A 57,671-nucleotide genomic window follows, 5' to 3' on the forward strand; every position below is an offset into this window, starting at 1 on the left:
TTCACCCCGCGTGGTGCCATTCGCCTCGTGGTGCAAATGCTCGCCCCCAAGGAACACGAGCGCGTACTGGATTCATCGTGCGGTACGGGCGGCTTCCTGGTTGAAACCCTGAACTACCTCAACAAGCAGTTCCAGGAAGAGAAACACGTCAAGGCCGGCGAAGAGAACACCGATGAATTTCTGTCCATTCGCGAACGGCTGGCCAGCTACGCCGCAAAAAATCTATTTGGGGCTGATTTCGACCCCTTCCTGGTGCGCGCCGCACAAATGAACGTGATGATGGCCAGCAACTCGCTGGGCCACCTCTATCACATGAACTCGCTGGAGTTTCCGCGTGGCGATTTGCCGGGCGTTCAGCCCGCCAGAGACAACATGCCGCTCGACTCCATCGATGTGCTGATGACCAACCCGCCGTTTGGTTCAGACATCCCGGTCACCGAAAAGACCATTCTGGAACAGTACGGGCTGGCCCGCCGCTGGGAGCGGCAAGGCGACGGCTTCGTGATGGGCAATGCCATCAAGCCCGCCGTATCGCCCGAAGTGCTGTTCATCGAGCGCTGCGTCAAGTGGCTCAAGCCCGGCGGCCGCATGGGAATCGTCCTACCCGATGGCATCCTTGGAAACCCTGGGGACGAATTCATCCGCTACTGGATTCTGCGGCACTGCTGGGTGCTGGCCAGCATCGACCTGCCGGTCGAATCTTTCATCGTCGAAGCCAACGTCAACATCCTCACCAGCCTGCTCTTCCTCAAGCGCAAGCCCGAAGAAGTCATCCAGGCCGAAGACTTGGGGCAAAAGCAAGACTACCCCGTCTTCATGGCCGTGGCCGAGAAGGTGGGTTTCGACCGCCGTGGCAACACCCTCTACAAACGCCACCCGGACGGCGAGGAAATCCTCGTCGATGTCACGGTGGAAGAAAAGGTGCGCCGAGGCGGCAAGCTTGAAACCCGCATCTTGCACCGCAAGGAGCGCATCATCGACGACGACCTGCCCGAGATCGCCAAGGCCTACGCCGAATTTCGCGCCAAAAACCCGGAGCCAGGCCAATGATCACGCGACTGGAAGCCACCCGCTACCGCTGCTTCGAGCGCTTGGGCATTGATGTTGGTGACTTCAGGGTTTTGGTCGGGGCCAACGGCTCGGGCAAGACCACTCTGCTCGACTTGCCCGTGCTGCTGGGCGAGCTGCTGCGCACGAACAACGTGGCGATCCCCTTTCTGGAGCGACGGGCCGATCTTGCGCCGCGCGCCGGCAGCTTGAGCGAACTGGTGTTTGCAGGCCGGGGCAACGACTTTTCTCTGGCGGTCGAGGCGCGCCTGCCCGACGATGTTCAGAGCAAAGTGCTGGGTGGCATGTTTGACCGCCGTAATGAGCGCGCGCGTCAAGCGCTGCAAAACGACAGCGCACGCTGGCCCACCCATATCCGCTACGAACTGGGCCTACGCATCGGTGAAGAGCGCAACCTCCAGGTGGTCGCCGAGTACCTGTTTCTGTTCCCCGAAGCGCATCAGCCCGACCGGCGTCTGGCCGGTCTCCATGGCGTGGCTGCAGAAGACCAAAAAAACTGGCACTTGATCTTGAAACGCGAATTTGGCTACCAGGCCGAATTCAACCCCGAAACCCCCCAGGCCAAGAATGCCCAAGTCGGCTTGCCAGACACCTTGCTGGCCATGCCGCGCGTGCTGTTCGAGGCCGAGGCCGGTTACCCGGCCGCGCGCTGGCTGCTCGGCCTGCTGACTGCGGACGCGGTATTCCTCGACCCCGATTGGGCCGCCATGCGCCAGGCCAGCCCGCCAGGGCAGCCCAAAGTCATTACCGCCAATGGCCGCAACATCCCGTGGCTGGCGCTGGACTTAAAGCGCGAAGGCGCCAGCAAAGACGCTCCAGCCACCTACCGCAGCGAACGCTATGCCGATTGGATTGCCCACGTGCAAACGGCGCTGCCCCAGATCGTGGACATCGACGTGCGCGAGCGTGAAGACGACCACCACGCCTACTTCGTGGTCAGCTACCGGGGTGACTTCAAAGTGCCGTCCGCCGGCTTGTCTGAGGGCACGTTGCGCATCCTCACGCTGACGCTGTTGCCCTACCTGAGCAAACAGCCGGCCATCCTGGTGACGGAAGAGCCGGAAAACGGCATCCACCCCCGCGCCATCGAGGCCGTTTTGCAATCGCTCTCGTCCCTGTACGACAGCCAGGTCTGGGTGTCTTCGCATTCGCCCGTGGTGCTCGCCCGCGCCCAGCTCGACCAATTGTTGTGCGCCCGGCTGGCCAGCGAAGGCGGCGTGGAAATGGTGCCGGGTACCGAGCACCCGCGCCTGCAGGAATGGCGCGGCGGCATCGACCTGGGCAGCCTGTTCGCGGCGGGGGTGCTGGGATGATGCACAAGCGCCCCTGCGTCATCTTGGTGGCCGACAGCAACATGGCCGCCGCCTTTCGTGGCTTTTTCCAGCGCGAAGGCTGGCATCAGAGCCTTGGCTGTGCACCGTTCGAGATCAACACCCATGTCGGCGCCGACCTGATCGTGGACGAGGGCGGCAACGACCCCGGCGTCTATACCAAGGGGCATGAGCTGCTGCGCCCCTACCAGTCCAGCCACCAGCACGCCATCGTCGTGCTCGATTGCGAATGGGATGGCTCGCCGGGCAAGGCCGCCATCGAGGCCCACATTACCGAGCAGCTCCTGGCGAGCGGCTGGGCCACCGATGCGGTCAAGGTGATCCCCATCGACCCGGAGCTGGAAAATTGGCTGTGGCAAGACAAGCCGCAGGTGGCCCAGGCCCTGCGCTACAAGGGCCAGCCGCCGCTGCGGCAACTGCTGGCCGACAAAGGCTGGTGGCCGCTGGACGCAGCCAAGCCGCCGCGCCCCAAAGAGGCCGCCCAATGGGTGCTGCGGCAAACCCGCCAGCCCCGCTCGTCGGCGATTTACCAGCAGTTGGCCGCGCAGGTTTCTACCATGGGCTGCACCGATGCGGCCTTTGGCGAACTGCACGCCACCCTGCAAGCCTGGTTTGCACCGGAGGGGGCGGAATGAGCGGTCCCAAGTGGAAGGCCGTGCGCGCGGCCTGGCTGGAGGAAGGTGGGCGCCGGCTGGACTGCAACCCTTATATGTCGGGTGCGCTGGAAGCGCGGGATGCGCTGCGGCAACTGAAGGTGCGCAAGGATGCGCTGCGCACGCTGACGGTTGGTCATGCAGGGGGTATCTACAACGGGCCAATGTTCAAGCGCAACTATGTCGAATCTCCGGAACATGGTGTGCCTTTTATCAGTAGCGGCTCCATGTTGCTGGCCGACTTGAGTACGTTGCCGTTGCTACGCAGGAAGGACGCCGAGTCTTCGCGCTTGTCGTACTTGCGGCTACGCCCAGGGATGACGCTAATTTCCTGCTCTGGCACCATTGGCCGCATGACCTATGTCCGCCCAGATATGGATGGCATCTGGTCGTCGCAGGATGTGTTGAAGGTCGTGCCCGACCCCGAGCGCATTCCACCGGGCTACCTGTACGCCTTCCTGTCCAGCCGCTACGGTGTGCCCTTGGTGGTCTCGGGCACCTATGGCGCCATCATTCAGCACATCGAGCCTGAGCACATCGAAGATATTGAGATTCCTCGATTTAATTCAAATTTCGAGTTGGAGATTAACGATCTTATTCAATCGGCGGCTAGATTGCGCACCAATTTTCAAGGCGGCATTAACGAAGCCACTAGAAAATTGCTTGATTATGCTGGGCTGGATGACTGCCCACCCGATAAATGGCACTCACTCCAGCCGGAAATCTCATTTTCTGAGAATATTTCGATTTCTCGTTCAATGCGGGCATCAAATTATTCTCCCAGAGTTCGCCATCTTCTTTCTGGCGTCCTAGAGGCAGGTTCGGTGCAGCTTGGGGAAATATGCAGGGACGGATATCTTAGTACTGGTGCAAGGTTCAAACGAATCGATTGTGAGCCAAGTGAAGGAGTGCGTCTTGTTGGACAAAAGCAGGGGTTTTGGTTGCAGCCAGAGGGGCGATGGATTTCGCCGAGACATGCTCCGGCTGGAATCTTCGCTATCGATGAGTCGGTGCTGATCGCATCAAGCGGCACTCTGGGTGAAGGGGAGGTTTATTGTCGGCCAATATTGGTAACTGGTCGATGGCTTGATTTTGCATATTCGCAGCACTTTCTTCGCGTTGTTTCCGGGGATCAAAGATTTTCTGGCGCATATTTATTCGCATTCTTACGTAGTGAAATTGCGTTTCGGGCGCTTAGATCAATGAGTACAGGAAGCAAGCAGCAAGAGATTCATATTGGTTTTGTTTCAAGAATGCCGGTTCCTCTTTTGACTTCGGATAAACGTGCTGAAATTGAGACAATCGTAAGAATTGCTTTCAAAGACCGAGATCAAGCCGATGCCCTTGAGGCGAAGGCGATTCAGAAAGTCGAAACTTCAATAGGAGGAAGTGCTTGAAATGGCCAAAGTGATCCCCGTAGGCCAACCGGTCAATGACGCCGAACGCGCCGCGATCGCCCACCTGCGGGATCGCTTGCCCGACAACTACACCCTGCTGCACAACTTCGAGATCGAGCGCCAGGGCGAGCGCTTTGAGATTGACCTCGCGCTGCTCACGCCCCATGCCCTGTACCTGATCGACGTGAAGGGCACGCGCGGCAGCATCGACGTGTATGGCAGCAAGTGGTTTCCTGAGGGGCGGGCGCCGTTCCCGTCGCCGCTGGCCAAGCTGCGCGGGCACGCGCGCACGGTGAAGGGCTTGATCACCCAGGCCCATCCGGGGCGGCACGAGCTGGATGACATGTATGTGGATGCAGCCATTGTGCTGACCGCGCCGGATGCCCATCTGAGCGACCGCGAACAGCTTGATGCAGACCGGGTGGTGAAGCTCAAGGACGCGGAGCGGTATTTCAAGGACGCCACGCGCATTCCGCCGCGCTTTTCCCGGAGCATCCTGCAGCAGCAGGGTTTGATCCTGCATGCCTTGAAGGTGGTGAAGCCCGCGTCCAGCGTGCCGCGCTTTGGCCACTGGGTGGTCAAGGAAAAGCTGGGCGCTGCTGCCTCCTATACCGAGTACCGCGCCGAAAACGCCTTTGCCGGTGGCTCGGCCCGCTTGCGGGTGTACCAGGCCGACCCTTATCTTCCGGATGCCGAGCGCCAGGCGCAAACCCTGCGCATTGCCAATGCCTACCGGGCGCTGTCCAAGCTGCCGCTGCACCCCAATATCGTCGCGGCACGGGATTTTTTTCCGTCCGACGACGACAAGTCGTTCATCCTGATCTTGGACGACGCGCCGGGTCAGGCGCTCACCGTGCACATGGCGCGCCCGCAACTGGCACTGACGCTGGATCAGAAATGGCGCGTGGCCAAAGACCTGCTGGCCGCCCTGGAGCACGCGCACCAACACGCTGTGGTGCACCGCAACCTGGCGCCGGGCGCGGTGCTGGTGGGGCAGGATGGCACCACCCGGTTGACGGACTTCGACTTTGCCAAGCCCAGCGTGAACCGCAGCCAGACGATTGCGGCAGACATTGTGGAGCTGGTGGACAAGGCCTATGTGGCGCCGGAGGCTTTTCGCGAACCAGGGGCGGCCACTGCTGCGTCGGACATCTTCTCGGCGGGCGTCATCCTCTACGAGCTGTTTACCGGCGAACGGCCCTTTGCGGGCGAGCCCACTACGGTGTGGGACCGCGAGGGTGAGTTTCTGCACAAACCGTCGGCGCTGCGGCCCGAGCTGAACGCCGCGTTTGATGCCTGGTTGCAAGGCCTGTGCGCCTTTGATGCGGCCCAGCGGCCTGGTGCAGCAGCAGCCTTGGCCAGCTTGCAAACCCTGCTGCAGCCGGTGCCGGTAGCTGCCGACCAACCCCAGGCCAGACCCAGCGAGCCCGCTGGGCAAGGGCAGGAGGCGGAAACCACCGCACCGGAGCCCATCGACTACCTGAACCTTCCGGCAGGCCATCGACTCACGCACAAGTTCATTGTCGAGAAGAAGCTGGGGCGCGGCAGCTTTGGCGTGGTTTACAAGGTCATCGATACGCTGGGCGATGTGGCCCGCACGGTCAAACTTATCGTCAGCGACCGGCATTCCACGCTGGAGCGCTTAAAAAAGGAGTACCGCCACCTGGTGCAAATCCCCGAGCACCCGCATGTGGTGCGCGTGCTGGACGCGGATGTCATTCCAGACCGTGGCATTCCCTTTCTGGTGTTCGAGTACGTGGAAGGCGCGGATGTGGGCGACATGATCCGCGACCACATGCTGTCGCCCGAAGATGCGCTGGAGCTGGGCAAGCAGGCGATCGATGGATTGGTGCACCTGCATGACCAAGGCTTTCACCATTGCGACATCAAGCCGCGCAACCTGCTGTGGACGCAAAAGGGCGCGAAGATCATTGACTTCAATGTGTCGGTGCGTGCCGACGACAAGGAGTCGCGTGGAGGTGGCTCGCGCCGCTACCTGCCACCGGACTTTGATCCCGAGGTGATCCCGCACAACGGCGAGCGCGCTGACCGCGATCTGTACGCGCTGGGCCTGACCTTGTATGAGGCTCTGACCTGGCGCTACCCCTGGGATACGGCGGAGCCCCCCATCAACAAACCCGCGCCCGACCCGCGCGAGTTTTCGGGGTTCGCTGATTTGGCCCCCGAGCTGGTGAGTGTGGTGCTGAAAGCCATTGCCCCGCGCCGGGCTGAGCGCTATCACACCGCCGTTGATTTCCGAGATGCGCTGGCCGAGGTGCGCCATGCCCGCCGCATTCAAACCGTCAGCGTGGCGGCCATGTCGGCGGCTGTTCGCAGTGGCCAAGCCGGTTTGGCGGAGTCAGCGCCAAACAGCAATGCCTTCGTATCGCATCTGCTCACGCTCTACAGCCAGAGCAGCCGCAGCAATGCCGGCACACGTGGCATGGATGCCTTGGGCCATGCCGCCTACGTGGAGACCGAGCTGGATCGCAAGCTGTTGCCAGCGGTTTTGCAGGGCGAGTTTCGCCTGGTGCTGATCTCGGGCAACGCAGGTGATGGCAAGACAGCGTTCTTGCAGCGCCTGGAAAAAGAGGTGGAGGCACGCGGCGGTGCAGCGCATCGCGGTCTGCCCAATGGCAGCGAGCTCAACCTGGCGGGGCAGCGTTACTTGATTAACTACGACGGCAGCCAAGACGAAGGCAACAAAGACAACAACCAGGTGTTGTTGGATTTTCTGGCGCCCTTCAAGGGCGAGGATGCCAAGGCCTGGACGCCACAGGAAATCCGCCTGATTGCGATCAACGAAGGTCGGTTGGTGGATTTTCTGACCACGCATGAGCGTGACTTTGCGGCGTTGACAGCCTTGGTGCGGCGCGCGTTTGCCAGTGGCGAGGCCGAGTCTGGCGTGGCGCTGGTGAACCTGAACCTGCGCAGTGTGGTGGCGGAGGCCGAAGGCGGCTCGATCCTGGAGCGGACGCTGAACACCATGGTGCAGCCAAGCCACTGGTCAGTCTGCGAGCGCTGCGACCTCAAGGACAGTTGTTATGCCTTGCACAACGCCCGCAGTTTCCAGGACGAAATTGCCGGCCCGCGCCTGCGAGAGAGGCTCAAGATGTTGTACACGATGGCGCACCTGCGCGGTCGCTTGCACATCACCATGCGCGACCTGCGCTCGGCCCTGTCCTTCATGCTGATCGGCAACCGCGATTGTGCCGACATCCATGCGGTTTATGCCGCTGGCCGTTATGACGAGGTCGCTAGTAACTATTACTTCAATAGCTGGATGGGTGGTGGCCGACCGACATTGGATCGCCTTCTTGCGCTGCTTGGCGAGCTGGACGTGGGCAGGCAGGAAGACCCGCGTTTTGATAGGGGCCTGGATTTCGTGCAGCCCGACGACCGCGCGTCGTTCCGCTTTGAGCGGCGTGGGCGCTTTGACTTTGAGGTGTTCAAACGCCTGTTCGCTGAGCTGCCGCGCGGCGTGTCGGAAGGCACCGTGACGCAACGTGCCCGCAAGCACCGCGCGTATGTGGCGATGGCCCGCCGCAAGCATTTCTTCGAGCGGCGTGATGCCAGCTGGGAAACGATGCTGCCTTACCGTTCTGCGAAGCGGATGGTGGAGATCGTGCGTGGCAAGGCATCGCTGGATGCACTGACGGGTGAAATCCTGTATGCCATCAACCGAGGGGAGGGGCTGCAACGGCCGGAGCGCCTCGGGCAAAGTCTGGCACTGCAATTGCGGCAGGTGGATCACGGCACCATTCGCAGCTACCGGCTTTTCCCTGTGGATGGTTTTTCCCTCCAGGTTCAGGACTTCGCGGCCAAGGCGCGGTTCGTTGAGCACCTGCCCACTGGTTTATTGCTGCGTTTCCAGGGCCAGGGTGCGGGCGCCACGGTCAGTGAGCTGAGCATCAACCTAGATGTGTTCGAGATGCTGATGCGCCTGAATGAGGGCTATCGCCCCAGCGTGGAAGAGATGCAGGGTTTCTATCTTTGCCTGGGTGTATTCAAGAACAGTCTCAATGCGCAGCCCTACAGCGAAATTTTGCTGACCACCACCGGCCACGATTTCTACCGGCTGGCGCGCCATGACGATGGACGTGTAGAGATGCGCTTGTTGCAAGGGGCGGCAGAGGAGCATAAGGGGCAAGCCCTCGTTCAAGATATGGAGGGGCAGTGATGGCCTTGCAGAAGAAAGACAGGGAGTTCCGTCTTCCCAAGATCAGCTACCTCGACTTCAAGACCATCGAGATGGATCGTGTCCTCACGGGTTTGTTCGAGCGTTTGGAGCACGGTGGCTACCCGAGCGTTTTTCGTGACAAGCGTGAACTGACGGTGGAGAAGTTTGTTGCTGACATTCTTGAGGCCAACGACCGCTTTTTAGGGTTTTCGCAGCACCGTGACATCGTCACGCGCTGGGTCGAAACCCATTTGATGGACATCGTTAACCGAGGCAGGAAGAACGCCGCAGTGGCTGGCCCCCGCCCTTTGCATGGCTACACCTACCGCTTTCGCAACCCCAAGCATTCACGTGACTACGGCGCTGCACAGCATCTGTACCAGATGCTGTATCACGCGCGACAAAGGTCGGGGCACAACGCGATCGAGCACCTGAAGAGTTTTTTCTTTGATGGCTTCGACAAGCTCACGCGCGAGCTGAACGACAAGGCCTTGACCGACATCGAGACGGGAACGCTTCTGCACTTTCTCTCGCAGCGCAAAGACACGGCGGACACCCGGGCAGGCGGTGATCGTTTCGCACCGGTGTGCATTGGTGCGGCAGACCTGATGGCCGAAGACATTCAGCGCTTACTGTTCTACAAGTCTTTCATGCCGCGATCCGTGATGGTTGAGTACCTGAAGGTACTGCTGGCCTTCCACCTGGCCCTCTACCACCTGCGCTTGCTCAAGCTCTTGCCTGCCTGGCAAAAACTGGGTGGTGCCAATGCGCTGTGCAGCGAAGCTGCATGTCCGGTGAAGCCACGCGAAGCCCATCAACCACTGGGAGATTGCCCATACAAGCTGGGCCTGTTCGTCGATCTGTCAGGGAATGCCGAATCCGATGCCGTTGCATTGGCCGAAAGTAGTGCGGACGGTTACTACCGGCGTATTCCGGGTTTCGTGCGCGCGTACTTTGTGGCCAAGAAGCTGGACGAGTTTTCCGAGCACCTGGTTCGACGTGGCAAAGTGATCCGTCCGCTGAATTCGGTGTTCTCGGTGGGGGAGCTGTATGGTTTGCAGGGCGAGCCTTTTGCGGAAGAGCGCGACAAGTTCTTCGGGGAGCGCCTTGCAGGCTTATTGGAATCACTGTCCGAAGGCGACGCTGGTCTGGACTCGGAAGTCGAGGCCATCACCAAGATGGGGCTGTCGGATTTCGAGACCTACATTGAGATTCTCGTGGCCCTGCGCGGGGCCTTCCACCGGAAGTACATCATTGAGTCGTTGGACTCGACGATGCTCAAGAACCGGCCTGGTGCTCTGCTGGCGCAAACCCGCGCACGCAACGCTCCACGCCGCTTCACTTTGGATAGCCGCTTGCTGGAGGTGTTGCTGCAAATCGCGGTGTTGCGCCCTGGCGGCGACAAGGGCTACTTCACCGGAGAGATGCGGATCGACGATCTCCTGGCCTTCTTGCGCGATCGCTATGGCTTGTATATCGATCAGCTTCCGTCGGGGGAAGGCTTCGCGGCGCCCACCATTGACGAGCGCAAAGCCTTGCGCAGCAATGTTCAGGCATTCACTGCGCGGCTACGCGAAATTGGCTTTTACCGCGATTTGTCTGATGCCTACGTGACCCAGACCGTTGTGCCGCGTTACACCATTGCAGAAAAAACCGAAGGAGCGCGCACATGCGTCAAGGACTGCGCGAACTGACCAGCCAAGAGCTGAATGCAGCGCTGGAGTCGGTGCTGCTGCCAAGGCTGGCCGAAGTGTTGGCCGCGCGTGGGCTTGGGCATTGCATGCGAGTTACCGACCTGGATCGCGATCTGATGATTCGTCTGGCCGGTGGACTGCGAGCCAGAGTGCCGTCGGCCAATGTGGTGGTCTTGGCCGATGAGGCGCTGCGCGCTCAGGCACCCGAGTTGTCTGTCTCAAGTACCAAGCTGGTGGAACTGCGCAATCCACTGCCCAACGACGAGTTGCGACCAGCTCTGTTGGTTTTCGTGCCCAACGACTTGCGAGCGTCGGCTGAGGACTCGTTTGGTGTGGCCACATTTGAAGTGCTCTCGGTCGATGGCGTTTATGCGGATCTCAATGCCCAGTTGCTGAGGGAGGTTCCGGTTCCGCTGCGGCTGGCGGTCGAGGCTGGTTTGCGCGAGCTGCGGCGTCATGATGCGTGCTGGCCCTATGCTGACGATGCGGCTATCGCCCGCTATCTGATCACCTGCCAGATCAACGACTTCGATCCGGATGCGATGGGGGCAGCACTGTTTGAGCTGGCGTTGGTTCCAGATTTCGAGTGGCTACAACAGCCAGAGCGTGCGCCTGCACGCTTGGCCCGTAATCGGGAATGTGTGGAGAGCATTACCTGGTCCACCAAAACAGAACGTGTACGCGCTTTGGAGCTGGGATTGCTCGACCCGGTGTTCTGCAAGGAACAGGGGGAATTTTTCGCCCGCACAGGCGTTGCCAATCCAAAGGAATGGACACGGTTGATCGTTCGTGATCGTGCCAACTGGCCTTTGGCGTTCAACAAATGGCTCTTCGAGGACGGTGGGGTCAACCCCGATGCTGTATTCATCGGGGATGTCGATTTGCCTGACCTGCCGGTAATCAAGGAGGATGAAGAAGACCCAAGGCTTGCGGAGTTGATTGGCCACCGCGTGCTGCCGATCTCAAAGACCGGGCTGAAGAAATTCAGCGTGTCCTTCAGGGTGGATCCTGTGCCGTCAAAGGTAGAAGGTCTGGCGCGATTTGTGGCGGAGGTCGTTTCGCGCGATAACGGCCCGACTGGACTGCGTCGCCGCAAGGCCGCATGGAGCAAAAACACCGATGCGGGACTGATCTCATTCACCTCCATCGGAAAGATTGATTGGGAAGAGGGTTGGCATTTCGTGCGCATCTATGCCGAAACGGAGAGCGGCGAACGCATTCCCCTGGCTGATGATCAGGGCAACTCCATTCGTTATGGCGCGGCTTCAGGAGAAGGTCACGCGCTCTCATACGAGAGCGACCTTTTCTATGTTGTTACCGATGATGAGGTAGAGGTTGAGCCGCCGCAGCGCGCGGTTCCGCGTGAGGCCAGCTTGATGCACGCTTTGTTGCGAGCACGTTTTGCGGCGGTGGTTCAGGATCGCGACCCCGCTGCTGTTTCGATCACAGGTGCTGCCTGGCTGGAGCGCAGCAGCAAGCTCGCCAGCAGTGCTGAAACACTGGAAGTTCGCCTTGGGAAGGAGGGCAAGGCGAACGTCCTGGTGTCGGGCGTTTTGGCAAATTCGGAACGGGCATTTTTGGAAGACCCAACAGGTGTGAATCGGTTGAGGTTGTCGATCAACGCTGCCGGCAGCTGTACCCACTCTTCGGTCTCTTTCAAGTGGCCCGCTTCAGAGGAGGCACAAAGATTCCAGGAAGCGCGCGTCACATTTTTTGCCACGCTTTTGCAGGGCGATCGACGCTGGATCATGCAAGCCTGCGACATGTTGGGCCTGCTTGATCCAGTACAGAACTACGCTGCCGCCTATCTTGCCTGGATCGACGCAGTGCTTACGCGATGCGGCTCATCCTCGGATGAACCGATGTCCCGGCAGACGTTCGAAGAACTGCGTTGTGCGCTCACCATTGACTCGGTGAGCCTGGTCTTGGAGGACTATCAAGGTCGGCGACGGGACGCCGTGTTGTTGAGCCCGACCCATCCGCTGCGAGCCAGTTGGCATGTGGCTTGGAGCCAACTGGGCGAGCGGTGGTTGGAGCGAAGTCGCGAAAGCAGCCGTGAGTTCGTAGTCCCTGTGCGGGACGCCGTACTCAAACAGTTGGCTCCGGTCGCTTTCCCGCCTGTGCTGCCCTTCGGAGAAGAGCTGGGTCGGAGCGCCTTGGCTGTGGACAACATCAATCCCTTCTGGTCACTGTACGCGGCGACCGATGAGGAAGACCCCCGTGGTTTGGTGGGCGAGGTGTGTTCAGCACTGGGTTTGCCCGAACCTGCGATTGGTGGCGCGGCAATCGACAGCGCGTATCTGGGTGCGCGAGTGCAACGCTATTTGATTCAGCATCCATATGTGGAAACGTTGACCATCAACGCATTCAACGCAGGTCGTGCCGCGGCTTTGGCTGAGGTGCTGCTCGGTCTGCAAAGACATCCCGAGTTCGCCGACCTGCGTTATGACATCCGTTTGTTCGCGCTTGATCCTGCTGCACCAGCAACAGGGGAGGCCTTGCTGGAACTTCTCGCGCCTGACTTGGGCACCAATGCGAAGGAGGCAGATGCTTTCTCGACACCGACCGACAGCCATCTGCATCCGAAATTGCGGCTGGCGATTCGAGCGATCCGCGAGTTCCGCGACGACCCTCAGGCTCATGCCGCACACCTGTCCTTCCTGTTCGATCTGTTTCCTGCCGAGGAGATTCGTGCGGTTGATGTTCAGGATTCAGACGATGCCTCGTTCGTTCATGGCCTTGTCCAACCCTTTGAGGTGGACTACCTGGAGGATGAACAGTCGATTACCTGGTTGCGCCGCCCGCTACACGGTGTGCCCCAGCCGATCGAAGGGGCCGAGGCTGTATCTGACCTCATTGGGGGTCTCTCTCGCTCGGTATCGGTTGCCGTGGCAACATTGGCGCGCAGTCAGTATTTGCCTCATGCACGCCCGGTAGTGGCCTTGAGCTTGTCGGCCGATGAACGCGCCATGCTTCACCAGATTCATGAAGTGAGTGACTGGGTGATGACCATTGACCGCAACCTAGGCATTGAGTTTTTCGATCATCGGCGCCACGCCACGCGCCCCGACTATTTGATCGATCACTCGCCGGACATGGCAAATGCGATGAGTCATCGGCTGGTGATCACCTCACGCTCAGTTGCAGAGTTGGAGGCACTGCTGTCTCCGATTTTGCGTGACTATGACTTGCCATCCTCTGAACGTCATGCGTTGGTGCTGTTGGATCAACTGCGCTCGTTGTCGGGGCGTCTGGCCTTGAAGTTGTTGTCTTCACCCTCACAGCGTGCGGAGGCGATGGGTCTTGCGCTGTCGCGCTTGTTCCTGGAGCACCAAGGCGTGTTTCAGAATCAGATCGTGGTGCCATTGGACGCTCATCTGGAACTGTACGAAGCGCTGCGTCAGAACGCGGAAGAGCTCGGGAATGAGGTGAATTTCCGTCGCACTGACCTTGCTTTGTTTGATCTTGATCTTGGCCCCGCGAACAGAGTGATCACCTGCCGATTGGTGGAGGTGAAGTGCTATTCCCAAGTCGGTGATCTGTCCGCTTATGAGCAGTTGAAGGCCTCGATTGCTGAACAGATCGCGCAGACGGAACATGTGCTCGCGCATCACTTCGACCCCAAGCTGGGTGACGCGGAGCGTCCCGACCGCGCTATCAAGAACCGTGATTTGGCTGCATTGCTGGGGTTCTATTTGGAACGTGCCAAACGTTATGGCGCGGTTTTACCCGAGGCAGCGCAGGAGGCACGCTTCTTTTTGCGTCGTCTTGACGAGAAGCCTTACACGCTGCAGTTCACTCGCAGTGCCGTCGTATTTGATTTCAGCAAACCTGGCACGGAGCCTGCGGAGCAAGAAAACGGCATTGAGTTCTACCGCATTGGAAGTAACTTGATTCGGCAATTGGTCGAAGCTGCGGTGATAGATACCGAGACGCTAGCTAGTGTTCAGACTGCACGTTCATCGGCCGACATGAGCCGCGAGGTGACGGAAGAGTTGCTTCGTCGCAGGACGCTGGCGCCTGCTGTGCCTACCTTTGAGACAGCCGCGTTCCTGAGCCCGCCTCGTGATCGCACACTGACGTGGGACGAAAGCCCACGAATTTCGTACTCGGATTTCCGACCGGCAGTTGTTACTACCCAGGTGTCCGAGCCTGAGTCGAAGCCGTTCTTGTCGCCGTCTGCCAGTGGGGCCTCAAAAACTCCTACCTCTACCCCTGAGCTTGCGGTGACGCAGCACGCCATTGAACCGCTTTCCGATGTGCAAGTGGAAAGTGTGGGAGGCGAAAAGCCTGAGCCGGTTTCAACCGAAGCACTAATCGTCCATAGCCAAGTAGCCTACGACATCATGTTGGGCGCAACAGGGCCGACACCCCAGTTTGGTTTGTTGGGGGAGGTTTCCGGGCGCAAGGTGGCGCTCGATCTGAACCAGACCCACACGATCAGCCTGTTTGGAGTCCAGGGAGGTGGAAAAAGCTACACACTAGGCAGTGTGGCGGAAATGGCCTCGTTAGCGATCCCAGGTATCAATTGCTTGCCTGAGCCTCTGGCTACGGTGATCTTCCATTACAGCCCGACGATGGATTACAAGCCGGAGTTCACATCGATGGTTGGGGCCAACAGTGTGGAGGATCAAGTCAAGGCGCTGAGGGAGACGTATGGAGCCTCGCCCAGGGCTCTAACGGACGTTGTGTTGCTAGTGCCGGCAGACAAGATCGAGGAGCGGCGTGTTGAATATCCGGATGTTGAGGTTTTACCTCTTCAGTTCTCAGCGTCGGAGCTGAAGGCGTCGCATTGGAAATTCCTGATGGGAGCAGTGGGTAATCAGGCGACCTACATCCGGCAGATCATGCGGATCATGAAGTCCATGCGCGACGACATCACGCTGGACGGGTTGCGCACTGGTATTGACGCATCGTCTGTTCCAGATCACCTCAAGGAATTGGCCAGGATGCGGCTGGACTTGGCTGCAGAGTACATCAACGATGCGACGTCGTTGAGTGATGTCGTTCGACCGGGGCGACTGATCATCGTGGATTTGAGAGATGAGTTCATTGAAAAGGACGAAGCTCTGGGTCTATTCGTTGTGCTCTTGCAGCTGTTTGCTGACGCGCGAATCAATGGCCGCAGTTTCAACAAACTGGTGGTGTTCGATGAGGCTCACAAGTACATCGAAAGCCCTGACCTTGTAGCAGGACTCATAGAGGTCGTTCGCGAGATGCGACACAAAGGTGTGAGCATCATGGTGGCGAGCCAAGACCCGCCGTCGGTGCCAGTGAGTCTGATCGAGCTATCCAGCCAGATCATCATGCACAAGTTCAACTCACCCGCCTGGTTGAAGCACATCCAGAAGGCGAATGCAGCGCTGAGCAATTTGACGCCAGAGCGCATGGCGCTCCTGAAATCGGGAGAGGCCTATGTGTGGTCGAGCAAAGCGACTGATGACTCGTTTTCCAAAGGGGCCGTGAAGCTGCGTTGCAGACCTCGGGTAACTCAGCACGGCGGCGCTACGCGGGTGGCAGTCAAGGATTGAAGGAACTTTGGGGAGGCGAGTGATCCTGTGTGCCCAGCCGCTCGGCCCGCTGTTACCGTTACTATGGCTCATACAGCGATGTGGTGTCGGGCTGTCGTGGATAAGTGAGCATGACAATCCGACACACAGGTTCTATGGCGCTGGCTCGCTACGCCATTTCGTGCATGGCCCACGACTGCGAGGCTTCACAGGGCGTTCGACTTCAACCTGCAGAGGACGAAGGCGGTGCCCTTTGCTAGCCTGACTGGTGGTGCCATACACGCGCCGGGTTTCGGCGCTGATGTGCCCCAGTCCACGGCTTGTAGCCTCGTCGTCGCCGTTGGCCTTCAGATCGGCGGCAAACTGGTGGCGGAAGCAGTAGGCCGTGATCGGTTGCTTGTGCTTGGGCCACAAGCTGCGCGCCAGGCGGCGTATCTCCACCGTCAAATTGACGGCGCTCCTGACTTGAGCGAACACCCGTGGTTCCGGCTGGGTATCCAGCAATTCGTTGACGACAACGATCAAGGGGTGAGGATCATTGGTGTCGTAGGAGATCGTGCGAAGCGGCTGGCCCTGTGATTCTTTGACCTTTGCCCCCCGAATGCGGAAATGGATCAGAAATTTTCCGGTGGTTTTGTCCTTCCCGCGCCATACGTCGATGCCGTGTACCAGCTCACTCGGGCGGCACCCGGTCAGGGCCAGCACAATGAGCGAGAACAGGTACCGGCCGCCTATAGCGCGCTTGCACAGGGCAATGCGCCAATTGGTCGGTAGCCCGGCCAGTGACTGACGCTTGCTGCGGCGTTTGGCACGCTCACCTGTCATGCCTTCCTGTCGCAGACGTTGTAGCGCTTGCAGGTGTTTCAGGTGCAGCAGAAAGCGCAGGTGCAGAATTTCTGCTGCGGGCATGACCGGAGCGCTCATCTCTCGCGTCAGTTGTTCCTGCTCCGAGCCGAGGAGGTGTTCCAGTGCCACCAGACGTTTGCGAAACGTGGTAACACGGGTCGTTGATTGAACGACCGCAAACAGGCCGCCTTCAGTGTGCAGCGTACGGTGAAGAAGCTGCCGCGCTAGTCGCTCGTAGGCAATTCTCGTTTTGAGCGAGGGGCCTCGCAGCGCGTGTGTATCTGTCGAGCGCATGGCATTCAGGATTGCTTGGCAGCGGTTTGCCAATTCCTGAATTTTGTCGTGTAGTTCGTTCATGCTGCCTCCCGTACATCTGACGAAGGTGCCTTGACTGGTAGCCAGGTTCTGGCAGATACAGGCGGTGGTGATTGACGCAGTTCGATGCCGCCACGCTGAACGGATACCCTTGCAGCTGGATATACCATCACGACCTTTCCCAAGGCAGTCTTGAAGCTGGTGCAGAAGTCGCCGTGTCCGTGCGTACCTTGATATTCGTGACCGAATTGGATTTTGAGGGTACGCCAAGGAAGCCACAATGGCCGATGGTTGAGGCGGTGAAGACGGTGCGCCAGCCAGACGTACACATCGAGAGCCAACGCCGATCCGCGCAGTGCATGCAAAGCGCGTGCATCCAAGGGGACTGAATGCTGCACAAGCTCGTCAAAGAACTCGGCATCCAGCACAAGAGAGCCTGGCCATGTCGCGCGTTGGCTATGGACAGACGGTAGCCAAGCATCGATGCGCTTGATCACCGATTCGTTGATCGTGCGCCCGCGAAAGCCCATTTGCATCCGGCAGGCAGCCAGTGCGTGCAGCTGTCGGCGCAATGTGCAGTACCGGTGCCCTTGCTGGTCGAAGCCGAGCATTCCTAGAAATTCAGCTGCGCTACGGCCGATGAATATTTCGCGGGAGTTGGAGCGCCTGGCGATGGTAGAAATCCAAATGAGTGCAAGGCGGGGCATGCTCCCGTAAGGTACAGGCTGCAGCACTGGGCCATCGCCTACATCAAGGACTCCTGCCTGTACGTGCAACCATCCTTCCCCGGCTCGCCGCAGAAATTCGCGACTCGTGACGGGGCGTCGGGGAAGTCCAACCGAGCACAACAGCGAGTGGTGGAAAGCCAAGTCATCGCCAGCAGGCGAGGTGGCATGAATCAATTCGCTGTTCGTAAGCAGCTTGTTCAGCAACTTTTGGGTCTTCATCTCTGACCCCCTGCGCGATGCTGGACGAATGCGTTGTGCTGTTGCCAGCGAGCGCGGGCAAGCTGCTCAACCTTGGTCGGCCTTCCTCTTGACCGCCTTGATGGCGGAGGATTTGCTGGACGATGCGACTCGATCCATTGCAGGACGTCTTGTTCCCACCAGCACAAGCGACGCGAGTGCGGCATCTTGAAATGTGGTGGGATCAAGTGCGTGTACTTTTTGTTGGTCGCGCACGTGCGAATCGTGTTGGTTGTTTTTCCGATCAGTTCGGAGAGTTGCTCGACGAATAGGATGCGTTGCGACTGGCCTTCTGCAGTCGCATGAGAAATTTTGGTCATTTGTCACCATTCACTGGACGTCAGCGGCTTGGCCGCCGAACACCGCGCGATGCACACGCGGCACTTCGGAACTCAGTGAAGGTGTTGCCGGGGAGGTGGGGTGTCGCTACGCAGGACAGCCGATCGGAACGAGGACACAAGCGGAACTGTGTTCCGTAGCCCGAGCCATTGAATCAACCTGGCTGGGTGAATCAGTCGGTCATGCGCTGGTGACCAAATAACGTAGATCGCGAAAAAAATTGCCAAGACCGCGAGCATCGTTATCCAAGCCATGGCGACGCTGACCGGGGCTGCTGAAACTTCCAAGCCCCAGATGCCGTAGCGCTGCGCGAGAAGCAAGCAAAGCCCCAGTACGCCCCAGGCAGCACAAGTGATCCACGCTTCGCGCATTGATGCGAACCGTAGCTGCCTGTCTCGCTCTTGAACGGTCAACATTAGGTCGGGCTTTGGACTTACATGAATAGGGCGAAAGGTAATACGAGCGAGAACGGTTTGTCAAACGGAGTTTGCTTGTCTTGGCAGTGGGCGGAGGCAAGGCGGTAGGGCTACCAATGCAAGTCAATGCAGAGTTTTGGGACAAATTTGGGACAACGATGGGGCAAATTTACTCTGAATCGACATGAATGACGATTCAAAGCAAAAAGCCCAAGTGATTGATTCACTTGGGCTTTTTTTGTTGTGTCTTGGTCGGGGTGAGAGGATTCGAACCTCCGGCCTCTACGTCCCGAACGTAGCGCTCTACCAGGCTAAGCTACACCCCGATGGCTGCGCGCCGCATGCGCCCCATCAAGAGCGCCGCTGCAACAGCTGAGCCGACAATTCTAGCAAACTCTCGGTGTAGGTATTGGCCGCAAAACCCTGCAGGGCATCGACGGCACGGCGCGCCTGGTCGGACGCGACGCCGCGGGCCTGTTGCAGGGCGCCGCAGTCGCGCACCAGTTGCAAGATCGCGGGCAGATCGTCGGTGCTGCCCGACTCGATGGCGCGGCGTACCAGGGCGGCCTCGTCGGGGGTACCGCGCTGCATGGCCAGGATCAGGGGCAGCGTGACCTTGCCTTCGCGCAGGTCGTCGCCCAGGTTCTTGCCCAGCTCGGTGGCGTCGCCTTCGTAGTCCAGCACGTCGTCGATGATCTGGAACGCCGTGCCCAGCGACTGGCCGTATTCGGCGCAAGCCGCTTCCACCGCGGCAGGGCTGCCCGCCAGCACGGCCGCCAGCCGGCAGCTGGCCTCGAACAGCTTGGCCGTCTTGGAGCGGATCACGCGCAAATACGCGGCCTCGTCGAGCGCGGCGTCGCGGATGTTCATCAGCTGCAGGACCTCGCCCTCGGCGATGACGTTGGTGGCGTCGGCCAGGATCTGCATCACGCGCATGCTGCCGGTCTCGACCATCATCTGGAAGGCGCGCGAATACAGGAAGTCGCCCACCAACACGCTGGCCGGGTTGCCGAACACCTCGTTGGCGGTGGACTTGCCGCGGCGCAGGGTGGACTCATCCACCACGTCGTCGTGCAGCAGTGTGGCGGTGTGGATGAACTCCACCACGGCCGCCAGGTTGAAGCGCTGCGCGTCGGTACACCCCAGCGCGCCGCAGGTCAGCAGCAGCAGCACGGGGCGCAGGCGCTTGCCGCCCGAGGCGATGATGTAGCGCGCCACCTCGCCCACCAGCGGTACGCCCGAATCCAGGCGCCGGGCAATGGTGGCGTCGACCTCGCGCATGTCGGCGGCAGCCAACTCCAGCGCGCGTTGATAGGGGGATGCAGGAACAGACAAGGGGCGGGGTTCGAGACGGTTTGAGGGCCGCGCGGGCGGCGCGTGCCGGCGATCGCGGCAGCGCCCGAATTATAGGGAGCACCTGCGGCACCCACGGCGCGGGCGGGATGTGATTTGCCAGCCGGCGCAAGTGCTTATATAATGCGCAGTTCGCCGGAAATCCGTCTGGCGAAGCTCAACATACAAGGGTTTCATATGTACGCGGTCATAAAAACCGGTGGCAAGCAGTATCGCGTTGCCAGCGGCGAGAAGATCAAAGTAGAACAGATTGCTGCGGACGTTGGCCAGGAAATCACCCTCGATCAGGTGCTCGCCGTCGGTAGCGGCAGCGACTTGAAAGTGGGCGCTCCCCTGGTGTCCGGCGCCACCGTGGTGGCCAAGGTCGTGGCGCATGGTCGTCACGACAAGGTGCGCATTTTCAAGATGCGCCGGCGCAAGCACTATCAAAAGCGTCAAGGCCATCGCCAAGACTACACCGAGCTCGAGATCGGCACGATCAACGGCGGCCAATAAGGAGTAAAGCGACATGGCACAGAAAAAAGGCGGCGGCTCCACACGCAACGGCCGCGACTCGCAACCCAAGATGCTGGGCGTGAAGGCGTTCGGCGGGCAAACCGTCAGCGCCGGCTCCATCATCGTGCGCCAGCGCGGCACGCGGTTTCACCCCGGCACCAACGTGGGCGTGGGCAAGGACCACACCCTGTTCGCGCTGGTGGATGGCCAGGTGTCCTTTGCCGTCAAGGGCGCCCTGAACCGCCATCTGGTGAGCGTCACCCCCACGGCCTGAGGTTCGTCGAACCCCGGCCCCGGCCAAAGCCCCGCGGCGCGGGGCTTTGGCGTTTCTGGGCGGCGCGCGCTGCAAGCCCTACACTTGAAATCATGAAATTCGTTGACGAAGCGTTCATCGACATTGCCGCCGGCGATGGTGGCAATGGCTGCGTGTCCTTCCGCCACGAGAAATTCAAGGAATTCGGCGGACCCAACGGCGGCGACGGTGGGCGCGGCGGCCACGTGTTCGCGGTGGCCGACCCCAACCTGAACACGCTGATCGACTTTCGCTACGCGCGCCGGCACGAGGCCGGGCGCGGCGAGCACGGCATGGGCTCGGACATGTTCGGCGCAGCCGGCAACGACATCACGCTGAAGATGCCGGTGGGCACCATCATCAGCGACGCCGAGACGGGCGACGTGCTGTTCGAGCTGCTGACGGCGGGCGAGAAGATCATGATCGCCAAGGGCGGCGACGGCGGCTTTGGCAACCTGCGCTTCAAGAGCGCCATCAACCGTGCGCCGCGCCAAAAAACCCCCGGCTGGCCGGGCGAGCGCCGCAGCCTCAAGCTGGAACTGAAGGTGCTGGCCGACGTGGGCCTGCTGGGCATGCCCAACGCGGGCAAGTCCACCTTCATCGCCGCCGTCAGCAACGCGCGCCCCAAGATCGCCGACTACCCCTTCACCACGCTCTACCCCAACCTGGGCGTGGTGCGCGTGGGGCCCGAGCAAAGCTTCGTGATTGCCGACATCCCGGGCCTGATCGAGGGCGCATCCGAAGGCGCGGGCCTGGGCCATCAGTTTTTGCGCCACCTGCAGCGCACGCGGCTGTTGCTCCACATCGTGGACATCGCGCCGTTCGACGAAGGCGTGGACCCGGTGGCACAGGCGCGCGCCATCGTGGCCGAGCTGAAAAAATACGACCCCGCGCTGCACGCCAAGCCGCGCTGGCTGGTGCTCAACAAGCTGGACATGGTGCCCACCGAGGAACGCGCCGCGCGCGTGAAGGACTTCGTGCGCCGCCTGCGCTGGAAGGGCCCGGTGTTCGAGATCTCCGCGCTCACGCGCGAGGGCTGCGAGCCGCTCATTCAGACCATCTTCCAGCACGTGCACGCCGAGCAGCGCACGGCGGCGGGCGACGAGCCGGTCGATCCACGTTTTGCCGATCAGTAAATCACTATTGAAAACATAGCTGCTTGCGCTGATTGGGCGCGGGCCAAGGCCATCCATGACTGAAAAATCGAGCGCGCAGGTGCTGCGCGACGCCCGCCGCATCGTTGTCAAGGTGGGCTCCAGCCTGGTCACCAACGAGGGGCGCGGCCTGGACGAGGCGGCCATTGGCGAGTGGTGCCGCCAGCTGGCACTGCTGGAGCGCGGCGCCGACGGCCAGCCCCCGCGCCAGATGGTGATGGTCTCCAGCGGGGCCATCGCCGAGGGCATGAAACGCCTGGGCTGGGCCCAGCGCCCTCGCGAGGTGAATGAGCTGCAGGCGGCCGCGGCCGTGGGGCAAATGGGCCTGGCGCAGATGTACGAGACCAAGCTGCGCGAGCAGGGCCTGCGCAGCGCGCAGGTGCTGCTCACGCACGCCGACCTGGCCGACCGCGAGCGCTACCTGAACGCGCGCGCCACGCTGCTGACGCTGCTGCAGCACCAGGTGCTGCCCGTCATCAACGAGAACGACACCGTCGTCACCGACGAGATCAAGGTGGGCGACAACGACACCCTGGGCGCGCTGGTGGCCAACCTGATCGAGGCCGACCTGCTGGTGATCCTGACCGACCAGCGCGGGCTTTACACGGCCGACCCCAGGCGCGACCCGAAGGCCGAGTTCGTGCACGAGGCGCGCGCGGGCGATCCGGCGTTGGAGCGCATGGCCGGTGGCGCGGGTTCAAGCATCGGCAAGGGCGGCATGCTGACCAAGATCGTGGCGGCGCGGCGCGCGGCGGGCTCGGGCGCGTCCACCGTGATTGCCTGGGGGCGCGAGAGCGACGCGCTGCTGCGCCTGGCGGCGGGCGAGAACATCGGCACCCTGCTGGTGGCGCCCACGCACAAGACGCAGGCGCGCAAGCAGTGGATCGCCGACCATTTGCAGCTGCGCGGCGCGGTCACGGTCGATGCGGGCGCGGCCACCAAGCTGCGCGGCGAAGGCAAGAGCCTGCTGCCCATCGGCATGACGCAGGTGGAGGGCGAGTTCTCGCGCGGCGACGTGATCGCCATTCGCGACGGCGCGGGTCAGGAGCTCGCGCGCGGCCTGGCCAATTATTCAAGCGGCGAGGCGCGCCTGCTGTGCCGCCGGCCTTCGGGTGACATCCAGGGCTTGCTGGGCTACAGCGGCGAGCCGGAGATGGTGCACCGCGACAACCTCGTGCTCACGCGGGCCGCTCAGTAGTACAGCGACTGGTTGCCGGTCTTGAGCTCGCGCACGATCTCGCGCACGGACGTGCGCACCGCGGTGCCGATGCACATGCCCCCGCGTGCCAGCTGGTAGGGATGGCGCACCATCACGCCGGACTGGTCGCGCACGCTTTTCCATTCGGAGTCGGTCACTTCCGTCCAGGGCCCGCCCTGCACCTGGCGTGCGTAGACGCGGTATTCGCCAGTCGCGCAGCGAATGCCTTCATACGAGGCGTTGACCGCCGACGCCCCGCGCGCCACCACCACGTAACGCACGATGCCGGTTTCGGCATTGACGCGGATGGTGTCGGGATCGACCCCCATCTTGATGCTGGAGGTCCGCGGCATTTCGATCTCGATCAGCCGATTGATGTTGTAGGCCGGCGGCGGCGGTGGCGTGTCTTCCTTCCAGTCGGCGCGGTCCAGGTCGGCGTATTGCGCGCCTGCCGGCACCGCCAGCGCCAGCAGCGCAGCGGCCAGAACAAGGCTGGCCCAGCGCGCACCTGCCCGCCGGCTCATGGCTCGCCCCGGGGCCCCAAAGGGGTGCGCAAGCCCCCGACCAGGCTCGCGCCGGGCGGCAACTCGAGCGTCGCTGGTCGGGACGCGGGCACATCGGCGCCAACGGGCGCGTTGGCGCGCTCATGCCCGCGCAGGCCACCGCGCAGGTAGCGGTTGCGCTGCTCGGGGCGCGGCAAGAAGCGCGCCAGCTCGGTCAGCGCCAGCTCGTACACGCCGCGCTTGAACTCCACCACCACGTCCAGCGGCACCCAGTAGTCGTTCCAGCGCCAGGCGTCGAACTCGGGGTGGTTGGTGGCGCGCAGGTTCAACTGCCAGTCGTGCGCCACCAGTTGCAGCAGATACCAGATCTGCTTTTGGCCGCGATAATGGCCACGGGCGTCGCGGCGGATGAACCGGTCGGGCACCTCATAGCGCAACCAATCACGGGTTCGGGCCACGATGCGCACATGCTCCGGCTGCAGACCCACTTCTTCGTGCAGTTCGCGGAACATCGCCTGCTCGGGGGATTCACCCCGGTCAATGCCACCTTGCGGAAACTGCCAAGAGTGCGTGCGGATGCGTTTGCCCCAAAAAACCTGATTTTTCTGGTTGAGCAAGACGATGCCGACGTTCGGGCGAAAGCCTTCCCGGTCAAGCATAATCAAACCTCTGAATTCAAGAAATTGTGTCCATTATGCATGGCGCGCGCCGCGCGGCAAGTGGGCACCAAACGCATGCCCGGCGCGCCCGCGGCGCCCCTACCCATGAAAGCCTCCCAGTTCCTGATTTCGACTTTGAAGGAAGCCCCGGCCGACGCCGAGGTGCTCAGCCACCGCCTGATGATGCGCGCCGGCATGATCAAGCGCCTGGCCGCCGGCATCTACACCTACATGCCCATGGGTCTGCGGGTGATCCGCAAGGTCGAAGCCATCGTGCGCGAGGAGATGAACCGCGCCGGCGCCATCGAATGCACCATGCCCGTGATCCAGCCGGCCGAGCTGTGGAGCGAAAGCGGGCGTTTCACCAAGATGGGCCCCGAGTTGCTGCGCCTGAAAGACCGGCACGAGCGCGACTACGTGGTGCAGCCCACCAGCGAGGAGGCCGTGACCGACATCGCGCGCCAGGACTTCAAGAGTTACAAGCAGCTGCCCAAGAACCTCTACCAGATCCAGACCAAGTTTCGCGACGAGCGCCGCCCGCGCTTCGGCCTGATGCGCGGGCGCGAATTCATCATGAAGGACGCCTACAGCTTCGACCGCGACGAGGCCGGCGCCAAGCGCAGCTACCAGGTGATGGCCCGGGCGTATCGCGCCATCTTCGACCGCTTTGGCCTGACCTACCGCGCCGTGGCGGCCGACTCGGGCGCCATCGGGGGCGATCTGAGCGAGGAGTTCCAGGTCATCGCCGCCACCGGCGAGGACGCGATCGTGTACTGCGCCGGCAGCGCCTACGCCGCCAACATGGAAAAGGCCGAGGCCGCTGCGCCCAAGGGTCCACGCCCGGCCGCCAAGCAGGCCCTGACCAAGACGCCCACCCCTGGCAAGAGCACCTGCGCCGACGTGGCCGAGCTGCTGGGCCTGCCGCTGCGCAACACCGTGAAGTCACTGGTGCTGGCCACCGACGAACTGAACGATCAGGGCGAGATCGTCAAGAGCGCCGTTTGGCTGCTGCTGCTGCGCGGCGACCACGACATGAATGAAGTCAAGGTCGGCAAGGTGCCGGGCCTGGACGCGGGCTTTCGCTTTGCCACCGTGCCCGAAATCCTGGAGCACTTCGGCACGCCGCCCGGCTATCTGGGTCCGATCGGCTTGAAAAAGCCGGTCAGGATCGTCGCCGACCGCGAGGTTGCCATGATGGCCGACTGGGTCTGCGGCGCCAACGACAAGGACTTTCACTTTACCGGCGTCAACTGGGGGCGCGATTTGCCCGAGCCCGACGCGGTGGCCGACCTGCGCAACGTGGTGGCGGGCGACGCATCGCCCGACGGCCAGGGGCAATTGGCCATCGAGCGCGGCATCGAGATCGGCCACGTGTTCTACCTGGGAACCAAGTACAGCCGCGCCATGAACGCCACTTTCCTAGACGAAGACGGCAAGCCCAAGCCCTTCGAGATGGGCTGCTACGGCATCGGCATCACGCGCCTGCCCGCCGCGGCGATCGAGCAGAACAACGACGAGCGCGGCATCATCTGGCCCGACGCCATTGCGCCCTTCACCGTGGTGATCTGCCCGGTGGGTATGGACCGCAGCGAGGCCGTGAAGGCGGCCGCCGAGCGGCTCTATGCCGACCTGCAGGCCGCGGGCGTTGACGTGATCTTGGACGACCGCGGCGAGCGCCCCGGCGCGATGTTTGCCGACTGGGAGCTGATCGGCGTGCCGCACCGCGTGACCATCGGCGACAAGGGTCTGAAAGACGGTCAGCTCGAATACCAGCATCGCCGCGACGCAGCCGCCACCCGTGTGCCCGTGGCCGACATGGCCGCCTTCATGAAGGGCCGGCTGGCCGGGTGACGATGTCGGCAACTGGCCGTCGCGCACTGCTGCGCACCCTGCTGGCGCTGCCCGGCGGTGCGCTGCTGGGGCCGCGCGCGGCCTGGGCGGGCGGCCAGATCGAGGAGCCGCTGGCCGACTCGGTGCGCACGGCGCTGTCGGCGGCCATTGCCAACGATGCGCCGCCGGTGCCCAGCTTTTCCAGCACCGAGGCGCGGCTGGCCTACCTGCGCTGGCTCTCGCACATGAGCGACCGCCTGTACGGCCGCCAGAAGGACTTCGACACCCGCATCGGTTTTTTGCAGACCCTGTGGTACGAGGCGCGCCGCGCGGGGCTGGACCCGTCCCTGGTGCTGGGCCTGGTGCAGGTGGAGAGCGCGTTTCGCAAATACGCCGTCTCGCGGGTGGGCGCGCGCGGCTACATGCAGGTCATGCCCTTCTGGAGCCGCGTGATCGGCGACGGCGACCCGGGCAAGCTGTTTTACATGCAGACCAACCTGCGCTTCGGCTGCGTCATCCTGCGCCACTACCTCGACCGCGAACAGGGCAACCTGTACATGGCGCTGGGCCGCTACAACGGCTCGCGCGGCCAGCCGCAGTATCCCAACGCGGTGTTTGGCGCGCAGAAAAAATGGCTATTTGACGGCCAGCCGGCTTGAACAGTGCGCAAACAGCTATACAAACAATAGCTGAAAAACCGGACGCAGAGGACGCAGAAATTTCGCAGAAGACGCAGAAGAATTCATTTTTGCGTTCTTTGCGTTTTTTTTGCGTCCTCTGCGTCCGGCTGTTCAGGGCGCCGCTTGCACCGGCTCCGCCTCCTGCGTGACCAGCACCTGATCGATCCGGTAGTTGTCCACGTCCATCACCTCGAAGCGATAGCCGCCCCACACCACGCGGTCGGTGCGGCGCGGCACGCGGCGCAGCATCCACATCAGAAAACCGGCGATGGTGTCGTACTCGGTGGCGTTGGGCGGCTCATCCAGATCCAGCGCGCGCAGCACGTCCTGCATCGGCGTCAGCCCGTCGATCAGCCAGGAGCCGTCCTCGCGCCGCACGATCATCTCCTCGTCCTCGGGCGCCACCAGCGTGCCCATCACGGTGCTCATCACGTCGCCCAGCGTGACCACGCCGACGACGGTGCTGTACTCGTTGACGATGAGCGCAAAGTCCTCGTGCTGCTGGCGAAAGTGGTGCAGCACCTCCGACAGGCTCAGCCGCTCGGGCACCACCACCAGCTTGTGCAGCAGCGCCTCGTCGGTCAGGCGAATCGGCTGGCCGTTGAGCACGCGCTGGAACAACTCCTTGGCGTCCACGTAGCCGATGGCCTGGTCCAGCTCACCGCGGCACACCGGGTAGGTCGAAAAGGGTTCGGCCGCGATGCGCGCGCGCACCACCGCGTCGGGGTCGTCGTGGTGCAGCCAGACGATGCGGTCGCGTGGGGTCATGGCGCTGCTGACGGGGCGGGTTTCCAGTTCGAACAGGTTCTCGATCACCTGCTGCTCGGGGCGGTCGATGGCGCCAGCCTGCGTGCCGGCCTCGGCCAGCGCCAGGATGTCGTCGGGCGTGATGCGTTCGTCGCGCTGCAGCGGCAGGCCCAGCGCCCGCATGATCAGGTCGGTGCAACGCGAGTACAGCCACACGATGGGCTTGAGCGCCCACAGCACGGCGTGCATGGGGCCGATCAGGCGCAGCGCCATGCGCTCGGGCTGGGTCATGCCCAGGCGCTTGGGCAACAGGTCGGCAAACACCACGAACAGCGAGGTCACCCCGAGCACCGACACGGCAAAGGCCAGCTGGCCCGCGTGCGGCTCGGCCAGCCAGCGCCCCAGCACGGCGGCCAGCGGCGGGCCGAACAGCCCCTCGCCCACGATGCCGCCCAAGATGGCCACCGCGTTCACGCCGATCTGCACCGTGGTGAAGTAGTAGCCGGGCTGCTCCTGCACCCGCAGCACCTGCAGGGCCCGCAGGTCCCCATCGTCGGCCAGCTGTTGCAGGCGCAGGCGGCGCGAGGCGGCCAGCGCGATTTCTGCCAGCGAAAAAAACGCGCTGGCACCAATCAGCAGCAAAATGAGCAGCAGGCTTTGCGTCAGACTCATGGACAGGGGCGCGCCGGTTCTGGCGGCGCCCGGTCAGTGTAGGGGCAAGCAGCGACGCTGGCGCAACGGCCCGATGAGGGGGCTGACTATAATTTTTTGGACACTTGCGCCTCCCCCCGTCCGGCGCATCCACGCAAAACACCGAATGAGTGAGGTCCGAGATGTATGAGGTGCTGATCCGCGAAGCGGCTGTGCGCTTTGGCCTGGGTGACAAGGCCCTGCCCGTGCTGCAGATGCTGCTGGCCTACATGACGGCCAAGGACAACGGGGGGCTGCTGGGCTTTCTTGAAAAGTTCAAGGCCGCCGGCCTGGGCCCCATCGTGCAGTCCTGGCTGGGCGGCGGCCCCAGCGCACAGACGATCAGCAACAGCCAGCTCGAAACCGTACTGGGCTCCAGCGGCGGCCTGCTGTCGCAGGTGAGCGGCAAGCTGGAGCTGGGGCGCGACAACGTCACCGCCGCGCTGGGCTACCTGCTGCCGGTCGTGGTGGGCAAGCTCACGCCCGGCGGCAGCCTGCCCGGCAGCTTGCCGCCCGAGGTGCAGGCCCTGGCCGCCGCCGGCGAGCAATTGATCGCCGCACCGGCCGCCGCAGCCGCATCGGGGGGCGGCAGCGGCGGCCTGCTCAACTGGCTGCCCTGGGTGGTGGTGGTGCTGGCGGCGCTGTTCGGCCTGAGCTATTGCGGCAAGGAGAAGGCCCCCGCCCCCGCGCCTGCGGCCGTCGAGGCCCCGGCATCGGCGCCCGCGGCGCCGCAGGCGTCCGATGCGGCGCCGGCCACCGTCCCGGCCCCAGCCGAAGCGCCGCCCGCATCGGAGGCGCAGCCGGCGGCCTCCGAGCCGGCCTCCGCCGCCTCCACGCCGGGCAGCGCGGCAGCGGCGTCCGACGAAGACACGCGCGCTTGAAACAAGGCGAGAACCCCTTCTTGCACGCTGCGCGTGGCGAGGGGGACCCAGCCGGCGCGGCGGTGCGGCCCTTGCGCGACTGCTGCGCATGGGCCACCCGGGCTTCATGCGATGCGGGTGGCGTGCAGCGCACCGGCGAGTCGAGGTGCACCGGCGCGTGAAAAAAGGACGCCCGCGGGCGTCCTTTTTTCGGCGTCGCCAGGCGTCAGGCCGTCTGGCTGCCCAACAGCTGCTGCAACTCGCCCGACTCGTACATCTCCATCATGATGTCCGAGCCGCCGATGAACTCGCCCTTGACGTACAGCTGGGGAATGGTGGGCCAGCGGCTGTAGTCCTTGATGCCCTGGCGGATCGCTTCGTCCTCCAGCACGTTGACCGTGGTCAGCGCGGCCGCCGTGTCCACGCCGACGGCCTTCAGGATCTGGATGGCGCGGCCGGAGAAGCCGCACATGGGGAAGTTGGCGTCACCCTTCATGAACAACACAAGCTCGTGGCCCTTGACGAGTTGCTCGATGCGTTGCTGGGTGTCTTGATCCGTCATGGTGATTCCTGTTCGCAATGAAAAAATGAATTCGCTGCCGCGATTGTCGCGTATCCGGCAAGGGCCCACCGCTCTTCATGACAAAGGCGCCCGCGAAGGGCGCCTTTGCGGGGGCTGCGAAAACGCTCAGTTGATGGCGAATGCGGCGCGATCCTTGCCCTCGATCCAGCGCGGAGGCTTGCCACGGCCCGTCCATGTGGTGCCGGTGGCCGGATCGCGGTATTTGGGTGCGACCTTGGCGCCACCGCCCGCCGCCTTGCGGCCGCGGCGATTGGGAAACACGTCTTCGACCGTCAAACCATGCTCGGCCACCAGGGCGCGCGCCTGTTGGACGGCGTCGGCGATTTCACGCTTGCGCGCGGCCTCGATCTGGACCGCGAGTTCTTTTTGCTGGAGCAGCAGTTCCTTCAGACTTGCCATGATGATGGATTCAAAGTGATTTTGAGGAATTGCAATATACCATCACTTTGCGCCATTCAATGGCCGGATTCCCGCCATTCGTTTCAATTCACTGGCGTTGCCACATGGGCCCGCACTTTGTCGATCCGCCGTCCCTGCATTTTTTCCACGCCGAATATCCAGCCTGCACATTCGATTTTCTCGCCGACCTGGGGCAATCGTCCCAGCACCGACATCAGCAAACCCGCCAGCGTGTTGTAGCGGCTTTTGTCCTCCAGTGGCAACTCGTCGATATTCAGGCGCGCCTTCAACTCGCTGACGGGCATCAAACCATCGAGCAACCAGCCGCCGCCATGCAGCGGCGTGGCCCAGGCGTCGATATCGGCATCGGGCTTGAGCTCGCCGGTAATGGCTTCCAGAAAATCGCGCGGCGTCATCATGCCTTGCACCACGCCATATTCATCCACCACAAAGGCCAGGCGACCGGATCTGGCGCGCAATTGCTCCAGCATTTCCATGGCGCTGAGGGTTTCGGGCACGAACTGCGCGGCCTGGACATGCGAATCGATGGCATCCGCAGACGATTGGCCCAATTCCAGCAGGCGCGCCACCGAAATCACGCCCTTGACCTCGTCCAATCCACCCCGGCACACCGGATACCAGGAATGCGTGCCATTTTCTCCGGCGCGCGCCAGATGCTCGAGCGCCTGCGCGGCCGTCAAATCCGAATCCAGCCATTCAATCTCGGCGCGCGGCACCATCAGGGACGTCAGTGGCCGGTCGTCCAGGTGAAACACATTGCGCACCATCTGATGCTCGTGCGCTTCAATCAGGCCGGCGTCCACGCCCTCCTCCAGGCTGGCCGATATTTCCTCGACCGTGACACTGCGGCTTTGCGATTCATCGATGCGCAGCAGTTTCAGCATGCCTTGCGTGCACAGGGACAGCAGCCAGACGAACGGTTTGGCCAATTGCGCCAGCCAGGTCATGGGCCGGGCAATCCAGCGCGCCACGCTTTCCGGAAACATCTGGCCGATGCGCTTGGGCACCAGTTCGCCAAAAATGATGGTGGTGAAGGTGATGGCCGTCACCACCAGCGCCGTGGCCGTGATCGACGCGGCCGACTCGCCCAGGCCCAGGCCCGCCAGCCAGTCGGCCACCGGCCCGCTGAAGGCCGCCTCGCCCACGATGCCGTTGAGCATGCCGATGGAGGTGATGCCCACCTGCACCGTGGACAGGAACTGGGTGGGCCGCTCCATCAGCTTCAGTGCGGCGCCGGCGCCCGTGTCCCCGCTTTCCTCCAGGGCCACCAGGCGGGCCTTGCGGCTGGATGCCACGGCGAGTTCGGACATGGCGAACACGCCGTTGAGCAGGGTGAGGAAAACAATCAGGAAAAAGTCCATGCAGAACAGAGCCTGGTGGAGAATTCAGCGCCATGGCACTCTACCTGATTGGCGACGTGCAGGGCTGCGATGCGGCCCTCGGGCAATTGCTGGACACCGTGGCGTTCTCGCCCAGCCGCGACCGGCTGATCGTGCTGGGTGATCTGGTCAACCGCGGGCCGGCCTCGCTGGCCGCGCTGCGGCGGCTGGTGGCCCTGGGTGGCGCGGCACAAACCCTGCTGGGCAACCACGACCTGCACCTGCTGGGGCTGGCCTGCGGCGTGCACCGCCCACACCGCCTGGACACCGCCACCGACGTGCTGGCCGCACCCGAACGCGAGGCGCTGCTGCACTGGCTTCGCCAGCGCCCCCTGGCCTGGCGCGAGCACGGCGTGCTGATGGTGCATGCGGGCGTGCTACCGTCATGGACGAGCGCACAAACCCTGGCGCTGGCCGCCGAAGTGCAGGCCGTGCTGCGCAGTGCCGATTGGGCCGACTTCCTGCGGCAGATGTACGGCAACGAGCCCGACCAGTGGCAGGACGGCCTGCAAGGCGCCGAGCGCCTGCGCGTCATCGTCAATGCCCTGACGCGCCTGCGCTTTTGCACGCCCGACGGGCGCATGGAGTTCGCCACCAGGGAGGGCGGCGCGGCCGCGGCCCCGCCGGGCTACCTGCCCTGGTTCGACGTGCCGGGTCGCCGGACCGCCGGCGAGGTGCTGGCCTTCGGCCATTGGTCCACCTTGGGCTGGATCGACGACCGACCCACCCTGCTGTCGCTGGACACCGGCTGCGTGTGGGGCGGCTGCCTGACGGCCGTGCGGCTGGAGCCCGGCGCCCGTGTGGCCGAGCGCATCCAGGTGCGCTGCCCGCAGGCCCAGCGGCCGGGCCACGCATGAAGCGCGCCGCCCTTGCCCTGCTGCTGGCCGCAGCAGCCCTGTACGTGCTGGCCACGGCGCTGCAATCCCAGCACCCGGCCTGGGGCTACGTGGCGGCATTTGCCGGTGCGGCGCTGGTGGGTGCCATGGCCGACTGGTTTGCCGTGGTGGCCCTGTTTCGCCACCCCATGGGCCTGCCCATCCCGCACACCGCCATCGTGCCGGCCAGCAAGGACCGCATCGGCCGCCAGCTGGCGCAGTTCATCGCCTCCCATTTCCTGGCCACCGACTGGGTGTTGGCGCGCCTGCGCGACGTGGACGCGGCCGCGGGCCTGGCCCACTGGCTGGTGCAGCCCGCCAACGCCGCGCGCGTGGCCGACCACGGGACGGCCCTGGCGCGCTGGGCCGTGGCCGCGCTGGACGAGCCGGCCGTGCACGATGCCGTGACCGAGCTGGCGCGCGGCGGCCTGCGGCAGGTGGACGCGGCGCGCCTGTCGGGCCAGTTGCTGCAGGCGCTGGTGCAGGACGGCCGGCACCAGGCCCTGCTGGACGCCCTGGTGAGCCAGGGCGCGCGGCTGCTGGGCGAAGACGCCGTGCAAGACGGCATCAGCGAGGCCATCGCACGCGAAGTCAAGGCACTGAAGCTGCTGGGCCTGGATCAGGTCGCGGCCCGGCTGGCCACACGCAAGGTCATCGTCATCCTGGCGCGCACCCTGCTCGAGATGACCGAAGACCCGGCGCACCCGCTGCGCCAGCGTTTCGACGCGCTGGCCGCCGACTGGGCGCAGCGCCTGCAGCAGGACCCGGCCTGGCAGCAGCGCGTCGCGCAGGGGCGCGACGAATTGCTGGCCAGCCCGGTGCTGGGACAGCACGTGCGCCAGGCCTGGCGCGAGTTGCTGGCCTGGCTCGATCGCGATCTGCGCGAGCCCGCATCATGGACACACCAGCGCATCGCCGCCGCCGCGCAGACCCTGGGCGAGCGCCTGGCCGCCAACGACGCGCTGCGCGCCTGGATCAACGCCGAGCTGCAAGCCGCCGCGCCCCGCCTGCTGGAGCGCCACCGGGGCGACATTGCCACCTTCATCGAGGCGAGGGTGCAAGCCTGGGACGCGCGCCAGATGAGCGACGAACTGGAGCGCCACCTGGGCCAGGACTTGCAGTTCATCCGCATCAACGGCACCTTGGTCGGGGGTGCGGTGGGCCTGCTGATTCACGTCCTGACGCAGTGGTGGCGCTGACGGCCGGCGAACCCAGTGGTGGCCAATGACCGCGCCGCGCATCGACGAACAGAGGCGCTTCGGTCATTGTCCGGCGCGGCTGGAAGGTCATTCATCTTGCTGCACTTATCAGCGCATCGGCAAGGGCTCGGTCCCGGGCGCGTACTGCGGCGGCGGTGGGCGCTGGGGACGCGGCGGCGGGTCGTTCCACGGACGGGGCGGACGCCAGCGCGGCAGGGGCGGCGGGAGCACCACCACTTCGGCCGGCGCGGGCTGCCCGCAGGCCAGCGCGGCGTTGGCGCGGGCGGTGCGAATCTGCTCTTCGCTGGCGGTCACGCTGGCGGCGCGAAAGCTGGCCTCTTCGCGCGCGCGGCGGCAGGCTTCGGATTCGGCCGGTGGCACGGGCCTGGGGCGCTGGGCCTCGGCGGTGCGGTCGGCGTCCAGTTGCTGCTGCTGGCGCAGCACGGCGTCCTCGCGCTGCTGCACGGCCCGCTCACGCGCTTGCTGGGCGCGCTCGGCGTCCTGGCGCAGCTGCTCGTCGGTGGGCTTGGGCACCACCGTGGCGCCACCTTTGCAGGGCTGGTCGGTGTAGAGCGTGCGGCCGCTGGCGGCGTCCTGGCACCGGTAGGCCTGCGCGCTGGCCAGCAGGGGCGCGAACAGCGCCAGCGCCAGGAGCGTGCGCGGGACAAGGGCGTGCTTTGCGGTGGTTATCATCATTCTCCAATGCGGCACCAAGGCCGCGTCGTGGGCGCCTGCGGCGGCGATTCGAATTTAACGCCTGCCGCACCGATACGCTGACAAACTTCGCTCCATCCATGCAACTGTCCGCCCACTTGACCCGCCGCCTGCCTTTTCTGCGCTGGCCGCGTCCCACGGCGGCGCTGCTGCGCAGCGAATCCATGGCCGGCCTCACGGTGGGGCTGATGGTGATTCCGCAGGGCGTGGCCTACGCGCAACTGGCCGGAATGCCCTTGATCACCGGCATCTATGCCTCGCTGTTGCCGGCACTGGCGGCCGTGCTTTTTTCCGCCTCGGCGCGGCTGTCGGTGGGGCCGGTGGCGCTGACCAGCTTGCTGATTTCCGCCGGGCTGGCGCCGCTGGCCACGCCAGGCACGGCCGAGTGGGTGGACCTGGCGGTGTGGCTGGCGCTGATGTCGGGCCTGCTGCAGGCCGCGCTGGGGCTGGCACGCTTCGGCTGGCTGCTGAACCTGGTCAATTCACCCGTGCTGATGGCGTTCACGCAGGCGGCGGCGGTGCTGATCATCACGTCGCAATTGCCGGCGCTGCTGGGCTTTCAGCGCTCGTGGGGACAGATGCTGCACGCGCCGGCCATCCACGCAGGGGCGGCGGCGTTCGGGCTGGGGTCGCTGGCGCTGCTGTGGCTGGCGCGGCGCTGGCGGCCCGCCTTTCCCAGCATCCTGGTGGTGGTGCTGGCGGCGGCGGCCATCAGCGGCGCGCTGGGCTTCGAGGCCAGCGGGGGCAAGGTGATCGGCCTGCTGCCGCAAGGCCTGCCCTCGCTGTACATCCCCGCATGGCCAGGCGCCGAGGCGCTGGGGCAACTGGTGCTGCCCACGCTGGTGGTGACCTTGATCAGCTTTCTGGAAACGGCATCCAGCGCCAAGGTGGACAACCAGAAAAAGGGCGAGCGCTGGGACCAGGACCAGGATCTCATCGGCCAGGGGCTGGCCAAGATCGTGTCGGGGCTGTCGGGCTCGTTTGCCACCAGTTCGTCGTTTTCGCGCTCCGCACTCAACCTGTATGCGGGCGCGCAGACCGGCTGGGCCACGATTTTTTCGGTGGCAGTGGTATTGCTGGCGCTGCTGTTCTTCACACCGTGGCTGCGCCATGTGCCGCAGGCAGTGCTGGCGGCCATCGTGCTGGTGGCGGTGGTGGGCCTGCTCAAGCCGCGCGAGTTTTTGCGCGTGTGGCGCATTTCGCGCGTGGAGGGCGTGATCGCGCTGCTCACCTTCATGATCACCATCGCCGCGGCGCCGGCGCTGTACTGGGGCGTGCTGGCCGGGGTCCTGATGGCGCTGTCGCACTTCTTGTACCAGCACCTGCACCCGCGCATCATCGAGGCCGGCCTGCACCCGGATGGCACCTTGCGCGACCGCCACCTGTGGCAATTGCCGCCGCTGGCGCCGCACACGCTGGCGCTGCGCATGGACGCGGCGCTGGACTTTGCCAGCGCGGGCGCGTTCGAGCGCCGCGTGACCGAGTACCTGACCGAGCATCCCGACACCCGCCAGGTGTGCCTGCTGGCGCAGCCGATCAACCACATCGACGTGACCGGCGCGGAGGCATTTGCACGGGTCTGGGCCCAGATGCAGCAGCGGGGCGTGGCCCTGCTGGTGAGTGGCCTGAAACTGCCCGCCGACACCGTGCTGCGCGCCGCCGGCCTGCTGACGCCGGATGCGCTGCTGCATCTCTATCGCAGCGACGCGGAGTTGCTGGCCGCCCTGGACGCCCACCGCGTCACCACGGACAACAATCAAAATGATAGCGTGCAGCGCTGATCCGGCAAGCGCAAGCGGGCACAATGGCCTGCATGGCGCTCACATCGTGATGGCGCCGTGTTCGGTCGGGGCTTGCTGGCGCGACGGCGACGCCGGAAATATGCCGGCCATCACGGTAAAGCCCGCAATGCGCTTGACGCGATCCGTCCAGCGCCGCAGCGCCGGGAAGTCGAGCAGGCTGATGCCGCCCTCGGGGGCCAGCATCACATAGGGGAAACAGGCCAGATCGGCGATGGTGGGTTGGCCCCCGGTGCACAGCCAGCCGCCATCGGGTTGCCGCTCGGACAGCCACAGGTGTTCATCGAGGATGCGAAACAGGCGATAGGCGCCGCGTCGCGCCTTGTCGGCATCCAGCTCGAACTCGAACAATTGCTGCAAGCGAGCAGCCGACGAGGTGGCCGTCAGCTCGTTGGCAAAGGCCAGCCACATGTTGGTTTCGCCCAGGCGGCGTGCGTCAAGCACCGGATACCAATGGCTGCCGGGCGCGTAGCGCTGCGCGAGATAGCTCAGGATGGCCTGGGCGTCGCGCATGACAAAACCCGCGTCATCGAGAATGGGCAACTGGCCCAAGGGATTGAGCGCCAGCAAGGCATCGCTCTTGTGCTCAAAGCCGGGATAGAACTCGACCGGGTGCTTGACGTAGGGGATCTTCAGGATCTCCAGAAAAAGCCGGACCTTGTAGCAGTTTCCGGACAGCTCGTAGTCGTACAAGGTGATCATGGGCAGGCTCCGGCGCTCACAGATCAAGCACCAGCATTTCAGAGGCGCTGCGCGAAACGCAAGCCTGCATGCAGTGCCCGGCGCGCTTTTCGTCTTCACTCAGGTAGACGTCCCGGTGCTCCGGCGTGCCTTCCAGCACGGTCACCATGCAGGTCCCGCACACGCCTTGCTCGCAAGACGTCTCGACCGCGATCCCGTGCTCCGACAGCACATCCGAGAGCGATTGACCGACGGGGACGTTCAACTCGACACCGCTGCGCGCCAGCCGAACCTTGAACGGCTTGTCGTTCTGGTGCGAGATGGTGTTGGAGAACAGCTCGAAGTGGACCCGGTCGGCGCCAAGGCCGAGCGCCTGCGCCGCACCGACGATGGCATCCAGGAACGGCCGGGGGCCGCAGACATAGATGTCCATCTGCGGGTCCATGGTGGCCAGGATCGACTGGATCTGCGCCAGCGTGGCCTCGGGCGACAGCCCCAGGTGCAGGTGAACGTCCTGCAAGGCATCGAGGCGCTCGCGAAACGCCACGTGCGCCGCGCCGCGCGAAAAATAGTGCAGCGCATGGAGCCGGCCCGTGGCCGCCATCTGTCCGGCCATGGACAGCAGAGGCGTCACCCCGATGCCGGCCGCCAGAAAGAGCGCGCCGCCGCTGTTGGCCAGCCGGAAGTGGTTCTTGGGGCGCGAGACCTCGACGATCGCACCCTCGCGGATCTGCCCATGCATGGAGGCCGAGCCCCCGCGCGAATCGGGCTCGCGCTTGACCGCGATGGTGACGCCGCGAACACCCCGCGCGCTGCCGGCGTTGATCTCGCCCGGCGCGCTGACGATGGAGTATTGGCGCAGCAGGCCCGCCGGCGTCAGCACGTCGATGTGCGCCCCTGGAATGAAGTCGGCCAAGGCGCCGATGTCACCCTGGTCCTCGGGTTCGAGCTCGAAGCTGCGGATGTCCTGCGCCACCTCGGTCACGCGCGTGACGCGAGCCTTGAGCAGCCGCTCGGACCCGCGCTGGCGGACCTTGGGTTGCGGCGGCGGCGGCACATAAGCGTCGTCGGCCGTGCTGAGGGGAACGTCCGACACCCGCCCCTCGTCGATGAGGCGATGACGCAAGCGCTTCATCGCCGCCTGGTGACGGGCTGGCCATGGCCCCAGCGCCACCGCATCGGCGGGGGCTTCGAGCACGGCATGGACAAGGGTCTTGTCGGTGCGTGCCGGTTGCAGCAGGAAGAACAGCTGCAGGGCCTGCCCATCCTCGTTCCAGGACAGATGGACGGCGCGAGGGCTGCTTCGCAGCGCCACGGACGGGTCGCCAGACAGTCGCGCATCGAACGCTGCGTAGCGTTGCACCCCGGCCAATGCCGTTGCGGCGCCGGCGTGCAGAACAAAACTCTGCAAGGCCCGTTGCGTTCGACCGGCGCCCGGCTCCGCAATGAGCCAGTCGCCCTGCGGGGGGCACGCGGGGTGGCCGGCGGGCAGGTTCAGGTTGACCCACACCAGGTCGTTGCGCTCGACCGCCGCGAACGTGTGCGCGCAGACGCTGGTGGGCGGCGGCGTTTGCGATGCCGCTGGAAGGACGATGCACTGGCCGTCGCCGCTGCGGTATTGCCAGCCGTGGTATTGGCAACGGACCCGGTGGCCGGTGTTGGCCCCCAGGGTCAGGCGCGCGCCGCGATGGCAGCAGCGGTTGTCCCAGGCATTCACGCATCCGTCGTCGTCACGCCACAGGGCCAATTCGACGTTGTGGAGCTCGCCCGCGAAGATGTGACGTTCGGCCAGATCGTGCGCGCCAGCAACCGGAAACCACGCCGAATTCAAAGCCTCGCTCATGCCACTGCCCTGGTCAAGGTTTGCCCGGCCGGCGCGGGCATGGCCTGCGCCTCGAGCTCCCGGTAGGTGCCATACCGAACGCCCCGCTGGTCCAGCCAGCGGCGATAGGCCATGGACATGGCATCGGCCCGGACCGGGATTTCAAAGCGCGAATCCAGGGGCAGCTTCTTGGGTATCTCGTTGCTCAGCAGCATCAGGTCCTGGCCAAAGATGGTCTGCTGAAACAGGCGCAGGCCGGAGTCGGGGGTGGTCTCGTCGAGGTACAGAAGCAAGGTGTGCGCCCTGCACCATTCTTCGGTCAGCGGCTGGACGAACAAGCCAATGACGTCCATGCGGCCCGGATGATGCGGCGAACTCTTGTACAGCAGGGCGACGTAGGGGCGCGTGACGCGGTAGATGTAGTCGGTGTCGTAGCCACCGTCATTGGACGTGGACGCGCCCCTGGGCTGGAAAAAGCGGCAGTTGCGCGCGAAGATTTCACCCGGCGGCTCGATCGAAACGTCGTAGGGCAACACGTCGGTATACGGCTCGGCGCCCAGAAATCCGTCGTGCACATACGGAAAGTGCGCCATGTCCAGAAAATTCTCGATGGCGCGCAGACCGGACACATGCACCGTCATGGAGCCGCCGCCCAGCGTGCGGCGGTCCGGCTCATCGAATTCGGGCAACGCAAAGAAGCGCTCGGGCGGATCGCCCAGCGAAACCCAGTGCGTGTGATAGCGCGTGAGCGCCTTGCACGGCGTGCGCTCGGCATTGCCGTGCCAGGCCGTCACCCGGCCGTCGGCATCGCATGCGTATTCGATCGAGTGCCCCAGCAACCGCGTCTTGTAGACCTTGCACGGGGTGACGTCTTCCGCGATGGCGACCGGATACCACTCGTCCCAGACAACCGATTCGATCGTCATTTCCGCTCCTCACTTGGCCGACGGGATCTGGCCTTCGACGCCCTTGATGAAGAAGTTGATGCCCCCCAGCCACTCGTCGTCGGCGCGCTTGCCGGCCGCCAGGCGTTCGGTGCCGTCGCGGTCGACCAGCGGGCCGTTGAACACATCGAAGCTGCGATCCTTGATGCTGGCCTCGGCTTTGGCAACCTTCTCCCGGGCTTCGGGGGGCACCTGGTCGGACACCTTGATCAGCAGGTTCTGTCCTTCCGGCATGCCCCAGCGCGTCACTTGCCCGCCCTTCCACGTGCCATCCAGCGCGGCGCCGACGGCCTTCTTGTAATAGGGGCCCCAGTCCACGATGACAGACCCCAGGTGGGCCTTGCCGCCAATCTCGCTCATGTCCGAATCCCAGCCGAACGCCAGCTTGCCCGCCTGCGCGGCGGCCTGGATCACGGCCGGCGAGTCGGTGTTTTGCAGCAGCACGTCGGCGCCGCCGTTGATCAGGGCGTTGGCGGCTTCGGTCTCCTTGGGCGGATCGAACCAGCTGTTGATGAAAACCACGCGCAGCTTGATGTCCGGACGGACGCTTTGCGCGCCCAGGGCAAAGGCATTCATGTTGCGCAGCACTTCCGGAATGGGCACGGAGCCCACGCAACCCAGCACGCCGGTCTTGCTCATGCTCGCGGCAATGATGCCGGCGAGGTAGACCGGCTGATAAAAGCGCGAGTCGTAGACGTTCAGGTTGGGTCCGGTCTTGTAGCCGGTGCCGTGCTCGAAGTGGACATCCGGAAACTCGGGCGCCACCTTCACCATCGCCTCCATGAAGCCGAAGCTGGTGCCGAAGATCATCTTGTTGCCCTGGCTGACCAGGTCGCGCAACACGCGCTCCGTATCCGCTCCCTCCGGCACGCTTTCGACAAAGCTGGTTTGAACGCGACTGCCAAACGCGGCTTGCACTTGCTTTCGCCCCAAATCGTGTTCGAAGCTCCAGCCGGCATTGCCCACCGGCCCGACATAAATCCACGCGGCTTTCAGGGGTTCGGCGCTGGCGCCGGAGGCCGCTGCCGCCGGACCGGCAGCGGGCGGCGCCGACGCCGTAGCCGCCGCCTCGTCTTTTTTGCCACAGGCAACGAGGGCCAGCGGGGCCACGGCGCTGACGGCTGCCACTTGCAGCAGGGTGCGTTTCTTGAGATCGGGATGCATGTCGGTTCAATGGGTGAAGGATCGGCGCGCCGCCACGAACCGTGGCGGACGGGTTTGCATTATTCCCCTATTGGAGACAGGGGTGAAAACCGTGGGGGATTTTTCGGGCTCACCCGGCACTGAGCTGCCGAGCGCTATCCCAGGGCCAGCAGCACCACGCCGGCGCCAATGAGCAGTGCCCCGGCCACGCGCACCACGCGGTCGCCCTCGCCCAGCAGGCGCCCGCCGATCAGCGCGGCAAACAGCATCGACACCTCGCGCGCGGGCGCCACGTGCGACAGCGGCGCCTGCTGCACGGCGTAGAGCACCAGCACGTAGGCGATGGGACTGAACACCGCCACCCCCAGCGCGCCGCGCCACTGCGCGCGCCACAGGCGCGCCGTCTCGGCACGGTCACGCAACGCCACTGGCACCAACAACAGCACACGCGCGGCGTTGCCCATGTAGTCCACCAGGATAGGCGAGATGGCCAATATTTTCACGGCGTAGCCATCGACCACGGTGTAGCCGGCAATCCACACCCCCGTGACCAGGCCGTAGTACAGGCCGCGGTACAGTTGCTGACGGGCCGCGAGCGAGGCCGTGGGGCGCCACAGGCGCGCGCCGCCAGCAATCAGCAGCACGCCCAGCACCACGCCGAGCACGCCCAGCACGCCGCCCCAGGTGACGGCCTCGCCCAGCAGCAGCACCGCGCCAATGGACGACAGCAGCGGCCCGGTGCCCCGCGCCAGCGGATACACCACCGTCAGATCGGCCGCGCGATAGCCGCGCAGCAGGGTGACGAAATACAGCACGTGCAGCACGGCACTGGCCAGGACCACGGCCCATTCGGCCGCGCCCCAGGCGGGCACCGCGCGCCAGCCCAGCCACAGGCCCAGCGGGGCCCACACCGCCATCAGCCAGGCCGAGGTGAAAAAGGCAAACCGGGCGTCGCCGCCCGTCTTCTTGGCCAGGATGTTCCAGCCGGCGTGGATCAGGCCGGCCAGCAGCACCAAGGCCAGCGCCTGCGCTGAAATGGCACACCCCCAGTCTTCACTCGCTTCGCGATGTTTCGCCCACCCCCTTGCAGGGGGCATCGCTGGTGGCCGGGGAAACCCCGGCCACGGCGATCGCTGGCATGGCCTGCTCCGCGGCCACTCGGCTCTTGGGGTTTCATGCCCGGCGGGTGGCGCGCAGCTTTGTGGACAACTGACACGGACGAACGCGCGCTCAGGTATGGCTGAGGATGCTGGCGGTGGCGATCAGCTCTTCGAGCAAGGCCATCGACACCTTGCCGGACACGGCGTAGGGGTCGAGCACGGCACGCTCCGAATATTTGAGCAGCACGCTGGCGTTGATGCGCCCGGCGTCGACCAGCCCCATGGTCCAGCTGCCAAAGCGCCGCTCGACGATTTCCTCGTAGTGCAGCAGCGCCACGTCCTTGTGGCGCGCGTCGCGCGAAATGGTGCCGTACAGGTCGCTGACGACCTGGCGCCCACCCTCGATGGCCTGCATGAACACGCCCCCGCCGTAGACCAGGATGCCGGTCACGCCGCTGTCCTGGTTGTGGCGCCGGGCCGAATCGAGAATGGCTTGCACGGCCGGTTGGGTGTTGTCCACCGCGCGGCTGGCGTAGAGCAGGCGTACCAGCATGTCAGGGGTTCCGGGGAATGAGGGACAAAAACTCGCGGCGCAGGTTGGCGTCTTTCAGGAACACGCCGCGCATGACCGAGTTCATCATCTTGCTGTCCATGTCCTTGACGCCGCGCCAGGCCATGCAAAAGTGTGAAGCCTGCATGACCAGGGCCAGGCCGTCGGGCTTGGTCTTGTGCTGGATCACGTCGGCCAGCTGCACCACGGCTTCTTCCTGGATCTGCGGGCGGCCCATGATCCATTCGGCCAGGCGCGCATATTTGGACAGGCCGATGACGTTGGTGTGCTCGTTGGGCATCACGCCGATCCACAGCTTGCCGATGATCGGGCACAGGTGGTGGCTGCACGCGCTGCGCACGGTGATGGGGCCAACGATCATCAGCTCGTTCAGGTGCTCGGCGTTGGGAAATTCGGTGATCGTGGGCGATGGCGTGTAGCGGCCCTGGAACACCTCGTTGATGTACATCTTGGCCACGCGCCGCGCGGTCCTGGACGTGTTGTGGTCACGCTCGGTATCGATCACCAGGCTGTCGAGCACGGCCTGCATCTTGCCGCTGACCTCGTCGAGCAGGACGTCCAGCTCGCCCGGCCGGATGAACTCGGCGATGTTGTCATTGGCATTGAAGCGCTGGCCGGCGGCGCGAATGCGCTCGCGGATCTTGACCGAGACGGGCGTGCCCTCGTCAGCGACCGCAGCGTGCAAGGGGGTGGCAGGGAGAATGCGGGTCATGGAGAGGCGATGGTAGCAGCTACCGGATTTACTATATTTTTTATAGCTTTTTGCACTCACTGGCTATGGGCTGCAAGCTGAAACTCCGCAATCAGCGGCAGGTGATCGGACATGCGCCACCACACCCGCCCGCGCGGCGCCTGCAGGCTGAGCGGCAGCATGCCACGCGCATAGATGTGATCCAGCTGCGCCACCGGAAAGCGCGAGGGGTAGGTTCGCGTGCGCTCGCCCTCGAAGCTCTTGAGCGCATCGACGTGCAGCAGGCGCTGCACCCGCGTGCCCCAGTCGTTGAAGTCGCCCGCCACCACCAGGGCTTCGTCCAGCGGAATCTCGCGCGCGATGTAGCGGCGCAGGTGGATCGTCTGGCGCAGCCGGCTGGCCGGGATCAGGCCAAAGTGCACCACGACGACGTGCAGCGGTGCGCCCAGCACGCGCAGCTCGGCATGCAGCAGGCCGCGCTGCTCGAAGCGGTGGTCCGACATGTCCTCGTGCCGCACATGGATGATGGGCCAGCGCGAGAGCAGCGCGTTGCCGTGCTCGCCATCCTTGGTGACGGCGTTGGTGTGATAGGCCGCCTCGTAGCCCAGCGGCGCCAGAAAGTCGGCCTGGGGCTGGGTGGGCCAGCGCTCGAAATACTGCGCCTCGCGGCGGTTCTCCGCGCGCACCTCCTGCAGGCAGATGATGTCGGCATCCAGGCTGTCCACGGCCAGCGCCAGGTTGTGGATCTCCAGCCGGCGCGTCGGGCCGATGCCCTGCACCCCCTTGTGGATGTTGTAGGTGGCCACGCGCAGGCGCGGCGGGATCAGGATGTCGATCGGGGGTGCTTCGATCACGATGCCTCCGGGTGGGCAAAGCGCGGCAGCAGCAGGCAGGCCTCGGCGTTGGTGTAGGAATAGCAGCGGTCGGCCGCCGCGCGCCAGGGCAACCACACGAAATCGATGTGCTCGCGCGGGTTCAGGCGCACCGCCACGCCGGCGGGCACGCACAGGCCGAACACGTGCTCGACGTTGCGCGTCACGCCCGGCGCGTAGCGGTTGCGCCAGCGCGGATAGATGTCGTAGACGTTTTCCAGGTTCCAGTCGGTCAGCGCGAAGCCCGGCGCGCAGGCATCCAGCCCGGTTTCCTCGCGCACTTCGCGCACGGCGGTATCGATCAGGGCCTCGCCCTCGCTGTCCTTGCTGCCGGTGACCGATTGCCAGAACTCGGCCTCGATGTCAGCGCGCCGAATCAGCAGCACGTCGAGCGCGGCGGTGTGGATGAGCACCAGCACCGACTGGGGAATCTTGTAGGGTCTGGAAGGGGCGGTGGCGGGCTGCGTCATGGCGCGGGCCCTCTCTCGTGCGTGGCAGCGATCAGAGCAGTTGCCGCCAGAGTGTGCGCGCAATGGGGCGCACGCGCTGAAACGCCTGCCAGCCCGACCACACGCGCAAGCCCAGCCCCATCATCAGGCGTGGGCGCACCAGCACGGCGCCCACCAGCGCCGCCCCGCCCAACAGCACCCAGCTGCGGTTGTCGCGCACGGCCTGCGCACCACCGCGCACGCGGTCGACCGTGCGCAGGGCGGGCCGCAACACGCGCGCGCGGCTGCCCAGTTGCTCGCGCAACTGGGCCGAGCGCAGCAGCAGACGCTCGCGCCGCGCCGCGACGTCGCGGGGTGCCCAGGGCGGATCGGCGTTCATGAGCGCAGGCGCTCCCGGTCGGCGCGCAGCTCCTGGATGCTGGCGCGAAACAGGCGCAAGCCGCGGCGCAGGCGCTGCCAGGCCAGCAGGGCCAGCACCGCACCGACCCCCAGGAACGCGGTGGTGAAGATGCCCAAGGCCAGCAGGCGCTGGCTGTCCCACAGCATGACGGTGAGAAACAGCGCCAGAAAGATCAGTCCGAAGCTGAGCAACACCACGGCCAGCGCTGCCTGCACGCCCAGGTGCAGCAACTGGCCGATGTCCTCGCGCGCCTCCAGGCCGAGCAACTCCAGCCGAACCTGGAGCAGTTCGGCCGCGTCGGCCAGCAAGTGGCGCAGCCGCGTGGCCGTGCTTTCGACACCCGCCGTCACGGTTGACTCATGAATGCTGCACGCCCGCAGGCGCAAGCCATCAGCGGCGGCCCAGCAGCACGCCCACCAGCATGCCAATGGCCGCGGCCGCGCCAATGGACGACCAGGGGTTGTCGTGCACGTAGTCGTCGGTGGCGTTCATGGCCCGGCGCGCCTGCGCGCGCAGCGCGGCGTCGGCGTCGGCCAGCTTGTCGCGCGCCACGGCCAGGTTCTTGCGCGCGCGCGCGCGCAACTCGGCAATCTTGCTGTCGGCATCGCCGGCCGTGGCCGCCAGCAGGTCTTCGGCATCGGAAATCACGCGGCGCAGGTTGGCCACGAGTTCATCCTTGGCTTGGTCGGCGGAATCAACCATTTCGGAAACGTTGGACATGAACGAACCTCCTGAACAAAGATTTCATCGTAGCAGAGCCCAACCGCGGCGCCGTGCGGCGCGTCACGCTGGCGTCGGATTGCGCAGCTTGATGTGCAGCTCGCGCAGCTGCTTTTCATCGACCGGCGAAGGCGCCTGCGTCAGCAGGTCCTGCGCGCGCTGGGTCTTGGGGAAGGCGATGACGTCGCGGATCGATTCGCTGCCGGTCATCAGGGTGATCAGGCGGTCCAGGCCGAAGGCCAGGCCGCCGTGCGGGGGCGCGCCGTACTGCAGCGCGTCCAGCAGGTAGCCGAACTTGGCGCGGGCGTCCTCGGGGCCGATCTTGAGGGCGGAAAACACCTTGCTCTGCACGTCGGCGCGATGGATCCGCACCGAACCGCCGCCCAGCTCCCAGCCGTTGAGCACCATGTCGTAGGCCTTGGCGACGCAGCGGCCCGGGTCGCTGTCCATGTAGTCCTCGTGGCCGTCCTTGGGGCTGGTGAACGGGTGATGCACGGCGGCCCAGCGGGCGTTGTCCTCGTCGTACTCGAACATGGGGAAATCCACCACCCACAGCGGCGCCCAGCGGTCTTCGAACAGGCCGTGCTTGCGGCCGAACTCGCCCAGACCCACCTTCAGGCGCAGCGCGCCGATGGCGTCGTTGACGATCTTGGCCTTGTCGGCGCCGAAGAACAGCGCGTCACCGTCCTGCGCACCGGTGCGCTTGAGGATTTCGGCGATCGCGGCGTCGTGGATGTTCTTGACGATGGGCGACTGCAAACCGTCGCGGCCCTTCGCGACTTCGTTGACCTTGATCCACGCCAGGCCCTTGGCGCCGTAGATCTTGACGAACTCGGTGTAGCCGTCGATCTCGCCGCGCGAAATCTGCGCACCCCCCGGCACGCGCAGGGCCACCACGCGCCCGCCTGGGGTGGTGGCGGGGCCGGAGAAGACCTTGAAGTCCACGTCCGCCATCACGTCGGTGAGTTCGGTGAATTCGAGCTTGACGCGCAGATCGGGCTTGTCCGAGCCAAAGCGGTGCATGGCCTCCTGGTACGCCATGACCGGAAACTCGCCCAGGTCCACGTTCATCTGCTGCTTGAACACTTCGGCAATCATGCGCTCGAAGATGTCGCGGATTTCCTGCTCGCCCAGAAACGAAGTCTCGCAGTCGATCTGCGTGAACTCGGGCTGGCGGTCGGCGCGCAGGTCTTCGTCGCGGAAGCACTTGGTGATCTGGTAGTAGCGGTCGTAGCCGGCCACCATCAGCATCTGCTTGTACAGCTGGGGCGACTGCGGCAGCGCGTAGAACTGGCCGTCGTGCACGCGGCTGGGCACCAGGTAGTCGCGCGCGCCCTCGGGCGTGCTCTTGCCCAGCATGGGGGTTTCGATGTCGATGAAACCCTCTTTGTCGAGGAAGTTGCGCACCTGGATGGCGACACGATAGCGCAGCATCATGTTGCGCTGCATGGCGGGGCGGCGCAGATCGAGCACGCGGTGCGTCAGGCGCGTGGTTTCCGACAGGTTGTCGTCGTCGGGCTGGAACGGCGGGGTGACGGAGGGGTTGAGCACGGTGAGTTGCTGGCACAGCACCTCGATCTTGCCGCTCTTGAGGTTGTCGTTGGTCGTGCCCTCGGGGCGCGCGCGCACCAGGCCCTGGATCTGGATGCAGAACTCGTTGCGCAAGTCCTCGGCGGTCTTGAACATCTCGGGGCGGTCCGGATCGCACACCACCTGCACATAGCCCTCGCGGTCGCGCAAATCGACGAAGATCACGCCGCCGTGGTCGCGCCGGCGGTTGACCCAGCCGCACAGGGTCACGCTCTGGCCGATCAAGGCCTCGGTGACGAGGCCGCAGTAATGGGTACGCATGGACATGGGAATCGTTGCCTTCAGGAAATCGTCAGTGATCGGGGGACTGCACGCTGTCGGGCAGCGGCACCGGTTGGGTGGACGGGGGCAGCGCCAGCGGCTGCGATGAATCACGCGTGGGCGGCGGCGCGACCACGCCCATGGAGATGATGTATTTCAGCGCCTCATCCACGCTCATGCGCAGTTCAACCACGTCGGCGCGCGGCACGATCAGGAAAAAACCCGAGGTCGGGTTGGGCGTGGTGGGCACGTAGATGCTCAGAAAGTCATCGCCCAGGTGCGCAGCCACCTCGCCGCCGGGCTTGCCCGTCAAAAACGCGATGGTCCAGGCGCCCCGGCGCGGATACTGCACCAGCAAGGCCTTGGAAAACGCATGGCCCGAGCCGGAAAACAGCGTGTCCGACACCTGCTTGACGCTGGAATAGATGCTGCGCACCACCGGGATGCGCGTCATCAGCCGGTCCCACTGGCGCAGCGACCACTGGCCGAACATGTTGGCCACGAACAGGCCGGTGCCGACGATGACGATGGCCACCAGGATCACCCCCAGCCCGGGAATGTGGCGCAACTGGTTGGCCAGGGGTTGCAACGGCGGAACCATGGTTTCGAAGGCACCCAGCACGCCCTGAAACACGCCGTCCAGAATGCCCACCAGCCACAGCAGCACCCACACCGTGACGCCCATGGGCAACCACACCAGCAGGCCGGTGATGAAGTATTGCCGCAGGCGGATCATCATGGGTGCTGCCTCGAAACCGGGATCAGGCCGAGGACGACCCACCGCCCGCAGCGGGCGCGGGCGCCGCTGCCGGGGCCGGTGAAGGTGCGGGAGCAGCCGTCGGCGCGGGCGCCGCCGATGCCGCCGCGTCGGGCGAAGCAGCCGCGTCGGGTTTCTTGTCGCCGTCGCTGGCCGGCGCGCTGCCCTCGTTGCGGAAGTCCGTCACGTACCAGCCCGATCCCTTGAGCTGAAAGCTGGCGGCCGTGACCTGCTTGGCAAAGCGCGGCTGGCCGCAGGACGGGCAAACCGTCAGCGGAGCATCGGACATTTTTTGCAGCACATCCTTGGCAAAGCCACAGGCGGCGCACTTGTACGCGTAAATGGGCATGACGACACGACTTTCAGTCGGACGAAAAACCCTCAATTATAGGCGGACCCCCTCGTGCCTACCGCCGTTGGGCGCATGCACAGCCTATGACGCGCTGGCCACGTAATGGGGCGCATGCCCCTTGTGGTCGGGCAGCCACTGCGGCGCCAGCGAGCCGAGCACCATGCCCACCAGCGCCGCCAGCACGCCGGCCAGTTGCTGCGGAAAGGCCTCGCGCAGCATCGGACTGGCGACGAACAGCAGCCAAACGCCGATGCCCAGCGCCATGGCCAGCAGCGCGCCCTGGGTGGTGGCGCGCTTCCAGTACACGCCGAAGGCCAGCGGCACGAAGGCGCCGACCAGGGGCAGCTGGTAAGCGCCCGAGACCAGCTCGTAGATGGACGAGCCTTCCATGGTGATCGAGTAGATCAGCACGCAGACGGTGAACACCAGCACGCTGATGCGCATGGCCTTGAGGGTCTGGGCGTCGCTCATGCCGGGGCGCAGGTTGCGCAGGATGTTCTCGACAAAGGTGGTCGAGGGCGCCAGCATGGTGGCCGAGGCGGTGGACATGATGGCCGACAGCAGCGCGCCGAAGAAGGCCACCTGCAGCGCCACCGGCATGTGCTCCATCACCAGGGTGGGCAGCACCTTCTGCGGGTCGTCGGCCAACAGGCCGGAGGTAGAGGGCATGACGATCAGTGCGGCGATGACCACGAACATCGGCACGAAGGCAAAGCCGATGTACAGCAGCCCGCCGGCCACCGGGCCACGCCGCGCCGTCTGGGCGTTGTTGGACGACATCACGCGCTGGAACACGTCCTGCTGCGGGATGGAGCCCAGCATCATGGTGATGGCGGCGGCAAAAAAGAAGGTCCACTCCTTGGCGCCGCCGGTGGGAAAGAAGTTGAACTTGCCCTCGCGCGCCGCGTAGTCGACCACCTTGCCGGCGCCGCCGGCCAGTTCGGCCGCGTACCACGCGATCAGCACCAGGCCGACGGTGATGACGATCATCTGCACGAAGTCGGTCAGCGCCACCGACCACATGCCGCCGTACAGCGTGTAGACCAGCACGATCGCGGTGCCGATCGTCATGCCCCAGGCCAGCGAGATGGCGCCGCCGCTCAGCAGGTTGAACACCAGGCCCAGCGCCGTCACCTGCGCGCCCACCCAGCCCAGGTAGCTGAAGATGATGATGGCCGAGCACAGCACCTCGACCGTGCGGCCAAAGCGCCGGCGGTAGTAGTCGCCGATGGTGATGATGTTCATCGCGTACAGCTTGCGCGCGAAGAACAGGCCCACCAGCACCAGGCACAGGCCGGCGCCGAACGGGTCTTCCACCGTGCCGTGCAGGCCCTCGGCGACGAACTTGGCCGGCGCGCCCAGCACCGTCTCGGCGCCAAACCAGGTGGCAAAGGTGGTGGCGATGATCACCGGCAACGGCAGCGTGCGCCCGGCCACCGCGTAGTCGGCCGTGTTGTGCACCCGCCGCGCGGCAAACAGGCCGATGGCGATGGACGCCAGCAGATACAGGACGATGAAGCTCACCAGCATGGCTTGTCTCCGGGCCAAGGAACAGGTATCAACGTGGACGCGCGATTGTCGCTGTTTTTTACAACTATATTTTTGATAGCTGCCTGCGCTTGTCCAGCGGGCGCTGCAGCCAATTTTTTCTTAAAAAACCAGTACCCGCACCAGGATTTGCATGACGATCAGCCCCAGCACGAAGCCGATGGCGCCATACAGCAGCGACTGCAGCAGACGGTTGGTGCGCCGCTGCTCGGCCAGCAGCTGGCGCAGCTCGGCGTCGGGGGCCTTGCCGGTGTGCTCGCGCAGGTATTCGTGCAGCAGGCGCGGCAGGTCGGGCAGCATGCGCGCGTAGTACGGCGCCTGCTCGCGCATCTCGCGCCACAGGCGCTTGGGGCCCACCTGCTCGAGCATCCACTTCTCCAGGAACGGCTTGGCCGTGCTCCACAGGTCCAGCTCGGGGTCCAGCTCGCGGCCCAGGCCCTCGATGTTCAGCAGCGTCTTTTGCAGCAGCACCAGCTGCGGCTGGATTTCGACATGAAAGCGCCGCGAGGTCTGGAACAGCCGCATCAGCACCATGCCCAGCGAGATGTCCTTGAGCGGCCGGTCGAAGTAGGGCTCGCACACGCTGCGGATGGCCGATTCGAGCTCGTCGATGCGCGTGTCCCGGGGCACCCAGCCGCTTTCCACGTGCAGCTCGGCCACGCGCTTGTAGTCGCGCCGGAAAAACGCGGTGAAGTTCTGCGCCAGGTATTCCTTGTCGTACTCGGTGAGCGTGCCGACGATGCCGAAGTCCAGCGAGATGTAGCGCCCGAACGTGGCCGGCTCCACGCTGACCATGATGTTGCCGGGGTGCATGTCGGCGTGGAAGAAGCCGTCGCGAAACACCTGGGTGAAGAAGATGGTCACGCCGTCGCGCGCCAGTTGCGGGATGTCCACGCCGGCCTCGCGCAGGCGATCGACCTGGCCGATGGGGATGCCGCTCATGCGCTCCATCACGATCACGTCGGAGCGGCACAGGTCCCAGATCATCTCGGGGATCAGCACCAGGTCCAGCCCCGCCATGTTGCGGCGCAGTTGCGCGGCGCTGGCGGCCTCGCGCACCAGGTCCAGCTCGTCGTGCAGATATTTGTCGAACTCGCCCACCACCTCGCGCGGCTTCAGGCGCTTGCCGTCGGCCGACAGGCGCTCGATCCAGCCGGCCATCATGCGGATCAGCTGCAAATCCTGCTCGATGACCTTGAGCATGCCCGGGCGCAGCACTTTCACGGCCACCTCGCGCTCGCGCCCGGTCTTGTCCACCAGGGTGGCAAAGTGCACCTGCGCGATCGAGGCGCTGGCCACCGGCTCGCGCTCGAAGCGGGTGAACAACTCATCCACCGGCTTGCGAAACGCGCGCTCGATGGTGGCCATGGCGACCTCGGCCGGAAACGGCGGCACGCGGTCCTGCAGCAAGGCCAGTTCGTCGGCGATGTCCACCGGCAGCAGGTCGCGCCGGGTGGACAGCACCTGGCCGAACTTGACGAAGATGGGGCCCAGTTGCTCCAGCGCCTCGCGCAGGCGCTGGCCGCGCGGGGCCGACAGGTCGCGCCCGATGGACGCCATGCGCGCCACCAGGCGCAGGCCGGGGTGCTGAAAGCTGGTCAGCACCAGCTCGTCCAGCCCATGGCGCAGGGCCACCCAGACGATGGTGACGGCGCGCGTGACGCGCATCACGAATGCGCCGCTTTGCCAACGCCGGGCAGCCGCGCCGCCAGTTGGCGCAAAGCCTGCGCCATGGCGCGGCCGACGCCCGCCAGGCTGTGCGCGGGCGCGTCGCCGATCAGGCGCGAGAGGTCCTCCTCGGCGTCCCAGCGCACATGGTCGATCAGCCAGCTCACCTCGGCGGCAAATTGCACGTCGCCCTCGATGCGCACGCCCGGCTTGTCGCCGCGCAGCGCGTCCTTGAGCAAACCCAGGGGCGTCGTGTCGGTCACGGTCAGCAGCAAATCGGGCTCGGCCGCCGGCACGCGCTCGCACAGGCCGGCGGGCGTGGCCGCCAGCTGCATCCAGAAGCGACCCCACTGGAGCTTGACCACCCGCCCCTGTTGGCGCATCAGCCGCGCCTGGGCCTCGGGCTCCTGCATCAGCACGTGATTGAGAAACAGCACCAGACGGTGCTGCGTTTCATCGACCAGCCAGTCGGGCGCCTTCAAGCCGGCGCCCAGCTTGGCCAAGCCCTCGGCAAAGCCGGAAAAGGGAGGCTGCATGTTCATGGGCTCGATTATTGATGACAAATGACCCCGTCGCGCCGGCACGAGGGCCGCGCGGGCCATGAAAAAGGGCCCCGGATCGGGGCCCCTGGGTTGGGGTTGGACAGGGCCGCGCGACGGGCGCGCGGCGCCCGGTCATTGCAGGGCCTGCACCCCCGCCACCAGCCAGCCGCCGCGGCCGCTCGTGGGCTTGGTCATGTTCCACACTTCGCGGAACGGGTTGGGGCCGGCCGATGCGTCCTCGCGGATCATGCCGCTGAACTCGACGCTGGCCATGTAGACGTCGCCCTGCTCCTCGATGCCCAGCAACTGCGCTTCGAGCATGTTGACCTCGGTGACGTTGAGCTGGCCGGGGGCCGTGCGCTCGCGCTCGGCCAGCTGGCTCTGGATTTCGGCCAGCATCTCGTCGGTCATCATGGCACGCAGCGTGGGGATGTCCGAGCTGTCCCAGGCGCGTTGCAACGACATGAAGTTGCGCTTGGCGGCCTCGGTGAAGCCCGCCACGTCGAAGTCGGATGGAATGCCCCAGGTCTGCGCGCCCTTCAGGGCCGAGCCGATCATGGAGCCGCCGCCCGCCGGCGCCCCGCCGTCAAAGGCCGCCGCTTGCGACTCCCAGGGGCGCGCCGAGGCGTCGTTGCCGATCTTGGTCGGGTTGTACTGGGGCGGCGTGACGGGGTTGGCCGCGCCGGCGCCCTGGTACGCCATGGGCGCCGCGCCGCCCTGGCGCCCGCGGCGCAACATGCCCACGACCGCCAGCGCCGCCAGCACCAGCAGGCCGATCAGCAGGATGTTGCCGAACGCGGCGCCCAGGCCCAGCGAGTGCGCCAGCCAGGCCAGGCCCAGACCGGCCGCCAGACCGCCGAGCATGCCCGTCCAGGGCTTGCGTGCGGTCGCTGCCCCGGCGGCGCCCGCCGTGTTGGCGGCGTTGGTGGCTTGGCTGGGCGCTGCCGGCGGCGTGGCTTGGCGCTGGGTGACGTTGCCGGACTGGCGGCCGAAGGAGCCGCCGCCGCCCAGGCGCTTGGCTTCGGCTTCGAAGCTGAAAGCGCCCACCAGGAACACGGCCAGCAGCACCGTCATCAGGCGCGAGAGGATTCGATTGAATTTCATCCGAGGTGATCTCCCAAGGTCAGATGGATGGAAAACGGGGCCATTTTGCCCGAACGCACAAAAAATGAACAGAGGTCAAGCACACTTGATGCCGACGTGAAGCGCCACCACGCCGCCGCTCAGGTTGTGAAAATCGACGTGGCCGAAACCATTGACCTTCATCAGGGCCTTTAGTTCCGCCTGGCCGGGGTGCATGCGGATCGACTCGGCCAGATAGCGGTAACTGTCGGCATCGCCCGCCACCAGGCGCCCCAGGCGCGGCAGCACGCTGAAGGAGTACAGGTCGTAGGCCTTGCGCAGCGGCTTGGCCACCTGCGAGAACTCCAGCACCAGCAGCTTGCCGCCCACCTTGAGCACGCGCGCCATCTCGCGCAACGCGGCGTCCTTGTGCGTCATGTTGCGCAGGCCGAAGGCCACGCTCACCAGGTCGAAGCGGCCATCGGCAAAGGGCAGGTGCTCGGCGTCGCACACGGTGGTGGGCAGGATCACGCCGGCGTCCAGCAGGCGGTCGCGCCCGGTGCGCAGCATGGCCTCGTTGATGTCGGTGTGCACCACCTCGCCGCTGGCGCCCACCTTTTTGGCAAAGGCCAGCGCCAGATCGCCCGTGCCGCCGGCAATGTCCAGCACGCGCTGGCCCGGCTGCGGGTTGGCCACCATGATGGTGTAGCGCTTCCACAACCGGTGCAGGCCACCCGACATCAGGTCGTTCATCAGGTCATAGCGCGAGGCCACCGAGTCGAACACGCCGCGCACGCGCCGCGCCTTGTCCTGCTCATCCACCGTCTCGTATCCAAAATGCGTGCTGGTCATGACAACCCGTTCGATATGTCGATCGTCGATCGAAGGCGCTACGATGCGTCTCGCCCCAAAGTGCGGTCGGCCCGTTCGCGTCCGCGAAACGCCGGTGCCGACCAACGTTCAACTGTAGCGCAGCCGCTGCGCCGCCCCGGCCCGCCCTCGACCCGCCATGAAACCCAGCGCCCGCAAAGCCGACAAGGAACTCCCGCTGACCCTGGACATTCGCCTGCTCGGGCGCATCCTGGGCGACGTGATTCGCGAGCAGGAGGGCGCCAGCGCCTACGACACGGTCGAGCAGGTGCGCCAGCTGTCGGTGGCGTATCGCCGCGACGCCGACCCGCGCGCCGACCGGGCGCTGAAGAAGCTGCTGACCTCGCTCAGCGGCGACCAGACGGTGAGCGTGATCCGCGCCTTCACCTACTTCAGCCACCTGGCCAACCTGGCCGAGGACCGCCACCACATCCGCCGCCGCGCCGTGCACGAGCGCGCCGGCAGCAGCCAGGACGGCAGCATCGAAGTGGCCTTCACCCGCCTGCGCCGCGCCGGGCTGAGCGACGAGCGCATCGTGCAGACCCTGGCCAGTGCCTACGTGGCCCCTGTACTCACCGCCCACCCCACCGAAGTGCAGCGCAAGAGCATCCTGGACGCCGAGCGCGAGATCGCCCAGTTGCTGGCCCAGCGCGACGACATCCAGGCGCGCGCCCCGCTGCATGGCGGCGCCCGGGACACGCTGAGCGCACGCGAGCTGGCCGCCAACGAGGCGCAATTGCGCGCCCGCGTGGCGCAGCTGTGGCAGACGCGGCTGCTGCGCTTTTCCAAACTCAGCGTGGCCGACGAGATCGAAAACGCGCTGTCCTACTACGAATCCACCTTCCTGCGCGAGATCCCGCGCCTGTATGCCGAGCTGGAGCAGGCGCTGGGCGGCGGCCGGCACGTGGCCCCGTTCCTGCGCATGGGCCAGTGGATCGGCGGCGACCGCGACGGCAACCCCAACGTCGGCGCCGACACGCTGGCGCTGGCCCTGCGCCGCCAGGCCGAGGTGGCCTTGCGCCACTACCTGACCGAAGTGCACCACCTGGGGCGCGAGCTGTCCTTGTCGGCCAAGCTGGTGCAGGTCTCGCCTGCCATGGAGCAACTGGCGGCGCGCTCGCCCGACACCAGCGAGCACCGCAGCGACGAGCCCTATCGCCGCGCGCTCACCGGCATCTACGCGCGACTGGCCGCCACGCTCAAGGACTTGAGCGGCGGCGAGGCGGCGCGCCACGCCGTGGCGCCGCAAAACGCCTACGCCAGTGCCGCCGAATTTTTGGCCGATTTGCAGGTGATCGACGCCTCGCTGCAATCGCACCGCGCCGGCGTGCTGGCCGCGGAGCGCCTGCACCCGCTGATGCGCGCGGTGGAGGTATTCGGCTTTCACCTGGCCACGGTGGATTTGCGCCAAAGCTCCGACCAGCACGAGCGCGTGGTGGCCGAGCTGCTGGCGGTGGCACGCATCCACCCCGACTATGCGGCCCTGCCCGAATCCGAGCGCCGCGCCCTGCTGCTGGGCCTGCTGCAGGATGCGCGGCCGCTGCGCGTGATGGGCGCGGCGTATTCGGAGCACACGCAAGGCGAGATCGCCATCTTCGAGACCGCGCTGCGCATGCGCCAGCGCTACGGCCCGGATGCCATCCGCCACTGCATCATCAGCCACACCGAGACGGTGAGCGATCTGCTGGAAGTGCTGCTGCTGCAAAAAGAAACAGGCCTGATGCAAGGCACATTGGACGAACATGAGGCCCCCACGCTCGGCACTGTCGTGTCCTCGCTGCCCCCCGAGGGGGCGCAGGCGCGCTTGGGGCGGCCCGGCGCTGCGCCTGGCGCCATGGCCGACCTGATCGTGGTGCCGCTGTTCGAAACGATCGAAGACTTGCGCAACGCCGCGCCCATCATGCGCGAGTACTACGAGCTGCCCGGCATCACCGCGCTGCTGCAACGCAGCGGCGGCGAGCAGGACATCATGCTGGGCTACAGCGACAGCAACAAGGACGGCGGCATCTTCACCAGCAACTGGGAGCTGTACCGCGCCGAAATCGCGCTGGTGCAGCTCTTCGACGAGATGAACGCGGGCCGCACCGTCGGGCCGCCCCAAGGTGCGGCAGCCCCCTTGGGGCTGAGGGCTGCGACTCCAGCCCTGCCAGTGCAGGGCTGGACAGCCCGAAGAGGAGCCGACTCTGGCGGCTCCGCGGCCTGCAAGGCCAGCGAACCACGCGCAGCGGGGAGCGTGGGGGCGCCGATTCGCCTGCGCATGTTCCACGGCCGCGGCGGCACCGTGGGGCGCGGCGGCGGGCCCAGCTACCAGGCCATCCTGGCGCAACCACCGGGCACCGTGCGCGGACAGATCCGCCTGACTGAGCAGGGCGAGGTCATCGCCAGCAAATACGCCAACCCCGAGATCGGCCGGCGCAACCTGGAGACGCTGGTGGCCGCCACGCTGGAGGCCACGCTGCTGCAGCCGACCCAGCCGGCCAGCCCGGCCTTCCTCGACGCCGCCGAGCAGCTCTCGCGCGCCAGCATGGCCGCGTATCGCGCGCTGGTGTACGAGACGCCGGGCTTTGCCGACTACTTCTTCAACGCCACGCCGATCCGCGAGATCGCGCAGCTCAACCTCGGCTCACGCCCCGCATCGCGCAAGGCCAGCCAGAAGATCGAGGACTTGCGCGCCATCCCCTGGGGCTTCAGCTGGGGCCAGTGCCGCCTCACGCTGCCGGGCTGGTACGGCTTTGGCTCGGCGGTGCAGGCGTTCATCGACGCCCCCGGCAAAGACCCCGAACGGCAACGGGCGCTGCTGCGCAAGATGCTGCGGCAATGGCCATTTTTCAGCACCCTGCTGTCCAACATGGACATGGTGCTGGCCAAGAGCGACCTGGCGCTGGCCTCGCGCTACAGCGAGCTGGTGCCCGACGCACGCCTGCGCAAGAAGGTGTTCGCCGCCATCCAGGCCGAATGGCACCGCACCGTCGCCGCCCTTGCGCAGATCACCGGCGAGAAAAACCGCCTGGCCGGCAACCCGGCGCTGGCGCGCTCCATTCGCCACCGCTTTCCCTACATCGACCCGCTGCACCACCTGCAGGTGGAGCTGCTGCGCCGCTGGCGCGCGGCGCCCGGTGACGAGAGGGTGCAAACGGGCATTCACATCTGCATCAACGGCATCGCGGCGGGCTTGCGCAATACAGGCTAACCCCCAATCTCCACACGCTTCGCGTTGTTGCGCTTCCCCCCTTTCAGGGGGCACCGCCAGCAACCGGGCCAAGCCCGGCTGCGGCGGTCACTGGCCTGGCTTGCTCCGCAGCCGTCCGATCCGTGGGGCTCGAACCGCAGTCGGCCGCAATCGCCTTGTTCGAAGACGACTCAGCGCTGCTTCTTGGCATGGAACACCATCGGCGCGGCCGGCGCCTTGCCCAGCGTGGGCATGGGCGTGTCGCGATCGCGGCCGGCGGCCGCCAGGCGGGCCTCGTAGTCGCGCCACAGTTGA

General features: G+C 65.0%; 49 protein-coding genes and 1 tRNA gene (2 of these 50 only partly in view). 18 read left to right on the forward strand and 32 right to left on the reverse strand.

Translation table 11 applies throughout. The annotated features are described in order from the left end of the window. The 7 genes in view from mads2 to mads8 are tightly spaced (at most 1 nt apart) and all read left to right on the forward strand, a layout consistent with a single transcriptional unit that may run on beyond the window. Positions 1-1,050 carry the 3' portion of a methylation-associated defense system DNA methyltransferase MAD2 gene (gene mads2 / locus U1F38_RS12580; RefSeq protein WP_409987414.1) on the forward strand. 993 nt of this gene lie to the left of the window's left edge, so 1,050 of the gene's 2,043 nt are visible here — the last part of the coding sequence; its start codon lies beyond the left edge, outside the window; the stop codon is at positions 1,048-1,050. Continuing rightward, positions 1,047-2,381 (forward strand): methylation-associated defense system AAA family ATPase MAD3, encoded by a 1,335-nt coding sequence (gene mads3, locus U1F38_RS12585; protein ID WP_409987415.1) that lies wholly within the window; start codon positions 1,047-1,049, stop codon positions 2,379-2,381. Before mads2 ends, mads3 begins: the two co-directional genes overlap by 4 nt. Beyond that, positions 2,378-3,034 (forward strand): methylation-associated defense system protein MAD4, encoded by a 657-nt coding sequence (mads4, locus tag U1F38_RS12590; RefSeq protein WP_409987416.1) that lies wholly within the window; start codon positions 2,378-2,380, stop codon positions 3,032-3,034. The genes mads3 and mads4 overlap by 4 nt, the downstream gene beginning before the upstream one ends. Next, a complete protein-coding gene (mads5, locus tag U1F38_RS12595; protein ID WP_409987417.1) occupies positions 3,031-4,449 on the forward strand; it encodes a methylation-associated defense system restriction endonuclease subunit S MAD5 in 1,419 nt (472 codons plus the stop codon). The genes mads4 and mads5 overlap by 4 nt, the downstream gene beginning before the upstream one ends. 1 nt (position 4,450) lies before the next feature. Continuing rightward, a complete protein-coding gene (gene mads6 / locus U1F38_RS12600; protein WP_409987418.1) occupies positions 4,451-8,629 on the forward strand; it encodes a methylation-associated defense system protein kinase MAD6 in 4,179 nt (1,392 codons plus the stop codon). Beyond that, positions 8,629-10,323: a methylation-associated defense system protein MAD7 gene (gene mads7, locus U1F38_RS12605; protein WP_409987419.1), complete on the forward strand. Its 1,695-nt coding sequence runs from the start codon at positions 8,629-8,631 to the stop codon at positions 10,321-10,323. The genes mads6 and mads7 overlap by 1 nt, the downstream gene beginning before the upstream one ends. Then, entirely contained in the window at positions 10,299-15,854 is a 5,556-nt protein-coding gene (mads8, locus tag U1F38_RS12610) for a methylation-associated defense system ATP-binding protein MAD8 (RefSeq protein WP_409987420.1), read from the forward strand. Before mads7 ends, mads8 begins: the two co-directional genes overlap by 25 nt. 132 nt (positions 15,855-15,986) lie before the next feature. Here mads8 and U1F38_RS12615 read toward each other — a convergent pair whose 3' ends face one another. From U1F38_RS12615 to U1F38_RS12630, 4 genes are all read right to left on the reverse strand, one after another. Beyond that, positions 15,987-17,036, reverse strand: coding sequence for an integrase (locus U1F38_RS12615; RefSeq protein WP_409987421.1), 1,050 nt, complete (start codon positions 17,034-17,036; stop codon positions 15,987-15,989). Beyond that, on the reverse strand, positions 17,033-17,941 hold the full coding sequence (locus U1F38_RS12620) for a replication protein RepA (RefSeq protein ID WP_409987422.1): 909 nt from the start codon (positions 17,939-17,941) through the stop codon (positions 17,033-17,035). Before U1F38_RS12620 ends, U1F38_RS12615 begins: the two co-directional genes overlap by 4 nt. Before the next feature lie 1,022 nt (positions 17,942-18,963). Continuing rightward, positions 18,964-19,040, reverse strand: a tRNA-Pro gene (locus U1F38_RS12625). Between the two features lie 25 nt (positions 19,041-19,065). After that, positions 19,066-19,995 (reverse strand): polyprenyl synthetase family protein, encoded by a 930-nt coding sequence (locus tag U1F38_RS12630; protein ID WP_409987476.1) that lies wholly within the window; start codon positions 19,993-19,995, stop codon positions 19,066-19,068. Between the two features lie 249 nt (positions 19,996-20,244). Here U1F38_RS12630 and rplU point away from each other — a divergent pair, with 249 nt between their 5' ends. From rplU to proB, 4 genes are all read left to right on the forward strand, one after another. After that, entirely contained in the window at positions 20,245-20,562 is a 318-nt protein-coding gene (gene rplU / locus U1F38_RS12635; RefSeq protein WP_409987423.1) for a 50S ribosomal protein L21, read from the forward strand. Positions 20,563-20,575: 13 nt separating this feature from the next. Beyond that, positions 20,576-20,836, forward strand: a complete 261-nt coding sequence (gene rpmA / locus U1F38_RS12640) for a 50S ribosomal protein L27 (protein WP_409987424.1) — start codon at positions 20,576-20,578, stop codon at positions 20,834-20,836. A gap of 92 nt (positions 20,837-20,928) precedes the next feature. After that, a complete protein-coding gene (cgtA, locus tag U1F38_RS12645) occupies positions 20,929-21,990 on the forward strand; it encodes an Obg family GTPase CgtA (protein ID WP_409987425.1) in 1,062 nt (353 codons plus the stop codon). 55 nt (positions 21,991-22,045) lie between these two features. Next, positions 22,046-23,206, forward strand: coding sequence for a glutamate 5-kinase (gene proB, locus U1F38_RS12650; RefSeq protein WP_409987426.1), 1,161 nt, complete (start codon positions 22,046-22,048; stop codon positions 23,204-23,206). Here proB and U1F38_RS12655 read toward each other — a convergent pair. Together U1F38_RS12655 and U1F38_RS12660 are read right to left on the reverse strand one after the other, a co-directional pair. Further along, positions 23,200-23,730 (reverse strand): CNP1-like family protein, encoded by a 531-nt coding sequence (locus tag U1F38_RS12655; protein WP_409987427.1) that lies wholly within the window; start codon positions 23,728-23,730, stop codon positions 23,200-23,202. The genes proB and U1F38_RS12655 overlap by 7 nt on opposite strands. Further along, positions 23,727-24,368, reverse strand: a complete 642-nt coding sequence (locus U1F38_RS12660) for an RNA pyrophosphohydrolase (RefSeq protein WP_409987428.1) — start codon at positions 24,366-24,368, stop codon at positions 23,727-23,729. Before U1F38_RS12660 ends, U1F38_RS12655 begins: the two co-directional genes overlap by 4 nt. A gap of 105 nt (positions 24,369-24,473) precedes the next feature. Between U1F38_RS12660 and U1F38_RS12665 the strand changes: the two genes are divergently transcribed. Continuing rightward, a complete protein-coding gene (locus tag U1F38_RS12665) occupies positions 24,474-26,219 on the forward strand; it encodes a proline--tRNA ligase (RefSeq protein ID WP_409987429.1) in 1,746 nt (581 codons plus the stop codon). Between the two features lie 2 nt (positions 26,220-26,221). Continuing rightward, positions 26,222-26,857, forward strand: coding sequence for a lytic transglycosylase domain-containing protein (locus U1F38_RS12670; RefSeq protein WP_409987430.1), 636 nt, complete (start codon positions 26,222-26,224; stop codon positions 26,855-26,857). 132 nt (positions 26,858-26,989) lie between these two features. Here U1F38_RS12670 and U1F38_RS12675 read toward each other — a convergent pair whose 3' ends face one another. Then, a complete protein-coding gene (locus U1F38_RS12675; RefSeq protein WP_409987431.1) occupies positions 26,990-28,297 on the reverse strand; it encodes a hemolysin family protein in 1,308 nt (435 codons plus the stop codon). A 161-nt stretch (positions 28,298-28,458) separates the two neighbouring features. Here U1F38_RS12675 and U1F38_RS12680 point away from each other — a divergent pair, with 161 nt between their 5' ends. Beyond that, positions 28,459-29,196 carry a YidB family protein gene (locus U1F38_RS12680; RefSeq protein WP_409987432.1) on the forward strand — a complete coding sequence of 246 codons (738 nt, stop codon included), beginning with the start codon at positions 28,459-28,461 and terminating at the stop codon, positions 29,194-29,196. Between the two features lie 205 nt (positions 29,197-29,401). Here the strand turns inward: U1F38_RS12680 and grxD are convergent, their stop codons facing one another. From grxD to U1F38_RS12695, 3 genes are all read right to left on the reverse strand, one after another. Next, positions 29,402-29,737, reverse strand: coding sequence for a Grx4 family monothiol glutaredoxin (gene grxD, locus U1F38_RS12685; RefSeq protein WP_409987433.1), 336 nt, complete (start codon positions 29,735-29,737; stop codon positions 29,402-29,404). A gap of 126 nt (positions 29,738-29,863) precedes the next feature. Next, positions 29,864-30,157 (reverse strand): H-NS family nucleoid-associated regulatory protein, encoded by a 294-nt coding sequence (locus tag U1F38_RS12690; RefSeq protein WP_409987434.1) that lies wholly within the window; start codon positions 30,155-30,157, stop codon positions 29,864-29,866. 83 nt (positions 30,158-30,240) lie between these two features. Continuing rightward, a complete protein-coding gene (locus U1F38_RS12695) occupies positions 30,241-31,539 on the reverse strand; it encodes a hemolysin family protein (RefSeq protein ID WP_409987435.1) in 1,299 nt (432 codons plus the stop codon). Between the two features lie 32 nt (positions 31,540-31,571). Here U1F38_RS12695 and U1F38_RS12700 point away from each other — a divergent pair, with 32 nt between their 5' ends. Both U1F38_RS12700 and U1F38_RS12705 read left to right on the forward strand, forming a co-directional pair. Then, entirely contained in the window at positions 31,572-32,414 is an 843-nt protein-coding gene (locus tag U1F38_RS12700; RefSeq protein ID WP_409987436.1) for a symmetrical bis(5'-nucleosyl)-tetraphosphatase, read from the forward strand. Next, positions 32,411-33,631 (forward strand): DUF445 domain-containing protein, encoded by a 1,221-nt coding sequence (locus tag U1F38_RS12705; protein ID WP_409987437.1) that lies wholly within the window; start codon positions 32,411-32,413, stop codon positions 33,629-33,631. Before U1F38_RS12700 ends, U1F38_RS12705 begins: the two co-directional genes overlap by 4 nt. Before the next feature lie 108 nt (positions 33,632-33,739). On the opposite strand, the gene U1F38_RS12710 is transcribed toward U1F38_RS12705, so the two are convergent. Beyond that, positions 33,740-34,324 carry a DUF4124 domain-containing protein gene (locus tag U1F38_RS12710; protein WP_409987438.1) on the reverse strand — a complete coding sequence of 195 codons (585 nt, stop codon included), beginning with the start codon at positions 34,322-34,324 and terminating at the stop codon, positions 33,740-33,742. A 101-nt stretch (positions 34,325-34,425) separates the two neighbouring features. Between U1F38_RS12710 and U1F38_RS12715 the strand changes: the two genes are divergently transcribed. Continuing rightward, positions 34,426-36,126 (forward strand): SulP family inorganic anion transporter, encoded by a 1,701-nt coding sequence (locus U1F38_RS12715; RefSeq protein WP_409987439.1) that lies wholly within the window; start codon positions 34,426-34,428, stop codon positions 36,124-36,126. Positions 36,127-36,165: 39 nt separating this feature from the next. Here the strand turns inward: U1F38_RS12715 and U1F38_RS12720 are convergent, their stop codons facing one another. The 20 genes from U1F38_RS12720 to ubiE form a co-directional block, all read right to left on the reverse strand. After that, positions 36,166-36,846: a glutathione S-transferase family protein gene (locus tag U1F38_RS12720; protein WP_409987440.1), complete on the reverse strand. Its 681-nt coding sequence runs from the start codon at positions 36,844-36,846 to the stop codon at positions 36,166-36,168. Positions 36,847-36,862: 16 nt separating this feature from the next. Then, a complete protein-coding gene (locus tag U1F38_RS12725) occupies positions 36,863-38,668 on the reverse strand; it encodes a Rieske 2Fe-2S domain-containing protein (protein ID WP_409987441.1) in 1,806 nt (601 codons plus the stop codon). Continuing rightward, the gene (locus U1F38_RS12730) at positions 38,665-39,573 is read right to left on the reverse strand and encodes an aromatic ring-hydroxylating dioxygenase subunit alpha (protein WP_409987442.1); all 909 of its coding nucleotides are present in this window, start codon (positions 39,571-39,573) and stop codon (positions 38,665-38,667) included. Before U1F38_RS12730 ends, U1F38_RS12725 begins: the two co-directional genes overlap by 4 nt. 9 nt (positions 39,574-39,582) lie before the next feature. Then, positions 39,583-40,755, reverse strand: a complete 1,173-nt coding sequence (locus tag U1F38_RS12735; protein WP_409987443.1) for a BMP family ABC transporter substrate-binding protein — start codon at positions 40,753-40,755, stop codon at positions 39,583-39,585. A 134-nt stretch (positions 40,756-40,889) separates the two neighbouring features. Beyond that, the gene (locus U1F38_RS12740; protein ID WP_409987477.1) at positions 40,890-41,771 is read right to left on the reverse strand and encodes an EamA family transporter; all 882 of its coding nucleotides are present in this window, start codon (positions 41,769-41,771) and stop codon (positions 40,890-40,892) included. A gap of 193 nt (positions 41,772-41,964) precedes the next feature. Further along, positions 41,965-42,387 carry a BLUF domain-containing protein gene (locus U1F38_RS12745; RefSeq protein ID WP_409987444.1) on the reverse strand — a complete coding sequence of 141 codons (423 nt, stop codon included), beginning with the start codon at positions 42,385-42,387 and terminating at the stop codon, positions 41,965-41,967. A 1-nt stretch (position 42,388) separates the two neighbouring features. Continuing rightward, on the reverse strand, positions 42,389-43,117 hold the full coding sequence (gene folE / locus U1F38_RS12750; RefSeq protein WP_409987445.1) for a GTP cyclohydrolase I: 729 nt from the start codon (positions 43,115-43,117) through the stop codon (positions 42,389-42,391). 56 nt (positions 43,118-43,173) lie between these two features. Beyond that, a complete protein-coding gene (locus U1F38_RS12755) occupies positions 43,174-43,947 on the reverse strand; it encodes an endonuclease/exonuclease/phosphatase family protein (protein ID WP_409987478.1) in 774 nt (257 codons plus the stop codon). Continuing rightward, positions 43,947-44,438 (reverse strand): dihydroneopterin triphosphate diphosphatase, encoded by a 492-nt coding sequence (nudB, locus tag U1F38_RS12760; RefSeq protein ID WP_409987446.1) that lies wholly within the window; start codon positions 44,436-44,438, stop codon positions 43,947-43,949. Before nudB ends, U1F38_RS12755 begins: the two co-directional genes overlap by 1 nt. Positions 44,439-44,469: 31 nt before the next feature. Further along, on the reverse strand, positions 44,470-44,796 hold the full coding sequence (locus tag U1F38_RS12765; protein ID WP_409987447.1) for a YqjK family protein: 327 nt from the start codon (positions 44,794-44,796) through the stop codon (positions 44,470-44,472). Further along, positions 44,793-45,167 carry a phage holin family protein gene (locus tag U1F38_RS12770; RefSeq protein ID WP_409987448.1) on the reverse strand — a complete coding sequence of 125 codons (375 nt, stop codon included), beginning with the start codon at positions 45,165-45,167 and terminating at the stop codon, positions 44,793-44,795. The genes U1F38_RS12765 and U1F38_RS12770 overlap by 4 nt, the downstream gene beginning before the upstream one ends. Before the next feature lie 40 nt (positions 45,168-45,207). Beyond that, positions 45,208-45,537 (reverse strand): YqjD family protein, encoded by a 330-nt coding sequence (locus tag U1F38_RS12775; protein WP_409987449.1) that lies wholly within the window; start codon positions 45,535-45,537, stop codon positions 45,208-45,210. 63 nt (positions 45,538-45,600) lie between these two features. Next, positions 45,601-47,394 (reverse strand): aspartate--tRNA ligase, encoded by a 1,794-nt coding sequence (aspS, locus tag U1F38_RS12780; RefSeq protein ID WP_409987450.1) that lies wholly within the window; start codon positions 47,392-47,394, stop codon positions 45,601-45,603. Between the two features lie 25 nt (positions 47,395-47,419). Continuing rightward, complete coding sequence (locus U1F38_RS12785; protein WP_409987479.1) at positions 47,420-48,124, reverse strand: DUF502 domain-containing protein; 705 nt, start codon at positions 48,122-48,124, stop codon at positions 47,420-47,422. 25 nt (positions 48,125-48,149) lie between these two features. Continuing rightward, positions 48,150-48,494 (reverse strand): FmdB family zinc ribbon protein, encoded by a 345-nt coding sequence (locus U1F38_RS12790; protein WP_409987451.1) that lies wholly within the window; start codon positions 48,492-48,494, stop codon positions 48,150-48,152. Positions 48,495-48,578: 84 nt separating this feature from the next. After that, entirely contained in the window at positions 48,579-50,027 is a 1,449-nt protein-coding gene (locus U1F38_RS12795) for a sodium:solute symporter family protein (RefSeq protein WP_409987452.1), read from the reverse strand. Positions 50,028-50,147: 120 nt separating this feature from the next. Continuing rightward, positions 50,148-51,713, reverse strand: a complete 1,566-nt coding sequence (gene ubiB, locus U1F38_RS12800; RefSeq protein WP_409987480.1) for a ubiquinone biosynthesis regulatory protein kinase UbiB — start codon at positions 51,711-51,713, stop codon at positions 50,148-50,150. Continuing rightward, positions 51,713-52,255: a hypothetical protein gene (locus U1F38_RS12805; protein ID WP_409987453.1), complete on the reverse strand. Its 543-nt coding sequence runs from the start codon at positions 52,253-52,255 to the stop codon at positions 51,713-51,715. Before U1F38_RS12805 ends, ubiB begins: the two co-directional genes overlap by 1 nt. 132 nt (positions 52,256-52,387) lie before the next feature. Further along, the gene (locus U1F38_RS12810; RefSeq protein WP_409987454.1) at positions 52,388-53,359 is read right to left on the reverse strand and encodes a Tim44 domain-containing protein; all 972 of its coding nucleotides are present in this window, start codon (positions 53,357-53,359) and stop codon (positions 52,388-52,390) included. Between the two features lie 75 nt (positions 53,360-53,434). Further along, positions 53,435-54,169 (reverse strand): bifunctional demethylmenaquinone methyltransferase/2-methoxy-6-polyprenyl-1,4-benzoquinol methylase UbiE, encoded by a 735-nt coding sequence (gene ubiE, locus U1F38_RS12815; RefSeq protein ID WP_409987455.1) that lies wholly within the window; start codon positions 54,167-54,169, stop codon positions 53,435-53,437. A gap of 157 nt (positions 54,170-54,326) precedes the next feature. Between ubiE and U1F38_RS12820 the strand changes: the two genes are divergently transcribed. After that, positions 54,327-57,377, forward strand: coding sequence for a phosphoenolpyruvate carboxylase (locus U1F38_RS12820; protein WP_409987456.1), 3,051 nt, complete (start codon positions 54,327-54,329; stop codon positions 57,375-57,377). Between the two features lie 170 nt (positions 57,378-57,547). Here U1F38_RS12820 and U1F38_RS12825 read toward each other — a convergent pair whose 3' ends face one another. After that, positions 57,548-57,671, reverse strand: partial view of a gamma-butyrobetaine hydroxylase-like domain-containing protein gene (locus U1F38_RS12825; RefSeq protein WP_409987457.1) — the 3' end only. The gene runs 338 nt beyond the window's last position; 124 of the gene's 462 nt are visible here — the last part of the coding sequence; the start codon falls outside the window, past its right edge; the stop codon is at positions 57,548-57,550.

Origin of the sequence: Ottowia sp. (genome assembly GCF_046348305.1) — a bacterium.
Classification (GTDB): domain Bacteria; phylum Pseudomonadota; class Gammaproteobacteria; order Burkholderiales; family Burkholderiaceae_C; genus Ottowia.

Bases quoted from the DNA above. Each gene is read 5' to 3' on its own strand.
- U1F38_RS12735 (WP_409987443.1), bottom strand. From the start codon at position 40,755: ATGCATCCCGATCTCAAGAAACGCACCCTGCTGCAAGTGGCAGCCGTC.
- U1F38_RS12720 (WP_409987440.1), bottom strand. From the start codon at position 36,846: ATGATCACCTTGTACGACTACGAGCTGTCCGGAAACTGCTACAAGGTC.
- U1F38_RS12620 (WP_409987422.1), bottom strand. From the start codon at position 17,941: ATGAAGACCCAAAAGTTGCTGAACAAGCTGCTTACGAACAGCGAATTG.
- U1F38_RS12745 (WP_409987444.1), bottom strand. From the start codon at position 42,387: ATGCTGGTACGCCTGCTCTACGCCAGCCGCGCGGTGGACAACACCCAA.
- proB (WP_409987426.1), top strand. From the start codon at position 22,046: ATGACTGAAAAATCGAGCGCGCAGGTGCTGCGCGACGCCCGCCGCATC.
- folE (WP_409987445.1), bottom strand. From the start codon at position 43,117: ATGACCCGCATTCTCCCTGCCACCCCCTTGCACGCTGCGGTCGCTGAC.
- U1F38_RS12795 (WP_409987452.1), bottom strand. From the start codon at position 50,027: ATGCTGGTGAGCTTCATCGTCCTGTATCTGCTGGCGTCCATCGCCATC.
- ubiE (WP_409987455.1), bottom strand. From the start codon at position 54,169: ATGACCAGCACGCATTTTGGATACGAGACGGTGGATGAGCAGGACAAG.
- U1F38_RS12690 (WP_409987434.1), bottom strand. From the start codon at position 30,157: ATGGCAAGTCTGAAGGAACTGCTGCTCCAGCAAAAAGAACTCGCGGTC.
- mads3 (WP_409987415.1), top strand. From the start codon at position 1,047: ATGATCACGCGACTGGAAGCCACCCGCTACCGCTGCTTCGAGCGCTTG.
- U1F38_RS12805 (WP_409987453.1), bottom strand. From the start codon at position 52,255: ATGAACATGCAGCCTCCCTTTTCCGGCTTTGCCGAGGGCTTGGCCAAG.
- U1F38_RS12695 (WP_409987435.1), bottom strand. From the start codon at position 31,539: ATGGACTTTTTCCTGATTGTTTTCCTCACCCTGCTCAACGGCGTGTTC.
- U1F38_RS12790 (WP_409987451.1), bottom strand. From the start codon at position 48,494: ATGCCCATTTACGCGTACAAGTGCGCCGCCTGTGGCTTTGCCAAGGAT.
- U1F38_RS12715 (WP_409987439.1), top strand. From the start codon at position 34,426: ATGCAACTGTCCGCCCACTTGACCCGCCGCCTGCCTTTTCTGCGCTGG.
- rplU (WP_409987423.1), top strand. From the start codon at position 20,245: ATGTACGCGGTCATAAAAACCGGTGGCAAGCAGTATCGCGTTGCCAGC.
- U1F38_RS12725 (WP_409987441.1), bottom strand. From the start codon at position 38,668: ATGAGCGAGGCTTTGAATTCGGCGTGGTTTCCGGTTGCTGGCGCGCAC.
- aspS (WP_409987450.1), bottom strand. From the start codon at position 47,394: ATGTCCATGCGTACCCATTACTGCGGCCTCGTCACCGAGGCCTTGATC.
- mads4 (WP_409987416.1), top strand. From the start codon at position 2,378: ATGATGCACAAGCGCCCCTGCGTCATCTTGGTGGCCGACAGCAACATG.
- U1F38_RS12665 (WP_409987429.1), top strand. From the start codon at position 24,474: ATGAAAGCCTCCCAGTTCCTGATTTCGACTTTGAAGGAAGCCCCGGCC.
- U1F38_RS12680 (WP_409987432.1), top strand. From the start codon at position 28,459: ATGTATGAGGTGCTGATCCGCGAAGCGGCTGTGCGCTTTGGCCTGGGT.
- U1F38_RS12730 (WP_409987442.1), bottom strand. From the start codon at position 39,573: ATGACGATCGAATCGGTTGTCTGGGACGAGTGGTATCCGGTCGCCATC.
- mads8 (WP_409987420.1), top strand. From the start codon at position 10,299: ATGCGTCAAGGACTGCGCGAACTGACCAGCCAAGAGCTGAATGCAGCG.
- mads6 (WP_409987418.1), top strand. From the start codon at position 4,451: ATGGCCAAAGTGATCCCCGTAGGCCAACCGGTCAATGACGCCGAACGC.
- nudB (WP_409987446.1), bottom strand. From the start codon at position 44,438: ATGACGCAGCCCGCCACCGCCCCTTCCAGACCCTACAAGATTCCCCAG.
- mads7 (WP_409987419.1), top strand. From the start codon at position 8,629: ATGGCCTTGCAGAAGAAAGACAGGGAGTTCCGTCTTCCCAAGATCAGC.
- U1F38_RS12700 (WP_409987436.1), top strand. From the start codon at position 31,572: ATGGCACTCTACCTGATTGGCGACGTGCAGGGCTGCGATGCGGCCCTC.
- U1F38_RS12775 (WP_409987449.1), bottom strand. From the start codon at position 45,537: ATGTCCAACGTTTCCGAAATGGTTGATTCCGCCGACCAAGCCAAGGAT.
- U1F38_RS12670 (WP_409987430.1), top strand. From the start codon at position 26,222: ATGTCGGCAACTGGCCGTCGCGCACTGCTGCGCACCCTGCTGGCGCTG.
- U1F38_RS12675 (WP_409987431.1), bottom strand. From the start codon at position 28,297: ATGAGTCTGACGCAAAGCCTGCTGCTCATTTTGCTGCTGATTGGTGCC.
- U1F38_RS12710 (WP_409987438.1), bottom strand. From the start codon at position 34,324: ATGATAACCACCGCAAAGCACGCCCTTGTCCCGCGCACGCTCCTGGCG.
- mads5 (WP_409987417.1), top strand. From the start codon at position 3,031: ATGAGCGGTCCCAAGTGGAAGGCCGTGCGCGCGGCCTGGCTGGAGGAA.
- U1F38_RS12820 (WP_409987456.1), top strand. From the start codon at position 54,327: ATGAAACCCAGCGCCCGCAAAGCCGACAAGGAACTCCCGCTGACCCTG.
- rpmA (WP_409987424.1), top strand. From the start codon at position 20,576: ATGGCACAGAAAAAAGGCGGCGGCTCCACACGCAACGGCCGCGACTCG.
- ubiB (WP_409987480.1), bottom strand. From the start codon at position 51,713: ATGCGCGTCACGCGCGCCGTCACCATCGTCTGGGTGGCCCTGCGCCAT.
- U1F38_RS12630 (WP_409987476.1), bottom strand. From the start codon at position 19,995: ATGCGCGAGGTCGACGCCACCATTGCCCGGCGCCTGGATTCGGGCGTA.
- U1F38_RS12660 (WP_409987428.1), bottom strand. From the start codon at position 24,368: ATGCTTGACCGGGAAGGCTTTCGCCCGAACGTCGGCATCGTCTTGCTC.
- U1F38_RS12655 (WP_409987427.1), bottom strand. From the start codon at position 23,730: ATGAGCCGGCGGGCAGGTGCGCGCTGGGCCAGCCTTGTTCTGGCCGCT.
- U1F38_RS12615 (WP_409987421.1), bottom strand. From the start codon at position 17,036: ATGAACGAACTACACGACAAAATTCAGGAATTGGCAAACCGCTGCCAA.
- U1F38_RS12785 (WP_409987479.1), bottom strand. From the start codon at position 48,124: ATGATCCGCCTGCGGCAATACTTCATCACCGGCCTGCTGGTGTGGTTG.
- cgtA (WP_409987425.1), top strand. From the start codon at position 20,929: ATGAAATTCGTTGACGAAGCGTTCATCGACATTGCCGCCGGCGATGGT.
- U1F38_RS12810 (WP_409987454.1), bottom strand. From the start codon at position 53,359: ATGAAATTCAATCGAATCCTCTCGCGCCTGATGACGGTGCTGCTGGCC.
- U1F38_RS12705 (WP_409987437.1), top strand. From the start codon at position 32,411: ATGAAGCGCGCCGCCCTTGCCCTGCTGCTGGCCGCAGCAGCCCTGTAC.
- U1F38_RS12765 (WP_409987447.1), bottom strand. From the start codon at position 44,796: ATGAACGCCGATCCGCCCTGGGCACCCCGCGACGTCGCGGCGCGGCGC.
- grxD (WP_409987433.1), bottom strand. From the start codon at position 29,737: ATGACGGATCAAGACACCCAGCAACGCATCGAGCAACTCGTCAAGGGC.